This window comes from Nostoc spongiaeforme FACHB-130 (assembly GCF_014698475.1).
Classification (GTDB): domain Bacteria; phylum Cyanobacteriota; class Cyanobacteriia; order Cyanobacteriales; family Nostocaceae; genus Nostoc_B; species Nostoc_B spongiaeforme.
This window is the reverse complement of the sequence record NZ_JACJTB010000040.1, coordinates 1-57,671: the sequence shown is the minus strand read 5'-3', so window position 1 is coordinate 57,671 and position 57,671 is coordinate 1. Positions and strand designations below refer to the sequence as shown.

49 protein-coding genes and 3 pseudogenes (1 of these 52 running past the window's edge) are annotated in these 57,671 nt (G+C 39.6%); 37 read left to right on the top strand and 15 right to left on the bottom strand.

Features of this window, described 5'->3' with window-relative positions; genetic code table 11:
• From H6G74_RS23745 to dnaX, 17 genes are all read left to right on the top strand, one after another.
• Nucleotides 1-2,598: the 3' portion of a DEAD/DEAH box helicase gene (locus H6G74_RS23745; RefSeq protein WP_190969991.1), read on the top strand. 123 nt of this gene lie to the left of the window's left edge; 2,598 of the gene's 2,721 nt are visible here — the last part of the coding sequence; its start codon lies beyond the left edge, outside the window; its stop codon occupies nucleotides 2,596-2,598.
• Between the two features lie 100 nt (nucleotides 2,599-2,698).
• A complete protein-coding gene (locus tag H6G74_RS23740; protein WP_190969990.1) occupies nucleotides 2,699-3,445 on the top strand; it encodes a hypothetical protein in 747 nt (248 codons plus the stop codon).
• A gap of 28 nt (nucleotides 3,446-3,473) precedes the next feature.
• Nucleotides 3,474-3,698, top strand: a complete 225-nt coding sequence (locus tag H6G74_RS23735) for a hypothetical protein (protein WP_190969989.1) — start codon at nucleotides 3,474-3,476, stop codon at nucleotides 3,696-3,698.
• Between the two features lie 67 nt (nucleotides 3,699-3,765).
• Entirely contained in the window at nucleotides 3,766-4,758 is a 993-nt protein-coding gene (locus H6G74_RS23730; RefSeq protein WP_190969988.1) for a bifunctional DNA primase/polymerase, read from the top strand.
• A gap of 2 nt (nucleotides 4,759-4,760) precedes the next feature.
• The gene (locus H6G74_RS23725; protein ID WP_190881234.1) at nucleotides 4,761-5,243 is read left to right on the top strand and encodes a hypothetical protein; all 483 of its coding nucleotides are present in this window, start codon (nucleotides 4,761-4,763) and stop codon (nucleotides 5,241-5,243) included.
• Between the two features lie 5 nt (nucleotides 5,244-5,248).
• The gene (locus H6G74_RS23720; protein WP_190881233.1) at nucleotides 5,249-5,671 is read left to right on the top strand and encodes a hypothetical protein; all 423 of its coding nucleotides are present in this window, start codon (nucleotides 5,249-5,251) and stop codon (nucleotides 5,669-5,671) included.
• Between the two features lie 43 nt (nucleotides 5,672-5,714).
• Nucleotides 5,715-6,443, top strand: coding sequence for a hypothetical protein (locus H6G74_RS23715; RefSeq protein WP_190969987.1), 729 nt, complete (start codon nucleotides 5,715-5,717; stop codon nucleotides 6,441-6,443).
• Nucleotides 6,440-7,162: a prokaryotic E2 ligase family D protein gene (locus H6G74_RS23710; protein ID WP_190969986.1), complete on the top strand. Its 723-nt coding sequence runs from the start codon at nucleotides 6,440-6,442 to the stop codon at nucleotides 7,160-7,162. Before H6G74_RS23715 ends, H6G74_RS23710 begins: the two co-directional genes overlap by 4 nt.
• 2 nt (nucleotides 7,163-7,164) lie before the next feature.
• Complete coding sequence (locus H6G74_RS23705; protein ID WP_096585808.1) at nucleotides 7,165-7,761, top strand: Mov34/MPN/PAD-1 family protein; 597 nt, start codon at nucleotides 7,165-7,167, stop codon at nucleotides 7,759-7,761.
• The gene (locus H6G74_RS23700; RefSeq protein ID WP_190969985.1) at nucleotides 7,749-8,606 is read left to right on the top strand and encodes a ThiF family adenylyltransferase; all 858 of its coding nucleotides are present in this window, start codon (nucleotides 7,749-7,751) and stop codon (nucleotides 8,604-8,606) included. The genes H6G74_RS23705 and H6G74_RS23700 overlap by 13 nt, the downstream gene beginning before the upstream one ends.
• A 44-nt stretch (nucleotides 8,607-8,650) precedes the next feature.
• Nucleotides 8,651-9,334 (top strand): hypothetical protein, encoded by a 684-nt coding sequence (locus tag H6G74_RS23695; protein WP_190969984.1) that lies wholly within the window; start codon nucleotides 8,651-8,653, stop codon nucleotides 9,332-9,334.
• Nucleotides 9,331-9,678 carry a hypothetical protein gene (locus H6G74_RS23690; RefSeq protein WP_190969983.1) on the top strand — a complete coding sequence of 116 codons (348 nt, stop codon included), beginning with the start codon at nucleotides 9,331-9,333 and terminating at the stop codon, nucleotides 9,676-9,678. The genes H6G74_RS23695 and H6G74_RS23690 overlap by 4 nt, the downstream gene beginning before the upstream one ends.
• A complete protein-coding gene (locus tag H6G74_RS23685; protein ID WP_242051336.1) occupies nucleotides 9,641-10,696 on the top strand; it encodes a class I SAM-dependent methyltransferase in 1,056 nt (351 codons plus the stop codon). The genes H6G74_RS23690 and H6G74_RS23685 overlap by 38 nt, the downstream gene beginning before the upstream one ends.
• Before the next feature lie 220 nt (nucleotides 10,697-10,916).
• Nucleotides 10,917-11,204, top strand: coding sequence for a hypothetical protein (locus tag H6G74_RS23680; RefSeq protein WP_190951108.1), 288 nt, complete (start codon nucleotides 10,917-10,919; stop codon nucleotides 11,202-11,204).
• A gap of 111 nt (nucleotides 11,205-11,315) precedes the next feature.
• Nucleotides 11,316-12,308, top strand: a complete 993-nt coding sequence (locus H6G74_RS23675) for a DUF5895 domain-containing protein (protein ID WP_190969982.1) — start codon at nucleotides 11,316-11,318, stop codon at nucleotides 12,306-12,308.
• Nucleotides 12,309-12,387: 79 nt separating this feature from the next.
• Nucleotides 12,388-13,722: a DNA polymerase III subunit beta gene (gene dnaN / locus H6G74_RS23670; RefSeq protein WP_190969981.1), complete on the top strand. Its 1,335-nt coding sequence runs from the start codon at nucleotides 12,388-12,390 to the stop codon at nucleotides 13,720-13,722.
• Nucleotides 13,723-13,786: 64 nt separating this feature from the next.
• On the top strand, nucleotides 13,787-15,076 hold the full coding sequence (dnaX, locus tag H6G74_RS23665; RefSeq protein WP_190969980.1) for a DNA polymerase III subunit gamma/tau: 1,290 nt from the start codon (nucleotides 13,787-13,789) through the stop codon (nucleotides 15,074-15,076).
• A gap of 109 nt (nucleotides 15,077-15,185) precedes the next feature.
• On the opposite strand, the gene H6G74_RS23660 is transcribed toward dnaX, so the two are convergent.
• The gene (locus H6G74_RS23660) at nucleotides 15,186-15,812 is read right to left on the bottom strand and encodes a 2-phosphoglycerate kinase (RefSeq protein WP_190969979.1); all 627 of its coding nucleotides are present in this window, start codon (nucleotides 15,810-15,812) and stop codon (nucleotides 15,186-15,188) included.
• A 141-nt stretch (nucleotides 15,813-15,953) separates the two neighbouring features.
• Between H6G74_RS23660 and H6G74_RS23655 the strand changes: the two genes are divergently transcribed.
• The 5 genes from H6G74_RS23655 to H6G74_RS23635 all read left to right on the top strand — a co-directional run bounded on the left by H6G74_RS23655 (nucleotide 15,954) and on the right by H6G74_RS23635 (nucleotide 21,357).
• On the top strand, nucleotides 15,954-17,771 hold the full coding sequence (locus H6G74_RS23655; RefSeq protein ID WP_190969978.1) for a 3'-5' exonuclease: 1,818 nt from the start codon (nucleotides 15,954-15,956) through the stop codon (nucleotides 17,769-17,771).
• Between the two features lie 88 nt (nucleotides 17,772-17,859).
• Nucleotides 17,860-18,642, top strand: coding sequence for a hypothetical protein (locus tag H6G74_RS23650; protein ID WP_190969977.1), 783 nt, complete (start codon nucleotides 17,860-17,862; stop codon nucleotides 18,640-18,642).
• A 121-nt stretch (nucleotides 18,643-18,763) separates the two neighbouring features.
• Nucleotides 18,764-19,723, top strand: a complete 960-nt coding sequence (gene holA / locus H6G74_RS23645; RefSeq protein ID WP_190969976.1) for a DNA polymerase III subunit delta — start codon at nucleotides 18,764-18,766, stop codon at nucleotides 19,721-19,723.
• Entirely contained in the window at nucleotides 19,720-20,595 is an 876-nt protein-coding gene (locus tag H6G74_RS23640) for an AAA family ATPase (protein WP_190969975.1), read from the top strand. Before holA ends, H6G74_RS23640 begins: the two co-directional genes overlap by 4 nt.
• 78 nt (nucleotides 20,596-20,673) lie before the next feature.
• Nucleotides 20,674-21,357 (top strand): hypothetical protein, encoded by a 684-nt coding sequence (locus H6G74_RS23635; protein ID WP_190969974.1) that lies wholly within the window; start codon nucleotides 20,674-20,676, stop codon nucleotides 21,355-21,357.
• Nucleotides 21,358-21,507: 150 nt separating this feature from the next.
• On the opposite strand, the gene H6G74_RS23630 is transcribed toward H6G74_RS23635, so the two are convergent.
• Nucleotides 21,508-22,203, bottom strand: a complete 696-nt coding sequence (locus tag H6G74_RS23630) for a hypothetical protein (RefSeq protein ID WP_190969973.1) — start codon at nucleotides 22,201-22,203, stop codon at nucleotides 21,508-21,510.
• A gap of 42 nt (nucleotides 22,204-22,245) precedes the next feature.
• Nucleotides 22,246-23,421 (bottom strand): hypothetical protein, encoded by a 1,176-nt coding sequence (locus H6G74_RS23625; protein WP_190969972.1) that lies wholly within the window; start codon nucleotides 23,419-23,421, stop codon nucleotides 22,246-22,248.
• Between the two features lie 235 nt (nucleotides 23,422-23,656).
• Between H6G74_RS23625 and ssb the strand changes: the two genes are divergently transcribed.
• The 5 genes from ssb to H6G74_RS23600 all read left to right on the top strand — a co-directional run bounded on the left by ssb (nucleotide 23,657) and on the right by H6G74_RS23600 (nucleotide 28,046).
• Nucleotides 23,657-24,040 (top strand): single-stranded DNA-binding protein, encoded by a 384-nt coding sequence (gene ssb / locus H6G74_RS23620; RefSeq protein ID WP_190969971.1) that lies wholly within the window; start codon nucleotides 23,657-23,659, stop codon nucleotides 24,038-24,040.
• Between the two features lie 73 nt (nucleotides 24,041-24,113).
• Nucleotides 24,114-24,533, top strand: a complete 420-nt coding sequence (locus H6G74_RS23615; RefSeq protein WP_103125688.1) for a hypothetical protein — start codon at nucleotides 24,114-24,116, stop codon at nucleotides 24,531-24,533.
• Nucleotides 24,534-24,671: 138 nt separating this feature from the next.
• Nucleotides 24,672-25,466: a ParA family protein gene (locus H6G74_RS23610; protein ID WP_190570473.1), complete on the top strand. Its 795-nt coding sequence runs from the start codon at nucleotides 24,672-24,674 to the stop codon at nucleotides 25,464-25,466.
• A gap of 207 nt (nucleotides 25,467-25,673) precedes the next feature.
• A complete protein-coding gene (gene iscB, locus H6G74_RS23605; RefSeq protein WP_190969970.1) occupies nucleotides 25,674-26,957 on the top strand; it encodes an RNA-guided endonuclease IscB in 1,284 nt (427 codons plus the stop codon).
• 84 nt (nucleotides 26,958-27,041) lie between these two features.
• Complete coding sequence (locus H6G74_RS23600; RefSeq protein ID WP_190969969.1) at nucleotides 27,042-28,046, top strand: ParB/RepB/Spo0J family partition protein; 1,005 nt, start codon at nucleotides 27,042-27,044, stop codon at nucleotides 28,044-28,046.
• 38 nt (nucleotides 28,047-28,084) lie between these two features.
• On the opposite strand, the gene ppsA is transcribed toward H6G74_RS23600, so the two are convergent.
• The 6 genes and pseudogenes from ppsA to H6G74_RS23575 all read right to left on the bottom strand — a co-directional run bounded on the left by ppsA (nucleotide 28,085) and on the right by H6G74_RS23575 (nucleotide 37,012).
• Nucleotides 28,085-30,703, bottom strand: coding sequence for a phosphoenolpyruvate synthase (gene ppsA, locus H6G74_RS23595; RefSeq protein ID WP_190969968.1), 2,619 nt, complete (start codon nucleotides 30,701-30,703; stop codon nucleotides 28,085-28,087).
• A gap of 205 nt (nucleotides 30,704-30,908) precedes the next feature.
• Nucleotides 30,909-31,115 (bottom strand): annotated as a pseudogene (locus H6G74_RS23590) (hypothetical protein); the annotation flags it as partial.
• Between the two features lie 183 nt (nucleotides 31,116-31,298).
• Nucleotides 31,299-33,875 (bottom strand): magnesium-translocating P-type ATPase, encoded by a 2,577-nt coding sequence (mgtA, locus tag H6G74_RS23585; RefSeq protein WP_277927179.1) that lies wholly within the window; start codon nucleotides 33,873-33,875, stop codon nucleotides 31,299-31,301.
• Nucleotides 33,872-35,710: a cation-translocating P-type ATPase gene (locus tag H6G74_RS23580; protein WP_242051335.1), complete on the bottom strand. Its 1,839-nt coding sequence runs from the start codon at nucleotides 35,708-35,710 to the stop codon at nucleotides 33,872-33,874. The genes mgtA and H6G74_RS23580 overlap by 4 nt, the downstream gene beginning before the upstream one ends.
• A gap of 33 nt (nucleotides 35,711-35,743) precedes the next feature.
• Entirely contained in the window at nucleotides 35,744-36,517 is a 774-nt protein-coding gene (locus H6G74_RS31370) for a P-type ATPase (RefSeq protein WP_242051334.1), read from the bottom strand.
• Nucleotides 36,518-36,562: 45 nt separating this feature from the next.
• On the bottom strand, nucleotides 36,563-37,012 hold the full coding sequence (locus H6G74_RS23575; protein ID WP_190969966.1) for a pyridoxamine 5'-phosphate oxidase family protein: 450 nt from the start codon (nucleotides 37,010-37,012) through the stop codon (nucleotides 36,563-36,565).
• Between the two features lie 287 nt (nucleotides 37,013-37,299).
• On the opposite strand from H6G74_RS23575, the pseudogene H6G74_RS23570 reads away from it, so the two are divergent.
• The 3 genes and pseudogenes from H6G74_RS23570 to H6G74_RS23560 all read left to right on the top strand — a co-directional run.
• Nucleotides 37,300-37,443: pseudogene (locus tag H6G74_RS23570) on the top strand (IS630 family transposase); the annotation flags it as partial.
• A 153-nt stretch (nucleotides 37,444-37,596) separates the two neighbouring features.
• The gene (locus H6G74_RS23565; RefSeq protein WP_185564191.1) at nucleotides 37,597-37,938 is read left to right on the top strand and encodes a hypothetical protein; all 342 of its coding nucleotides are present in this window, start codon (nucleotides 37,597-37,599) and stop codon (nucleotides 37,936-37,938) included.
• 57 nt (nucleotides 37,939-37,995) lie between these two features.
• Nucleotides 37,996-38,490, top strand: a complete 495-nt coding sequence (locus tag H6G74_RS23560) for a hypothetical protein (RefSeq protein ID WP_242051333.1) — start codon at nucleotides 37,996-37,998, stop codon at nucleotides 38,488-38,490.
• 92 nt (nucleotides 38,491-38,582) lie between these two features.
• Here H6G74_RS23560 and H6G74_RS23555 read toward each other — a convergent pair whose 3' ends face one another.
• Both H6G74_RS23555 and H6G74_RS23550 read right to left on the bottom strand, forming a co-directional pair.
• Nucleotides 38,583-39,827: a ParM/StbA family protein gene (locus H6G74_RS23555; protein WP_190969964.1), complete on the bottom strand. Its 1,245-nt coding sequence runs from the start codon at nucleotides 39,825-39,827 to the stop codon at nucleotides 38,583-38,585.
• Nucleotides 39,828-40,698: 871 nt separating this feature from the next.
• Complete coding sequence (locus H6G74_RS23550) at nucleotides 40,699-41,277, bottom strand: hypothetical protein (RefSeq protein ID WP_190969963.1); 579 nt, start codon at nucleotides 41,275-41,277, stop codon at nucleotides 40,699-40,701.
• Between the two features lie 578 nt (nucleotides 41,278-41,855).
• Here H6G74_RS23550 and H6G74_RS23545 point away from each other — a divergent pair.
• The 3 genes and pseudogenes from H6G74_RS23545 to H6G74_RS23535 all read left to right on the top strand — a co-directional run bounded on the left by H6G74_RS23545 (nucleotide 41,856) and on the right by H6G74_RS23535 (nucleotide 44,647).
• Nucleotides 41,856-42,715, top strand: a pseudogene (locus tag H6G74_RS23545) (IS5 family transposase).
• Nucleotides 42,716-42,742: 27 nt separating this feature from the next.
• Complete coding sequence (locus tag H6G74_RS23540) at nucleotides 42,743-43,099, top strand: plasmid mobilization protein (RefSeq protein WP_190969962.1); 357 nt, start codon at nucleotides 42,743-42,745, stop codon at nucleotides 43,097-43,099.
• A gap of 42 nt (nucleotides 43,100-43,141) precedes the next feature.
• Complete coding sequence (locus tag H6G74_RS23535; RefSeq protein ID WP_242051332.1) at nucleotides 43,142-44,647, top strand: relaxase/mobilization nuclease domain-containing protein; 1,506 nt, start codon at nucleotides 43,142-43,144, stop codon at nucleotides 44,645-44,647.
• Between the two features lie 220 nt (nucleotides 44,648-44,867).
• Here H6G74_RS23535 and H6G74_RS23530 read toward each other — a convergent pair whose 3' ends face one another.
• A complete protein-coding gene (locus tag H6G74_RS23530; protein ID WP_190969961.1) occupies nucleotides 44,868-45,062 on the bottom strand; it encodes a hypothetical protein in 195 nt (64 codons plus the stop codon).
• Nucleotides 45,063-45,165: 103 nt separating this feature from the next.
• Here H6G74_RS23530 and H6G74_RS23525 point away from each other — a divergent pair, with 103 nt between their 5' ends.
• Entirely contained in the window at nucleotides 45,166-45,801 is a 636-nt protein-coding gene (locus H6G74_RS23525) for a hypothetical protein (RefSeq protein ID WP_242051331.1), read from the top strand.
• 317 nt (nucleotides 45,802-46,118) lie between these two features.
• Here H6G74_RS23525 and H6G74_RS23520 read toward each other — a convergent pair whose 3' ends face one another.
• Together H6G74_RS23520 and H6G74_RS23515 are read right to left on the bottom strand one after the other, a co-directional pair.
• The gene (locus tag H6G74_RS23520) at nucleotides 46,119-46,922 is read right to left on the bottom strand and encodes a sulfite exporter TauE/SafE family protein (protein ID WP_190969959.1); all 804 of its coding nucleotides are present in this window, start codon (nucleotides 46,920-46,922) and stop codon (nucleotides 46,119-46,121) included.
• A 391-nt stretch (nucleotides 46,923-47,313) separates the two neighbouring features.
• The gene (locus H6G74_RS23515; RefSeq protein WP_190969958.1) at nucleotides 47,314-47,889 is read right to left on the bottom strand and encodes a class I SAM-dependent methyltransferase; all 576 of its coding nucleotides are present in this window, start codon (nucleotides 47,887-47,889) and stop codon (nucleotides 47,314-47,316) included.
• Between the two features lie 394 nt (nucleotides 47,890-48,283).
• On the opposite strand from H6G74_RS23515, the gene H6G74_RS23510 reads away from it, so the two are divergent.
• Together H6G74_RS23510 and H6G74_RS23505 are read left to right on the top strand one after the other, a co-directional pair.
• A complete protein-coding gene (locus tag H6G74_RS23510; RefSeq protein WP_190969957.1) occupies nucleotides 48,284-56,038 on the top strand; it encodes a hypothetical protein in 7,755 nt (2,584 codons plus the stop codon).
• Nucleotides 56,039-56,045: 7 nt separating this feature from the next.
• Nucleotides 56,046-56,816, top strand: a complete 771-nt coding sequence (locus tag H6G74_RS23505) for a hypothetical protein (protein ID WP_190969956.1) — start codon at nucleotides 56,046-56,048, stop codon at nucleotides 56,814-56,816.
• Nucleotide 56,817: 1 nt separating this feature from the next.
• Here the strand turns inward: H6G74_RS23505 and H6G74_RS23500 are convergent, their stop codons facing one another.
• A complete protein-coding gene (locus H6G74_RS23500; RefSeq protein ID WP_190969955.1) occupies nucleotides 56,818-57,063 on the bottom strand; it encodes a hypothetical protein in 246 nt (81 codons plus the stop codon).
• Between the two features lie 256 nt (nucleotides 57,064-57,319).
• On the opposite strand from H6G74_RS23500, the gene H6G74_RS23495 reads away from it, so the two are divergent.
• A complete protein-coding gene (locus H6G74_RS23495) occupies nucleotides 57,320-57,565 on the top strand; it encodes a response regulator transcription factor (RefSeq protein ID WP_242051330.1) in 246 nt (81 codons plus the stop codon).
• Nucleotides 57,566-57,671: the final 106 nt, after the last annotated feature.

The following is a 57,671-nucleotide window of genomic DNA, read 5'->3' as shown; positions in this document are numbered from 1 at the left end:
ATTTTTGACTGGGAGCATGAAGTCAATAGCGGTAACTTATTACCTCTAAACCAAGCACCAACAGGTAAAAGCATTCTCTACCAAGAGATAGCTGCTATACTTGACGGCTCTGGAAAGCTACAAAGCTGCGAAGTAATTCCTGCTCAAGAAGCTAAACTTTATCCCATCCCGGATGATATTCACCCTCTAGTTAAACTGGCCTTAAGTAAGTCAGGAATCACCCAACTATACTCTCATCAGGTTGAAGCATGGCAAGCTTACAAAAAAGGAGAAGATATAATTCTCCAAACTCCTACCAGCAGTGGTAAAAGTATCTCTTTTCTCATTCCAATCATTCATGAGTGTCTAAAAGGTAAATCAGCTTTAATATTCTTTAACTTGAAAGCACTTGCATTTGACCAGGTAGAGAAAATACGTTCCTTTGTTAGCCACTTAGATGAAAATATTCGCCCCCAAATTCTCAATATTAATGGAGATATTCCTCCCCAAGAGCGCAAACTACTTTACAGCAATCAACCTTCAATTTTATGCGTGACTCCTGATGTATGGAACCACGAACTTAACAACTTTCAATTCAATTCAAACTGGGGATTTAGAGAAACAATCAGAAAACTTTCAATCATTGTCTGTGACGAAATGCACTTTTATCAAGGCATATTTGGTTCGCATTTTGCACTACTTAATCGGCGAACTCAACTTATGATAGAGTCTGTCGGCAATGATATTTCAAAATTACAGTACATCTTCGCTTCTGCAACAATTAGTAACAGCAGCGAAATTGCCCAGAAGATATCTAATCGAGAAGAACAAAGTAATCTTGCTATTATTGAGCAAAGTGGGGCAAAACGCTCGGAGATTACTTTTATTAGCCTTAAAGCACGGAACAATACATTTTACCAAACTGCCCAAGTCGCAGCTATGCTCGTAAGTAAAGGCATAGTCGGGATTTGTTTCTGCGATAGTAGAGAACTGGTTAAGGTTTTAACTAATGCCATACGTAAAGCTTTAATCGAGATGCAACTGCCCCACCTGGGAGAAACTATCTCAGCATTTTATGGGAGCATGAAGGCAAATCAGCGTAACAAAATTATTGCAGATATACAAAGTGGGAAGGTCAAGTTCATTATATCTACAAGTGCTTTGGAGGCGGGTCTAGATATTGGGTGTATTGATGCAACTATCGTACATAGTTACCCCGGCTCAATTCTTGCCTTTCGCCAGAGGGCAGGACGTGCGGGGAGGCAGGAAGCAGGACTATTGGTGTTTATTCCGTCGAAAAGGTCGATTATAGATTCTTACTACGCCAATTATCCAGAACGTCTCTTATCCGATCCTCCAGAAATTATCAACTTTAACCACAATTATGAAACAACTTTGGAGCAGCATATTCTCGCTTGTTGCAAAGAAAGTAAACCGACACAAGCTCAAATTGCCCGACATTTTGGTAGTTCTGGTAATGCGATCGCCCGACAGCTAATCGGTAATAATCAACTGATCTTCAGCTACAATCAAAGACTGACAACTAATCGAAACCTCGGTTATGTCCACTCAAAAATCAAAATTAGAGGCAACACTGACCAAAACATCAGTTATATCAATCAAGATAGCGCAGAAGAGTTTGAGGAAAGTTCGGCATCTTCTGCACTAAGAGAAGTTTACCCTGGTGCAATATATCTTGCTCAAGACTTTGATGGCAACCCCGTACAGTATAAATCAAAAGAGCTAAATTTAACCGAAGGGAAAGCAATTCTCAAGCCAATTGAAGCAACCAACCTATTTAGTCGTCCTGAAGGAAGTCTAAATTTCGAGGAAATTAAAATTGTCGGGGAAGCCAAAATTATCAATCTTCCCCAAGGGGCTGCTAGATTTACACCTGTTTCAGCCAAAATCAAAGAAGAAATTTCTGGCTACAACTTGTACAGGCTGGAACAAAAATGGACTTGCACTAATAACAGATGTCGCAACTTCAATTTAAACTTACCTGGACACTTACAAACTTGCCCTGCTTGTAAAACCCAACTGATTGAACGAGAATTTGTCGAACTCTTGGAGGAAAATAAATACGAAGAATCACTTGCTCTTAACTACAATACATTCTGCGTCAGGGTTGAAATTAACGCTGATGCACGAAAATCTTTTTCAATTTTGGTCAAAAATCACAGAAAAGAGATACTTAACAAACAGAAATATATTACCAATGAGGAGAAACAACTATTTGAAAGCAATGAAGCCAAAATTTGCGTTCATACTCTCGCTCATCACCTTATACTCAGTTTACCACTTGTCGAACATGGAGCAAACAGTCGAGATATAGATTTCATGTTAGTAGAAGTGCCGTCTAATACTAAGATAGTTGGTTATTTCTTTGATACTTGTGAACATGGTACAGGTATGTGCGATACCCTCATCAAGTATTTAGAGACTGCCTTTATTAAGGCAAAGTTTCTAGTCGATAATTGTCCTTGTAAATACGGCTGCTCTTCTTGTACAACAATTCAACGTTGCCCTGATGATAACGAAGCACTGTTTAAATCAGTTGGGCTATCTCTACTAAAGGAAATAATCAATCCAACAGAGACAAGAACTATTAATCAATAGTTAAGATAATCCTATCCAGCTTGGGTAGGATTATTTTTTTAGTAATTCAACCACATACATCGCTTACGCACAAAATTGATGAAAGTTTTGAGAATAAGCGATGTACGTCGAACTATTAGCTGATTCACATCCAAACCCCAAAAGGTTTCAAATTATTCACGCACCATCATATTTACTTATAGAAACAAATTTTCAAATAGGAGATTTTGTCGAGTCTAACAATATTGATTTTATTATCAATCATGCTGTAAATCTAGGGTATCAGGTGAAAATATCCCATCCTGAAACCCAACAATATAATAAATATCTTCTTCCCAAAATCAGTGATGAACTAGCCGATTTGATAATTAATTATCCATCAGATTTAAAACTGCGAACTAATGGGATGGTTTTTGAACAAAGGGCATATTTAATGTCTAAAGTTTACGATGAAGTGTGTCAAAACCTTGAATCAAAAGCTCTTTTAAGAGAAGCAGAGTATTGGCTGATAAATTACGCACGAGAAGTAATTGCCAAAGAATGTCATTACTTACCAGATATCCTAATGAAATTAGATAACCCAACTGTGAGAGCAATGGCAATAGATACACTCATGCTCTGGCAACCAGATTGGAACAAGGCTATCTCTCAATATAGAGGAAGTAGATTTGAGGCTGGCAATAATGAGTTTGAGGTTATCAGCTACTATCACAATCAAAAAAATAAGGGTAGGGAGGGGATAATGGTACTGTGCAAGGTAACAAAAACTATGAATAACTATCTTGAATTTCCTACCTTTCCTTGCAATGCAAACTGTACTCTTGGGACTTATCAAGTAGAAAATGCACTTAACAAAAGGTTAGCTTAAAACATAATCGCCATCTGAAATATTAATCATGGACGAGCAACAAATCAACTATTTCATAACAGGTATTTGTACGTTTCACTGGAATGCTGATTTTCATAAATTCTGTCAAGTTTGCAACTTTGACCCTAACCACACCTATTCAACAGAGAAATGGCAGCAGTGGCAACAATTTGTATCCGGTATTAAAGCGTTTGACCAAAATACACTTGTTAAGCTAGTTGAAGCTGGCCATCAATTAGCACCACAGTCATAATCTCAAACCACTACGGTCACTAACGCACTCGTGCATGAATTATCGAAATAATTAGCCACATGAATTCATGCACGCCCAAATCCGTCATTTGGTATCTTCGCTTGACAACCTACCCGAAGAATGGCGAATCGTTCCTACCTTTGGTAAACGTCCTTTAGGGAAAGAATGGGAAAAAAATACTTACTCTCCCAAAGAACTACAAACTGAACTCGTCCGCCGCCGATTAAAATTTTGGACAAATAACAGATTTATCACACCCACTGGTGTAGCCTTGGTTTGCGGTTTCAATCATCCTCAAGGGTACTTAGTAGCTATTGACTGCGATGGGGAAACATCCTGGCGACAAATCATTCAAATTAACGAACACCTAGAACCAAAAGAACTTAACCAGCTAACACCCATCAGCGAAACTCCTATGGAGTTGTTACACGATCGCGCTCAAAAATATCTCCCTCCCACAATTGCATTTACCTCTGGGAGGAAATATCGCAGCCAACGCTTATACCTCATTCCCAAATCAAAAGCTTGCGATGTCAAATCTCGCAAAATCAAAACTGGGAAGGACGAACACCTGGAATTTCGAGGCAAAAACCTAGCTTCAATCCTCCCCCCGTCCTTTCATCCAGAAGGTAGAAATTACAGATGGCTTCCCGGCTGTAGTCCATCTGAACGCCAAATAGAAATAGCTCCCGATTGGGTAATTGCCCAAATGCTTGCCAAACAGGAGAAAACAAGAAAGATTAACCTACCCAACGAAAAATATAACCGCAGATATGGGGTAGACAGGTACGCTCATTTAATTCCCTCAATAGAAACCAATATTCAAACCGCACTTGTACTACTCGAAGTCATCCACCCTCGGTTTGCAGATGATTACCATTCGTGGATTCAAGTCGGGATGGCACTCAAGAGTGTTAGTCCCATTTTATTTAAGGCATGGGACACCTGGAGCCAACTTTCTCCTAAATACAAACCAGGCGAATGCGCCTACAAATGGCAGTCTTTTAACAAGACAGGTATCACTATCCGCACTTTATTTAGATTAGCCAATCTCTCTTAATCATGAATAATCAAACATCACCTGACGAGAATACAACTGACTTTGAAAATAGCTATAGCAGTAAAGATTTTAATCCTGATATTCAGGAGAATCTAAATTTAGAAGAAACATTAGATGAATCAGTAAATACTGAAGTTATAAGTCAAGATTCATCTAGCGGGATAACTTTTACCAAAACCGCCATCATAACAATTCAGTTAACACCAAATTCTGAAAAAGCAATTGTCTCAATTGGAATCCAAGATGCACCTCCAATCATAAAAATAATCCACCTAACAGACATAACATCTCAGCCTGTCATAAATAACTGGCTACAGGATTTAGAAAAATCTCTCCCAGAAATGCTAAATATTTGCAAACAAAGGATGGAAAAGCAGACTAAAGTTCAGAATCGACAGGAACAATCAAAACAAGTACAAAAGCGTAACCTACCTGAAGATAAAGATAAAAAAACTGCACCTAACAACCAACTGTCACTATTTTAATTACCATGAAGTACATTGCTATTATCGAAGGACAAGAAATTCCTCTGGATGAGGCGATCGCCCAGGATGACAATACACTCAAAACAGCTATTAGCGTCTACTTTCCAGAGTATGCTAATGCCGAAATTGAACGCCAAACAACTGATGATACAGTTTCAATTCGTTTAGTAAAAAAAGCAGGTACTAAAGGAAGTCAATTTAGAGAATTGAAAAACAGTTTTGAAGAAATAAATCCTGCACTAAAGTTAGGATGGCAGATAAAGCTTCTAGAGATAAACAGTCAAATTAGTCTCGAAAATTTAATTACCTTACAACCTGAGATAGATAAAGCTATCAAGCTCGGTCAATCTTGGGAAACCTATAGCGAAAAAGTTGCTCAAAGCCTTAAACAGCAACCTGCTATTACGAGTAAATATCCTGTACTGTAATCACAAATTTATAGCCGCTACGAGTTATAGCGGCTGATTCATTATGCTTGCTAACATCCACTCCTTCAAAATACCTATTACTTGTCTAACAGCAGTTAATTACCTAGAAAATCTTTCCGAACGAGTAAATATCTTAAGTCTGTATCAAACATTATTTCCAGAAAAATGGTTAGAATCAACCATACCTATTAATAAACAATCACATCCAACTAGTGCTTACCTAGATAGAGAAATTGAATTTATGAATCTAGTGAATGAAAATCTATTTCCAGTAGAATATATCGATGAAATCGAGTTTAATCCCGAACGTGATAGTATTCTAGTTTCACCACAAAAACTTGAGTGGTGGAATGAAGATTTTGAGGAACTGGTATACTCAGAAAAGTTCCTACTTTCATTGATGGGGCAAGGGTACAATATCAGCCAATGGAAACTAAATTTTGGTTTTACTCCTGATTACATTGCTCCAGCAGAAGAAATTTACTTCGAGAAATTTGTAAATCTGTGTCGTCGTTATAAAAGTCCCCTGCAATATTTAGATATAGCCATACGAATTATAGATTACTCGACTGAAAATATTTGGCTAGATATTACGTGTGAAACAAGCGATTGGCTGGAATGGACTTATGACAATATCGTATTTCTTGCTCAAAAGTGGCAAGAAGCAGTCTCGATGATGGAGAAATCAAATGAGGTTAGCCATTTGTTAGAAACATCTCTTTCTGCTAGAAAAGCAGCATTGAAAATTTGGAACCAAGCATCAAAAGCATGAATCTAGACACAAATATATTACCAATAATTAACTTAGAAAATGTCTCCCAAATCCTGCTGACCAATATTCCCCAAGATGATTTACTAGGGCAGTTAATTATCCTCAAAGGACAGTTTATTTTAGTCGAACGCGAAGGCAAAGAGTCTAAATATAAATTCTTGTCTCCTGAAGCAGTAGAGAAAGCTTTTACAAGTAAAACTGCTGCATCTGGATGGCTTTCTAGCAACACAATTTGGTGGGGTAAAAATCCAGAGGGAGAGACCATTATTCAATTTTACTCTCCCCAAAAATATCAAATTCAAATTATGGGACAGGAAACTGAAGTAATGACTGTACCAATGCCTGCATTCTTATTTGCTGGATGCGGTAGTAGATATTACCTGTGGGCAGTTAAAGGGAGGGTATTTAAACCAGACGCACAACTGTACAAGCCTCCTTTACCTAACGTTTGGGAAGATTCTAGTATTTGCTTTGGGGGAAATTCTCTCAGTATGTGCAATGCTGCAACCATAAGCCAAGTTTGGGATCTATTCTGGAAATCACCTTTTAACAAGGACTTATCCCAAGGCAAGTCAAAAACTCATCCCGATAATATCTGCAATCAACTAATCAAATTACACGCATCTAAAGCTAAATCCTACCCTTCAAGTGACCTTGTTCCCGTTCATAGCTGGAAAGTCACAACCCCAGAAGACATTATCAATCATTTGTTCAGTTAACCATGAATCCTTTTATCGGTTATCACCTCGCTACAAGTAATAACTTTCCTCCTTACAGTCAAAAACTCCAGGAATACTGGTTGGCAGCAAATGGGCTTTTCTTGCGATCGCATCGTTGCGAGTTAGAGGTTTGCTTGCAACTGACTCAAACTCAAGTTGCTGGACTCCAACCCCTTGAACCCTACTTTCGTCTAAAAGTCCCAAAAGTTCCTTGCCAAGCGATCGCCGAGATTATCAATGCTGCCAGTATCAACCCCCAACAGGAAATCCTATTCTACTTGGGAGTGACAAACAACCAATGGTGGTGTCACACACCACTGCAAACTGCGTCCTCTACTCACGTCTTATCTTTAGAAAGCGCACTCAATAAAAACTATACAGATGGCTTTGTGGAAATGCACAGTCATGGAACTCTAGCTGCTTATCCTTCAAGTACAGACAATCAGGAAGAAAAAGGCAAATTTCGAGTGTTTGCGATTATTGGCACGCTGAATACCATTCCCACAATTTATACCCGTATCGGGATATACAATCACTTTTTCGACATTAGCCCCAATCAAATATTTGAACTGCCGCCACAGATAAAATGCTCGAATTAACTACTTACCAACAAGCTTTACCCGTCTTACCTCGCAATCATACTCGTATCAACTTCGTCTTAGTAGGAGTAGGAGGAACAGGCGGGTTTCTTGCAGAAGATTTATGTCGAATTATTCTGCAACTCCAGCGCACTAGGAAAGAAATTAACTTTGCGATCGTTGATGGGGATACTGTCGAACTCAAGAATATCAGCCGCCAAAATTATCAACAAGCTGAAATTGGGCTATCAAAGGCAGAAACACTGGCTGCAAGATGCAGTGCCAAATACGGAATAGAGATTACAGCCATTTGCGACTGGTTTGAAGAAGACATGATTCGCACGGCCAGTTGGTGGAATACCCTAACGGTAATTATTGGCTGTGTAGATAACAGCGCCGCCAGGAGCAAAATTCACTCTGTTCTCAAAATCAACAGTGCAAATGAGCCAGCATCTCTATTTTGGCTGGATTGTGGAAACAGCAACTACTCTGGACAAGTAGTAATTGGAACGCACTCTAATTTTGATATAGTCCAAGCTTCCAATAACCCAGACAAACCTCAATTCTGGTTGCATCTTCCCTCCCCGGTGCTGGTTCACCCAGAACTGCTAATTCCTCAGCCAGAAGAACTTACTGACAATAACCTTTCATGTGCAGAAATTCAAGCACGGAATTATCAATCGCTATTCGTTAATAAAATGACGAGTGCGATCGCAGCCCAGTATTTACTAGAATTAACCCTCACTGGGGGGTTGAAAAAGTTCGCCAGTTATTTTGACCTCAAAGCAATGTCAACCCGAAGTTTATATACAAGCATCGACCAACTCAAAAAATACTATATTCCACAGCCAAATTACCACAAATAGCTTACGCAAATATATCCCAAAAACTAAATTTGGGATATATTTTTATGAATCGATTTAATCATAAAACACTTGAAATAGTTGAACAGAATCCAGAATATTTATCAACGATAAATTATCGTAATCTAACTATCAAAAGTGAATCTGAAGTTGCTGGAGGTCAGTTTCACCTCATTATGCAACAAATTGGGTTAGGGCTACCAGTCGAAGCTTTATTGAAGGCATACCCCCAAATTAATAACTGGGTCGATAAGGTAAAACCTTTTCTAAATATTCCTGGCAACAAACAATGGAACGCCCAACTTCAATATTTCTACCACGATATTCTCCTCTACAGCGAGTGCGACCTCATTATCTATGGTGAAAATCAAGTAGTTGGGTTTGACTGGACAATTCAAAAACCTCCTAAATTTGGAATTCTTGAGAGCAAATGGCAAACTCAACTGAGGTTATTTCTCCTATACGAACGAACTGGAATACCATTGGAGCAAATTAGCCTGGTTTACTTGTTCGTTAACACTGATAGTATTTACCAGTTTACTTATTCTGAAGATAAACATTTAAATTTCCAAGCCAGGCTAGAAGAAACACTAGCTCCTTTTGTAGAAGATGATAAGGAGAAAAAACTTTTAACCCACAAAATGACCCCTCAAGAAGCCCATGATAAATGGCTAGCAAAAAAAATATCAACTATGGAATATTTAGCAGCAATTCCTGAAGTTGAAATATGAATCCAACAGAATTAAATATCACGAAAATCGAACTCACTCCTAACAGTGGTTGGACGCTCAATATTCTCTCGCGTCGGGTAGCGACTATTACTGACCCCTTGGGAAGCAGAAAAACCACCTACTTCGGGTTCGATACCAAAGAACAAGCCGAAAAGTTTAGAGATTGGCTTGTCAGAAAAAACAAATGTAGTAGTGCAGTTATCCGTCACTCAGAACGATTAGTGACTGAATGGGAGGTAAAAGCTTGGAATGTACCAACCTCCCTAATTCTTGAATGCGCCGTCAAAGATTTAAAGGAATCAAGTAATGCAACTATCTCTACTAAATCTACCCTACAACGATGAGAATTCACCCTTAGCAGATATTTTCAATATTCCTAATTTAGAAAAAGCAGAAGCACTTCGTAATTTAGCTGCTTCCATGCAGTCAACAATCGACCAAAAGAAAAATCCTGCTATTGGAAATCAAAGAGTAACAAAGCATCGTAAAACTATAGCTCAAGGGATAATCCAAGAAGGAATTGAACTTGAGATTATCCAGTCTTGGTTATTTGCGATCGCACAAATGTGGGAAACAGGAAATATCCCACTAATACTACGCGGTATATCTCACAAATCGCAAGTAGAAGCCTTATTTAGGATTTTCCAAATGGGAGAAACAATTCAGAAAGTCCAAGAAAAATTAGCAAGCGAATATTACCAAGACTGCGTAAAGTCTTTGAGCCGCGCCGGATTACATACACCAAGCGAAATCATATCCGCAATAACAGAAATTCAACAGGTAGTAAAACCTGAAGCAATTGATACTACCAAGCAACTACTCAATAAGCTTGAGTTAGAAATCATTGGCATGAAAGATGGAGATTTCTTCCCTACTCCTAAACTAGTCTGTCAACGGCTTGTTCAACTGGCAGATATTAAACCAAATTGGCAAATTTTGGAGCCTAGTGCTGGTAGTGGAAATATTGCTGAGTATATCATTAATATCTACCCTAATGTTCAACTAGAGGTGGTTGAGATTAATTACGATTTACGACAAATTCTAGAACTCAAAGGATTTAATCTCGTAGGGAAAAACTTTCTGGAGTTTAACCCCAGTCATTTATACAATGCCTGTATCATGAATCCTCCATTTTGTGAACTTGTCCAACATATCTACCAGGCTTGGAAGTTACTCGTACCGGGTGGCGTATTAGTTTCAGTCATACCTGAATCAGTTTTCTTCAATCGTAAGTACAAAACTTTCAAAAACTGGCTACAAGCCAATAATAGCTATGTAGAAATGGTAGATCAAGATGCCTTTTTGAGTTCAAATAATCCTACAAACGTAGCTACCAGAATCATTAAACTCATTAAACCATAGTGTACTACAAGCGCATGGCGTACTGCCAAATTGATCAAACTAAATATGTCACGTATATTTTCCCTATATGGGGACAATATATGAGATACAAAATTCTTACACAGCAAGAGTTAGAAGTAGCACTTAATAAGTGCAAGCTTACTGGTTGGAAGGTCAGTAATATCACCAAACTTAGTAATAAAATGCTTGAAATCAAACCCCAACGAACAAGGAGATAAACATGGCAATTGAAACTATTGCTTCTTATAGATTTATTCCTGGTAAAGACAGTCAAATAACCAGTTATGGATCTCCTGAAGAACAAACAGTCGCAATTCATAATTCAAGCATGGCATCTGTGTCATTGACTTTCACAACTGAAAACACATCTATTCTTAGACAAATTATCATCAGTCTTCAGCAAATCTACCAGACACTTCTAAATACTAAAACTGAAATTATTCAGGAAGATACTTGCATTGACAGCTTTACAGGCTTAAGGGGAGAGTGTGATGAAAAATTTATCTAAATAACTAAGTATCAATCAATCTTTTAAGTCGTCTTAATAACAGACGACTTTGATTTTTTACAACGACTTTTTGCTTTACGCATTAAATATTGATTTCCATTAATTAAAATTATGCCAAAAAGTCAAACAAAGCCTACTAATTCTGCTACTGAAGAAAGCACAATATTCCAGTCTGAACCCCCTGAACAAACAGTTCAGAATAGTACAAACATACAAAAGCGTAAATTAGCTATTTCTAAATTTGCAAATCCTGAGTACAATGCGCCGATTAGTAACATCTGCATCTGCCAAGTCATTAACCACATGGAAGCAGAAAAAGTTGGGTTATTTATCAAAGATAAATACTTAGCAGCAATTAACTGGCAAGGACAAGAACCTACACACAAGCACACTTTCTCTAGTGGCACGCCAGAAATGGGAGTGTTGTTGCAATCGCCCAGGATGCACATTCTTGATGTTTCTCCCAGATATATTGAACAGCGCGATGACGGCAAAATTGTAGGAGTGTACGAATCACCTGATGGGTACGAAATGTACCAAGCACTTGGCAAAGATGCCGCAGTATTGAGACGGTTTTATTTGTTGCAACTTGTTGATGAAAATAATCATAACCTGCACTCAGTACCAATTGTCTTATCAATAAAAGGCGTTGCATCGTCAAAATTTGGCGAGGCTTATAAACAGTTCCAACGCGAACTAGAGGTTGCATTCGCCCGATTTACTGATACAACTGTTGCTGAAAAACGTGCAGAGTTTCATCGCCTCGGTGTATTTCAACCCACCTTTACGCCATCTCTTGAACCTAAAGAAGCAGTCAATCAAAGAGATAAATCTTGGGTAGCAGTTGTCACTTCCTACAAATCACCAAACCCCGATGGAAGCGATTTTCTCGAATTCTTCTCAGAAGGCAAAGAAATCGATATTCAAACAACAATGCAGGCAAACCCCGAATTCTCTCACCGCATCGGTAAAACATCAACTGTTGTAGCAGAACATAATCGCCTGGTAGGTGCAGCTGATATTCCAGTAGCAGCACTTCCTCCTAGTACAGTAGGTCAAGCTTATACAGCATACAGTACTGAGATGGAAGAACTGCCCTACTAAAAAAACTATCTCATGTAACCGAAAAGGGTGCTATTTATAGCACCCGTTAAAACATCATTTACTAAAAGCAAAGTAACAAATGAAACTAAACATTGAACAATCTAAACTCGCAGAAATTCTAGAAACCGCTTATCTCGCAATTAGTTCTAAGCCCACTGACCCAATTTTAGGAAATATCTTACTGATAGCAAATGAAGATGGGATAGTATCAGCAACAGGAACAAACCTTAACCTTACAATTCATACTACAACGACCGCTAATGTAGAAACGTCAGGTCAGGTAGCACTACCAGCCAAACTATTAACTGACACTATTAACAATGTCAGAGGAGAAATTACCTTAGAGGTAGAAAACCAAGCCTGCATAATTACTCACAATAGCGGTAAATGCCGTCTGATTGGTGGAAAACCTGACGAGTTTCCAACTCTTCCCAAGGGAGAAAATCCAATAGAAGTAAATTTAAGTGCCAAGAAACTCCAAGCTGCACTTGAAGGGACACTCTATTGCACCAATGGTGACGAAACAAAGTTAGTTTTAACTGGTGTCAACTTCAAAATTGATACCAATAAGTGGCAAGCTGCTAGTACAAATGGTCACAAATTAGCACTAGTCACAGGAATACTTGATAGCGAATATTCTGACCCAATTGACTTTACTGTTCCAGGTAAGTCACTTGGCGAGTTAAACAAAATTCTCTCTCAAAGTGCCGATACAAGCGTGTGCAATATTCTTCTATCAAATAAAACTATTGAGTTTAGTCTTCCTAATACGAAGGTCATTTCCCGACTTTTAGAGGGAGAATACCCCAAAATCAATAGTTTGATTCCCAGAACATTTGAGTATGAATTTACATTAGAACGCAAGGGATTTGAGAGCGCACTGAAGCGGGTAAGTTATCTAGCTGAACGCAAGCAAAAGGTTGTCAAAATTCTCTGGGAATTGGAAGCTACACAGGCAACACTATACACCGAAGCTACTGATATCGGGGATGCAGTTGACTCGGTACTGATGAAACCAGCAACTAGTCATTCAGAAAACATCAGTATTGGATTAAATATCGACTACCTTCTCGAAGGATTAAAGCACATCAGTACTGATGAAATCGTGGTGCGGTGTAACAAACCCACGCAACCAGTTATTATCTGCCCGATGGGAGGACTGCTCAATCAGCTGTATCTGGTAATGCCTGTAGAAATTAAGCAGGGGTTTGAAAAGGTAAATAACCAAAGTACAAAGACAGAAGCCAGCACTCAACCTGAGCCTAGCACTGAAGAAGTAACAGATATAGCGCAGGCAACAAATGATAGTGAAAATTCTGAAACAGAAATACCATCCTTAGTAGCAAAAGATACTAATAAAGGTAAATCAACCTCACGCTCGTCACGAACGAAAAAAGAAGCCGCGACTGCTTAAAAATTAAACTCCTTATCAGTGCAGTTGGTAAGGAGTAAATAAAACACTTTTAATCATCAAAACTATGTACCAACCACTACATCTCAAATACCGTCCCCTGACTCTTAGTGAAGTTATTGGGCAAGAACATATCGTTCGCACTCTCATAAATGCGATTGCTCTCCAAAAGATTGCACCTGCTTACCTATTTAGCGGCCCCAAAGGTACAGGTAAAACCAGTACCGCCCGTATCATCGCTAAATCCCTCAACTGTCAATCAAGCAATGAACCGACAACTAAGCCCTGTGGAGAATGCAATTCATGCAAGGGAATTACGGCATCTTCTTCTGTTGATGTAACCGAACTGGATGCAGCAAGCAATAGTGGAGTAGAACTGATCCGAGAGCTTATATCCACTATCCAGTTTGCACCAGTGGAAGGTAGATTCAAAATATTCATTATTGATGAATGTCATGCCCTAAGCAGCCAATCGTGGCAAGCACTCCTCAAAACCATTGAAAGCCCTCCCCGTCATGTAGTATTTATCTTCTGCACAACCGAGTTACACAAAGTTCCAGAAACCATTGTCTCCCGTTGCCAAAAGTTTGACTTTAAGAGAGTTCCTGTCTCGCTAGTTGCAAGCTACCTAGAACAAATATCTCACCAAGAAAGTATCAACATTGCGCCATCAGCAGTTACCGCCGTAGCTAAAGCAAACAAAGGACATCTGCGCGACTCACTCAAACTTTTAGATCAGTTAACTTTACTAGGTGAAGAAGAAATTACCTCTAACTGGGTTTGGGAACTATCAGGCACTATTCCCGAATACGATCTACTCACCGTCTGTGAAAATATCATCAAAGGAGAAATTAGGGGCAATTTAGGCATCCTTCAAGATTGGATTGAATCTGGTAAACTGCCAACTGCCATCCATACAAGTCTTGTCAACTTCCTCAAAGACTTACTTGTGTGCAAAACTAATCTCAATAGCAGACATCTTACACAGTTAGAAGAGGACACCTGGGAGGAATTAATAAGTATCTCGCAGTTGTGGAATATTGACCAGATCCGAAATGCGATCGTCATCTTAATGGCACGCCAAAATCTCATGCGGGATGAAGACGCGCACCTTTGGTTAGAAGCTACACTTATCGAGATAGTTCCAACCAACAAGGGTAGTCACCAATCACAACCCTGGAAAGATTGGAAAACTGCTCAAGATGCGATTAACTGGGGCAAGGAACAGTTACCCCACTTAACACAAGCGCAGTTACAAGAACACTGGCAAAAGCTGACACCTATTAATGGTAAAAAGGCACCTGCTTGGGTAGAAGCTGTCCAAAAGCTGCAACAAAAACAACTACAGCAAGCTTAACTTTAAGGAGGGTTATAACTATAGTAATAACCCTCCATTTATAGTTTTCTAGTAACAGTTAAAATGCTCAAACTACTAAAGGGCTTAATATTTATTAAAATACTCTCATTTAAGCAACATGCATTAATTCCATACATTTCTTTGAAAGTTCGTCTGCCACTGACACAGATTCTACATCAATACACATAAATCCGAGATGTTCAACCTTTTCCCTCATGCGTTTATTATATAATAAGGTACGGTCTAAAAACTTTTGAATTAGGTGCTTTTTATCCTCACTTACATTATAAAAATTACTTTCACTAAAGATTCGGTAAGAGAAGAGTTGGTCACTAGCCGTAAGCCAAATCGCTTTAACACCATTTTCGCTAACTAAATTCGCTACAAATTCAGGCCATAATGCAGAGCCTTCAAGGATAAGGCATTCCGTTGATAAATCAGACGCATGAGAATGAACGATAATCTCGACTTGCGGTAACACATTTTTCTCATAATGCGACAATACATCTACAAAAAGAGCGTCAACAGACAAAGTTCCATAATGTTCTGCTACGTGTTCTGGAATAGCATTTCTATTTGCACCCACCCAAGGATGTCCAGGATGCCGAGCGAGTTTGTCTGTAGAACGATAACTCCAACCAAGCCTCGCCGCCAAAGATTGGCCAAGGGTGGATTTGCCTACATGAGAGGAGCCACCAATTAAAATCACTCGTGTTTCATTGCTTAATTCATTCATAAGTACTGATTAACCATACTTATTTCTATATTTATTTAATCAAATAACCAAATAAATTAACATTTACTACCACAGCAGCATACGCAGTTAACTTGATAGTTAAAAATTAATATCAACATGAATTAGGAAAATCTCTAATTAATGAATTATAACCACAGAGATTTTGTAAAAAAATCTAGAGGAATAATCGTTGTTGATGAAGACAAACTAAACATTTATTGGAAAGACCCCTCTCCAATAAAACCTTGGCAACCCAAAATACAACTCAAGCCGTATCAGGAACTTTCACAAATATTTGTCGATATCGAAACAGCAGGAATCAACCCCTTTGAAAGCCGTATCTATGCTATTGGTTGTATGGATTCAAGGGGATATCCTACTATTTTCATGGATATCTCAGAAGCTAAAATACTGACCAATTTTATCAACCATCTCAGTAAAAGAAATCCAGATGTTATTTTCACATATAACGGGATGGCATTTGATATTCCATTTATTATTACGCGATGCAACTTGCACGGTATAAAACACCCATTTAAAGTTGCATCTAAATCTCGGACTATTCGTACTGCCCAAGTACGGGGCGAGCCACTAAAAATTCAGGAGGTGTTCATCCAAAATAGCCAACACGTAGACATTTATATCTGCGTTCTGAGGTGGGATTTCATAGCCAAAAAGCTAACTAACGGCAGATCGCTCAAAAAGGCTGTATTGGACATGGGACTGCGCCAGAAGACTAGGCTAGTTCTTCCCTATGAAGAAATCCTCAGTTGTTGGAAAGATGGCCCCAACAGTAAGGGATGGAAACGCCTGAAAGAGTATCTTGTCTACGACCTTGAAGACACCCGGCTAATTGCGAATAGACTTGTACCCTCATACTATTACGAAGCACTAATTGTACCGGAAATGAACCTCCAGCAGCTAACACTTGCTGGTAATGGTACTAAATGGGAGCGAATATTTGAGCATCATTATCCAGGTTATAAACCAAAACCCGATCGCAAATACAAATTTCAGGGAGGGATGGCTTACTCTATTCCTGGACTGTATGGAAGGGTTGGATATGCAGATATTAGCTCAATGCACCCTTGGGCAATGCTAAACAAGGGTATTTGCTCAATTAAAGATACAGAACGTATTGGGCTAAGTATTCTGCAATATTTGGTGAATGAAAAATTTAGGTTGGAACAACTTGCATCTGCTGGAGATATTGCTGCTAAGGAAAAAAGAGAATCCGTCAAGGTTTTAGCTAACTCCGAGTTTGGATTCTTCGGCACCTCTGAACTCGCCTTCAATGATATGGAGGCTGCTGCATTAGTTACAGCCTACAGTCGAAAAGTACTCAAGCTAATGATTGAAATTATCACTCGGCACGGCGGTACTCCTGTGGAAGTTGACACTGATGGAGTGTTTTTCACACATCCCAACCCAGAAGAGGTACGTAATTTACTGCAATCTCAATTGCCTAAAGGGATAACTGTCAAGCTAGAGTTTATCGCTGACGCTATGTTTATCCCCGAACGGGGAACCAAAAATTACCTTTTATGGCTTCCAGACGGGAAAATTATCACTAAAGGCAACTGGCGCAACCGCGATCGCTCTCAACTAGAGAAAGAGTTTTCTATTGAGTATTTAACCCTGCTAATTCAAAATGTATCAGCAGCAGAAGATTATTATGCACACATCAAATCCCAGATTTTATCAAGGGAATATCCAAAAGAAAAACTTGCAATCACACGCAAAATTAAAGAGGGCGAAAAAGAAATCCTCAAACTAGGAAAACCTGGAGATGTAGTCACTTACTATTACGGAATTAACGGCATAAATAATATCAGCAATAAGGAGAATTACTCACGTCAATACTATCTTCACCTTATTGAAAAAAGGCGAGAAGAAATCCTCAAAATAGCTGCTCCTACAACACTAGAAAGTAACAAACGTCAGTTATCTCTTTTCTAAATGAACAAAGTTGAGATTTTACGTAAATCTCAAAGCTAATAAATATGAAGGTTTTTCAAATTCATACATTCTCACTTGTCTGTAACTAATGAAAAATAAATCCTCTTATCGCAAGCCCAGGCTTAATAAAAAGCAAAGGGCTTGGGTAAACTCATTCCTGTCGTCTCATCCTAATGCTAGAGTTAGAACTATCTACGAATTAGATGGCGATCGCGTAGTTCAAATTGAGTGGTGGGAAAACACAAACCCAGTAATATTAGACCCAAAAACTTACATCCAAGGAATTATCAGCTACAACATGTGGGTCAAATTAAGAAAGTCTGGCGACCCCAGGAAAACAGCTGAGTTCTCTTATCGCATTACCCCACCAGAAAAACGAAGCGCATCATGGCACTTAACAGGTCAACTCTCTCTAGAACTCCCTCAATGTTACGAAGTTGCAGAACCAAACAACCCAGTTATCATTAAACCAAAGAGGAGAAATACTAAAACCAGAAAAGTTAAAAAATTTATTCAATATACTCTTCCTTTATCAGAGATTAGTGTTCAACTTCATACTAGAAATATAGAAGATGATGGTGTTACTCTATCTGAACAAGAAATATTACTAGAAAATACACCACACCTACATTTAGATACTGATAAAGACACTAAACTTCCCGAAGCTATAGTCAAAATTCTCTCAGAGAAACAAGCCAGCTTAAAGGAATGGGAAACAGCTATTACACTATACGAGGTAGCTGGTTCTAGTGGAGTAATAGAGTATCTTCAACAGTTAGATTCTTGGCGCAAATACTTAGGTAATAAACCAGTAGAGAACCATATTGAGAAAGACTCAATTCAAAATTTTGTACAACTAGTACAAACTTAAGTAAGGTATTTACTGGTCACTACATAATAAATACCAAGCAGAAAGAGTTAATACTAACTCTTCTTTTTTTAACCACTGCTTATAACTAACGCATGATAATTAGATGTTTATCTAATTTGTGATGCCAGTATACCTATACTACGGCGAAGATACCTATTCGCTCAATCAAAAAATAAACCATTTGGTGAATCAAAATGTTCATACTGAATGGAAAGCTTTTAACTACATCAAGCTATCTGGAAATGAGAAAAATATTGCTAGCAAGGTTTTTACTGAGGTTATGACTTTACCCTTTGGAGATGGTAATAAAATTGTTCATACAGACAGCGATCATTTAATTGGAGGTTTATCAAATGAGGATAATAACCAAGGACTTGAAAATCAACTTTCTCGAATCCCTGCAAGTAACATTCTTTTAATTACTAGTAACAAAAAGCCAGATTCCCGAAGAACAGTAGTGAAAACTATCTTAAAATATGCTCAACAAGAAGAGTTTCCTCTCGTTCCTTGTTGGGATAAAAAGGGGATAGTTAATTTGATAGGGAAGTATGCAGCTATCCATCAAGTTAAACTTACACCGGATGTGACCGATTATCTAGTCGAAGCAATTGGTAATAACACTGCACGAGCCGATAGCGAATTTGCTAAACTTGCTGTCTATGCAAGTGAAAAAATTATTTCTCTTGGGGAAATACAACAATTAGTTAGTAATCACAATACTGACTACCAAAAGCTTACTATGGCTATGTTAAGAAATCATTCAAACTTGGCAATAGCGCAGGTGGATAAACTAGTAGATAGTAATGAACATCCACTCAAAATAGTAGCAACTCTTACGTCAGTTTTTCGCACTTGGCTAATAACTAAAGTTGGCGTAGAAGCTAAATTATCTGACATGAAGATTGCAGAAATAGCCGAATTGAAGAACCCTAAAAGATTGTATTACCTCAAAGATGAAATCAAGTTTGTAGGCATTCAAAAACTGAAAAACAGCCTTACCTTACTTTTACAACTCGAAACGGAACTCAAAAGCGGCACTAACAATTTAACTAGCCGAATTATCGAAATTTGCACGATATGAAAAACAACTTATTTACAGAAATCATCGGACAACATACCGCCAAACTTCTACTAACTGAAGCAATCGAACGTAATCAAATTGCTCCCGCATACCTATTTAGCAGCGAAGTTGAGGGAGTAGGCAAAGGAAAAATTGCTTTGACATTCGCAAATGCAATACTCTCAAGAAAAAGTCGCTCCGCGATCGCAGGAGAATCTAAACATCTAGACATCTTACAAATCAAACCAACCTATACCGAAAACACCTCCCAGCAGAAAAGTGTCCCTGCTATCCGAGTAGAACATATGCGCGAGGTAATTGAATTTCTCTCAACTAGTGCAGTCGAGGGCAAGCAAAAGGTGGTGATTATCCACGAAGCAGATATGCTCAACCCTACTGCCGCTAACAAACTTCTCAAGACGCTGGAAGAACCCAAAACTGGAACGTTTATTCTGATATCATCCTATCCTCAAAAGCTATTACCCACTATCAAGAGTAGGTGTCAAATCATACCTTTCCAAAGGTTGACTGATGAGGAGGTTATTTCTGTTCTTAAAGACCAACAGATTGAGGCAACAGAAAAAATACTAGCTATCAGTTCGGGCAGTCCTGGTCAAGCGATCGCCAATATTAAAATGTTAGCTTCCATTTCACAAGAAATCACAAGTCAACTGGAAGTGCCTCCTGATGATATCCTCAACGCACTCAGTTTAAGTAACTCCATCTCAAGCTGGAATCACCAGACGCAGTTATGGTTGCTTACTTACCTGCAATACAACTGGTGGCAGAAATTAAAAAGCACTAAGCTACTAGCTAAATTCACCCAGGCAAGACGGCAATTGCTGCATCACGTTACTCCCAGAAGCGTTTGGGATAGCCTACTTCTGCCATAACAAAACCCACTCATTATCAAAAAGCACTGCCAGTTAGAAGTATTTCTAGCTGGCAGTATTTGTTTACACATAAAAGATATGAACCAGCAACACAGTTTATTCGATGTCGAAGAAACCATCCGCAACAGTAAAAACCAAAAAACCAGCGAAATATTAAACCCTAGCACTAGAAAGATACTTCAGTTACTAACCAGCCAAGGGATTAATAAAGCTGTTACAGCCAGCCTACTCGATCTAGCAGGAGCAGGTCGTGAAATTGTTCAATACATCGCCGGGCCAACTGTCACTCACCAGAACGGCTGGCAACAGACAGTTCCGTCCTGGGTTTGGCGCGCGATCGCAGTTGATAGATTAGATGCAGCTTTACAAGAGATAGACAAGAGAGAAGTAGGTAAACTTGCCTCTAGCAGCGAAGTTGTTGCTTTAATGATGCCAATTGCTTTTGAAGTGCCGCTATCATCCGAATGGACAGATGTTTACCTCTGGGCAAGTTATAATGCCCTTGTCAGGCACAAACCTTTCAAGAATTTCAACTACGAAAACCTCTGGGAGAAGATTGGTACCACTCCGATTTCGTATGACAAAATCCGCTCTGATTATGAAACCCTGGCTGCTGATATCCGTTCTCGTGTAGTCAAACACGCGGCGAAAGAGGGATGGGGTAAAAAGTCGTCAAATAACAACAAACACCCTGTTACAGCAAATTCAACTGAAAGTAATACTAAGATGGAGCAATTGTCACCTCACATCTTGCACCAATAAAAGTTGATGTAATTTTATTACTCAGTATTAATCCATAACCCTTGATTTAGCGATAAAAGCCGATAAAAAGAAGGTAGCTTTATCGTCAATGTTTTGAATTTGGCTGTAATTGTACGGAGAGGTGCAAGATCTGAGTCACTGTTTTAATAACTAATTGTTAGTACTTTTTTCAACACTCCTCCCAAATTCCTTCCTCTCTTTGTCCGTGAGAGGAGGAAGTTCTTCCTTGTAATAAAAATTGCCTAATTTTTGACACTGATTGACATAAATTCGTCTTGCTGAATCACTTGCCCCCAAGTCCTGACGCAAAAGTAATTTAAATGATTTTTCACGCTCCTTCAATTCTTTTGCTGCTACAAGAATTTCTGGTGATATGGCAGGATTTTCATAAGTAGAAGAAAGTTCCTCACTTGATGAATAAACGTTTAGTCTATTGCCAGCAGGTTGAGTTAGAAGACGTTGAGTATTATACGAACGCCATAGACCTAACTTTTCGCGCTGTAGTGACTCAATTTCAACCTCACCAACTCGGTCTGGAGTACTACGCCGCACGTAGATAAAACAAGCTTTATCAGCCGCTACAGTCAAACCCACTTTTACACCATTACCATCAAAATAAAACGAGTCAATTAAGTCGTTCTCTGCACTAACTTCTCCAAGCTTTTCTTTATTCGATAAATCAGGTAACACTTCTGAATTTAGTGACGGCGTAGCATTATTAACATTAGTTGAGGATAATGAAGGCGTAGGAGAAGGATTTGATTCTATAGCTGAAACTTTATTTTCTTTTTCTGGAGATGAACATCCAACCAGTAAGAATAATCCTATAAATAAATATTTTTTCATAAAAATAAATTTGTCTTTATTAACCCAACAGCAGAATATTAATTATTGTTTTCCATTCAAACGACCTGTTTGATAAAACTCAAGCAGGTTAGGGAAAGCTTTTTCTAGCAACCAGTTCCGCCCAATTTCTGATTCGGGAATATTTGAAGCAGCCATGTAATAACCACTTCTGTAAGCAGCTACACCTAAACAAGCTTGTAGGCTGGATATAGCCCGTGAAGAAGCTGGAATAGCCATCAAATCTTGTATATGACTGGGACGATAATTTTGTCCTGCCACCAAAAAATAAACTAAAGTATGAACCAACCGGGATAAAATTACTGTTCGGTCTTGCCAACGTTCTAAATGAGACTTGATACAAAAGTAATCAGGTAAATCAGCTGCTTGAGATTCATCAAGGAACAAATCGCTTTGGCTTTCGATAAAACTAGAATCCAGACCTATAAACTGTTTTAGAAAAACAAGCGTTTTACCCCAACGCTCGCGTTCGTTAGTTTCAGGAGAGAATGCACCTTCTGAATATTGTGAACCATACTTTTCTTGAAGCTGTACAACCGCCTCTTGATTGATACCACCCTGCCAGTCAGATTCAACAAAAAACTCTTTTAAAATATCTTGCAAGTAGATGGATGAAAACTCACACATATCCGGTGCTTCATCATCAAAATCGTCTTCATAAGTATCAATAAGAAATTTCTCTAACTCGATTTCTAGCTCCTGCTTTCTATGAACTGGCAGTAATGATTTAGCGTCTTCTAATGATAAAGGAAAATCTAAATAAGGATGTCCTTTAGCTAAGTAAGAATCACCCAAATCAGCTAAACTTTCAAGCGCAATAGTCCGGGCAAAATACTCATCTTGTGGGTGTACGCATATCCCCTCTAATTCCTTATCCACCAACATCATAGTAATTGCCAGTAGAGCAAACCATGAAGCATCGTGCAAACAAGTTGGCAAATCAGCAGTTAAATCTACTAACTTCAGTTCTAGAATTTCTCTCCAAACGCCTATCCTAGCGGTATTGGAAACATCACAAAAATACTCAACCTCTTCTCCAACATATGTTTCTCCTAACCACGTAAGATTTTCTACTTGCAAAGGTGAAGAGTAGTCAGGAGTTAGCTGATTTTGGCTGTCTTCATCGAACTGTATCCACATCAAAGCCAAGAGCATCAGCTTACAAATACTTACTCGCTTTAGGAGAAGATATTCAAGCATAAGTCATTACTTATAATTTTTAGATACATACCACGACATTTGCGATACCACCATAGCACAGGATAATTAGCCGTTCCTTAGTAAAAACCGCAATGCAATGAGAAACAGGGATAAAAAATAACTCACAAGTATGAATCAAAAAGTGTGCTTTAAATAAAACAATTCGTCAAAATGATAGATATTAAAAGAACTAATGCTGACGCAGCAATAAAAGAAATATATCAATTCTCGCGTTATGAACTATATCAACAAAGTCATGCTAGTTGGCAGATGCGGACAAGAACCTGATCTTAAATTTTTCGAGTCCGGTGCAGTTAAGGCTTCAATCTCTATTGCAGTAAGACCACCCTACAGAAGTGAACAAGCTCTTTGGTTTGATTTAGTCGCTTGGGGAAATCAAGCAGAAGTGATTGGAAATTACGTTCGTAAAGGAACTCAGATTGCAATTACTGGTGAGTTTGGATTTGATCGTTGGGCTGATAAAAATTCTGGCACTATGCGGCAAAAACCCGTAATTACAATCAATGCAATCGAATTATTAGGTTCACCCCGTAAGGAAGAATCTACATCTACTTCTGTATCAAACGAAACACAGGCTGTAGCTAACGCAAATTTCTAGAAAGTTACAAATCGCTTATGCAGTGTAAATCATAGGCGATTAACCATCTAATCAATCTACAAACCAAACGACCATGATTCATAATACTGCAACTATTAATCTTAAATCAGTGAACACAACCCACGACAAAGAAGGTTCCTTGATTGCTTTTGGGATTGCTGAATTCTACTACCGTTCCAAGGAAGGAGTCGTTACTGACGAGATACCATTCCGTTCCAAGGGCGCACCTGCTGTCCTCATCAACGAACAGGGGGAAGGCGTACATGGTACAGCAGAAGGATATCTTGATTTAGTAGTGGATAACAGGGGTGAGTACAAAGAAAAGATTGCCACATTCGTAATTAGAAACTTTATCTCAGCACAACCGATTAACGAACTCACCCAAGTTAGCAAAAATTCTCACTCGCCCGAAACTCCCGATTTTGCCAAGGAACTACTCGAAGATAACGTTACTTCGACAAATGAAGACCTAGACGAAGAACCCCCATTTTAGAACCAACTAACTGAATAATGCTAGTCCAGACAGGTTTACTGGTTTGAACTAGCGTTATTTTTTTTCAAAAATCCAAAATAAAAATCCACTGTTTGGTAGAATCGCTGACATGGGTTCACAAAATCGCTTCATTAATATATGTCATCAACCAAAATAATTGCCACTTTCAATCAGTCAGGCGGTGCAGCTAAGACAACTATTACACACAATCTTGGATACCACCTTGCTAAAAAACACCGTGTACTGCTTGTGGATATGGACCCACAAGCATCGCTAACAGCTTTTATGGGATTAGGGGAAGTCAAACTGCAAACTGAACAAACTATTTATGGTGCGATCGCTGAAGAAACTCCCCTGTATATATGGGAAAAACCTATTCACGGGATGCACATTGTACCAACAAATATCCAATTGGCAGGTACGGAGCAAAAAATTTTTCATGACTTGACCATCGACAACCGCCAACGGCTCAAGTTTGTGCTATCAAATGTACTTGACCAGTATGATTATATTTTGATTGATTGCCCGCCTTCTTTAGGAATCCTAAGCATTATGAGCTTAGTCGCTGCTTCACACGTTATTATTCCTGTTGAAACGCAATATAAGTGCTATCTTGGCACCAACCAACTGCTAGAAACAATTGCCCGACTCAAAAAAGGAGGACACCAGAAATTACAAATTGCCTGTATAATTCCAACCAAATACGATAATCGTAATCTTCAAGACACAGGAATACTGGAAGAAATTAAACAACAGGTTGAAGGACGGATACACGTTACTGCCCCCATTCCTAAATCAACAGCTTTTCCTGACGCAACCCAAGCACATCTACCACTTGCACTCCACAAGAAAAACCACCCCGCAGTTAGCATACTCGAAGAAATTACAAAATATATTACTCAACTGTCAGTAACTCAGGGACAAAGCCACTGAGCTTGTAAGAGAAATCAAGCAAGCTGTACTGACCAGTCTAAGTCTTAACTGACTACGTTTTTTGAGTCACGACACCGGAGAATGCGAAGCTAGTTTTCCGCTCTGTCATTTGCAATTAAACAGTTTTAAAGTCACTGAAACAGTGTTGCAAGTGTAAAAAGCTCTTAAAACATTGACGAAGCTAACATTACCCGAAAGGAGGGACTAATGTCCAAAGTATTTGTTTTAGATACCGAAAAAAGACCCTTAGACCCAATTCATTCGGCGCAAGCTAGACAGTTATTACGAAACAAAAAAGCAGCCGTTTATCGTCGGTTCCCGTTCACAATTATTCTGAAAGAATCTAGAGCAGATGCATCTGTATCTGACTTGAGAATTAAGCTAGACCCTGGAGCTAAAATAACGGGAATAGCATTAGTCAATGATTCCACAGGTGAAGTAGTTTTTGCTGCTGATTTAAAGCACAGAGGCTTCGCTATCATAGATGCTTTGATTTCCAGAAGGCAACTAAGACGTAGTAGGAGGAATCGCAAAACACGATACAGAAAACCCAGATTTCTCAACAGAACTAGACCAGAAGGATGGTTAGCTCCTAGCCTTATGAGCCAGGTTCACAATGTTGAAACATGGGTAAACAGATTACGCAAATTCGCACCAATCACAGCGATTAGTACCGAATTAGTCAAGTTTGATATGCAATTAATGCGTAATCCTGAAATCGAAGGTAAGGAATATCAACAAGGTACGTTAGCTGGATATGAAACCAGAGAATTTCTTCTAGAAAAATGGAACAGACAATGCGCCTATTGTGGTATCAAAGATATACCTTTACAGATTGAACACATTCACCCACGCTCAAAGGGAGGTTCTAATTCAATCACTAACCTTACTTTGAGTTGCGAAAAATGTAACGTCAAAAAAGGGACTAAAGATATTAAAGACTTTCTCAAAAAAGATCCCACTAGATTACAGAAAATTTTGGCACAAGCCAAGAAACCATTAGCTGACGCAGCAGCAGTCAATGCCACTAGATACAAACTTCTAGAGGTTTTAAAATCAACTGACTTACCCGTTGAGTGTGGTTCTGGTGGATTAACGAAGTTCAACAGAACTAATCAACAATTACAAAAAACTCATTGGTTAGACGCTGCTTGTGTTGGTCAATCAACTCCAATATTAATTATCAAAGGTATCAAACCGTTGTTAATTACCGCTAATGGGCACGGAACAAGGCAGATGTGTAGAACTGACAAATTTGGATTTCCTAATAGATATGTTCCCAAACTGAAATTTATCAAAGGTTTTCAGACAGGTGATATTGTTAAAGCTGTTGTCACCAATGGAAAAAAAATTGGTGAATACATTGGACGTGTAGCTGTACGTTCTACAGGTAGCTTTAATATCTCTGCTCAGAGAGGATTGATTCAAGGAATAAACTATAAGTTCTGTAAATCAATTCACAAAAAAGATGGTTACAGTTATTCAAGTTAAAAAGACCTCAGCGAATAAATTCGCTCCCGTCGCTTTCCTCTCAGGGCTAAAGCCTCTGAGTTTCCCGCTTACTGAGGATTTTGTATGAGCCAAAAACGCGAACTAGAAAAACTTACTGGACTGGATAATTTATTTGGAGATGAAGAAGAACAATCTTTATCTGATTCCACTTTACCTTTATCTCAAATCATCCTTCCGCCGAGTCAGCCTCGTCGCTATTTTGACCCTGTAAAACTCAAATCGCTCGCTGACAGCATTAGGGAAGTAGGGTTACTAGAACCCATAGTCGTTAGAAAGATTGAGGAAGATAAGTATGAGCTGATCGCTGGTGAACGCCGTCTCAAAGCTTGTGAAATTGCAGGACTTGAGGAAATCCTTGTAGTCATTATTGAATGCGACGAAAAAAAAGCTCGTAAACTCCGCTTAGTTGAAAACCTCCAAAGGGAAGACCTCAACGCTTACGAAGAAACTATCGGAATTCTCGAATTACTAGCCGAAGAACTCGATGTTGACCAAGAGACAGTGGTCAAACTGCTCTATGACATGAATAACGAAAGCAAAGGTAATTCTAACCATAACGTTATGGTTAGTGATGAAGGACGAATCATACAAGATGTATTCTTGAGGTTAGGAAAAATTACTTGGCAGTCATTTGTAGCCAATCGTCTTCCTTTACTCAAACTCCATTTAGATATCCAAACTGCATTGCAGAAAGGCGAAATTGAATATACAAAAGCTAAGGAAATCAACCGGATAAAAAATGATGATGAAAGGCAGGAAGTTTTAAATAAAGCGATCGCAGAAGGTTTATCACTATCTGAAATTAGGATTCTAGTAGGAAATATTCTTCAGCAACAGTCAGAAAATAAGCCATCATCTCATAACCAAGAGCAAAAAGAAAAAGCTGACAAAATATACAAAGCACTTAGAAAAAGTAAAATTTGGAATGATGAGAAAAAGCTAAAAAAAATTAATAAGCTTTTTGCTCAAATTGAAGCACTTCTAGAAGAAGAAAACAAAGATGATCCTTCTTTACAGCAAGGTAGTCTAGTCTCGGAGAACTCTTTGTCAAAGGTAGTGGATGGCTAGAAGTCAACTCATACATTAAGTCATCATTACAGAGTATATTAACTTAGGATTTCTACATAGCCATCCGTTCCATCAACCCGAATTCTCTGTCCGTCATCAATCAGTTTGGTAGCATTATCCACTCCAACAACTGCTGGTAATCCATATTCACGTGCGATAACTGCTCCATGTGTCATTAGTCCACCAACTTCGGTGACTAAACCTTTTATGGATACAAACAATGGTGTCCAGCTAGGGTCAGTAAAGGAGGTGACTAATATATCTCCATCTTCTAGATCAGCATCTTCCATGTTTAAGATGACACGCGCTCGTCCCTCTATAATTCCAGAAGAAACAGGTAGACCTACAATAGCTTCGGCTGGGAGATTTTCTCGTTTGTACTTACCCGCAATGATTTCACCGTCAGAGGTAATAACACGTGGGGGAGTTAGTTTTTCATATAATTTGTAATCGTCTTTTCGTTTGCTGATGATCTGGTAATCCAGTTTATTTGTGCATACGACTTCGTGAAGTTCTTCAAAAGTGAGATAGTATATATCTTCTTTTTCATTAATAACGTTGGCTTTTACGAGTTGTTCGGCTTCTTTGAGTAAAGCTTTCTTATAAACAAAGTAGCGATTAACTATGCCGTATTTTGGATATTCTCGATAACCAGCGAAATTCCGGATTAAGCCGATCATTCGTTTTGTCTGTTCGACCTTTTGTTCACCATCCGGTAATTGCTCCAATCGCTCTAATAACTCTTGTTCTTTTTTCAAAGCTGACTGTCGCCCTTGCTCAAATTTGCGATCGCTGGCATTAGGCTCAAAGTTTTTGATGTGACTGAGAATCATGGGGACAAGTGTAGCTGGGTTTTCACTCCAACGAGTTTTAGTAATATCGATTTCTCCGGCACATCGCATTCCGTATTTCTTGAGATAAGCAGAGATAGCGTCTTGGGTTTCCTTTCCTCCATTAAACTTAACCAATTCATCCAAAAAGCTATCATCTTTTACCTGTTGTAAATAATCAATTACTTCAGGATAAGGACGAATCACATCTGCGACATCCAATAATTCCAGTCCCATTTCGGAAGTAATATTGTTGGGTACAGATTGAGAAAGCGTGTCTGCTACGTTTTTTTCATCTAACCACTCCTGCATTTTTTCATTGATCCACGATGAAGCATTCATAGCAGTCATAATCACACCAAAACTTTGTGGATCGGATAAACTCTTCTTTAATTGCTGGATACCTTCCAGAATAAAATCAATCAGAGCCGCTCCTGATTTCGTCTGGATGTTCTGTTTTAACTCGTCTATCGATGTTTGACTACGCCCAATCAAATCGGGAACGATCGCCGGATCGTATTCAGTCAGCGTTTGAAAATCCAAAGACGATACACCCTTATTGGTGTTACCGGAACTTTGTTCTTGCTTGTCATCTGGTAACAATTTTATGAAATCTCCCCGATCTAGTATGGTCATAAGTGCGTCCCTTATAAGCGGATCGGATTTTCCCAAAACATCTACCACAATTGTTCTTCTCACAGGTGAAGCCAGATCCTGTGTAATATCAACAAACAACCGTCCACCAGCTTTATGCATGGGTCGAGCAGCTGTTAACTGGAATAAAGACAATCCTAATGGTTTGATGGGGTCAGTCATCATTTGTTGATGACCAACAGATACATAAACGTGATTTTCCCGATCATTTGCTTCAGGAATAGGATATAAAGTCGTGATGGGGCGACTCTGGACAATATGAAATGTGTCATCAACCAAACACCATTCGATGTCCTGGGGGTGTCCGAAATGTGCTTCAATCTTCCTACCGATGCCCTCAAGCTGCAAAATCTGCTCGTCTGTCAGTGCTTGCCTGTTCTGGCGTTCAGGCTCAATCTCCTGTTCTTTCATACCGCCATCTTTTAAGGCGTAAATAGCTAGTTTTTTGGTGGGTATCTTCTTATCGATCACCTTGCCGTTACACACTTTATAGATATCAGCATTCACAAGGCCTCTGACCATAGCCTCACCAAGTCCGAAGCCCGCATCAATGGATAACACCTTCCGATTAGAAGTGACGGGATCGGCAGTAAACAAAATTCCTGCCACCTGCGGAAAGACCATCTTTTGAACAACCACAGACAGGTGGACTTTGCGGTGGTCGAAGCCATTTTGAAGGCGGTAAATTACTGCCCTCTCGGTAAATAGCGATGCCCAGCACTTGCTGATATGCTTTAAAATTGCCTCCGTTCCGATAATATTCAAATACGTATCCTGCTGACCTGCAAAAGAGGCTGTCGGTAAATCCTCAGCAGTTGCGCTGGATCGTACTGCATAGGCATTTTTTTCTCCAAGCCTGGAGAGAAGGCGCGCGATCTCTTCATTAATGTCTTGAGGGATGGTTATCCCTTCGATGAAAGAGCGAATCTCACCGCTAAGTTCACTGATTTTATCCCGGTCTTCCACCAATAGATGCGATAACTGGTCGAGTAATTCGTTAATCGACGACGTTTTCCCAATTATTCTTTTAAAAGCTTCAGTAGAAATACAAAAGCCATCTGGTACAAGTATTCCTTCAATCTTGGTAAGTTCCCCCAGGTTCGTGCCTTTACCCCCAACAAGCTTGAGTTTTGTTTTGTCAATATCTTGAAAACAAAGGACAAATGAACTCATCAGTTTTCCTCCTTTGGCAATTCATACTTTGGTAATTTTGACTGCATCACAACCTCTAGAATCTCGACGGTCGGTGTGCATGGGCGTTTTTGTGCGGCGATCAGCTATGCTGGACGCTCTGCGCCATCGCTCACTAGCTGCCGCTACCGCGATGCGATCGTGTTTTGTTGGATGCCAATCTGCTCGGTTCAGGCAATAAACAAAACAGACGTACTTTTCGGTGGTCGCCCTGTGAGATGATATATGATAACCAAATGCAAGCCACCCATCCCCAATCCAGTCCTTCCTGTTTCCAGTGACGTGGCAAATGTTGGTTGAGGATTTGTGGTAGTCCCATTTTTTTCATCACCTCTAGCAACAGAACCACATCGTCGATTCGTTCTGAGATGATTTGTTGGGGTAAATGTGCCATTTCTCACACTTACCATTAAACTGTTACACCCTGCACAACTTTCTTCCTAGCACAAAGGCGGCGGGAAACGATCACCTACGGTGGGCGGAACGCCATCGCCTGTTTTGATACTCTACTCTTATTTCATCTATTTCACCAAACTCATCACCCATTACGCGAACGGTGAGTATGTACACTTGACTACTAAAATTTTACGTGGCTGTAAAAAACTCGTTTGACATTCTCCGCCGCAGTCACGTAGAACACCACGATCGCCCCCAGAACTAGCATAAAACTCAACGACAAAGGTTGAAATCCGAATAGGCTTGCCAACGGTGTCCAAGGAATAATTATTGTTGCTCCGATAGTCGCTAGCGTTGCCATCAACAAGTATTTTCCTGGCTTACTGTTGAAAATGGATTGGCGAGTACGAACGACTAGCACAACCAGCGATGCAGAAATAACAGACTCCAAAAACCAGCCTGTTCTAAACTGTTCTTCTTGAGCGTGCAGCAGCAACAGCAGCGCCCCAAAGGTGAGGTAATCAAATACTGAACTCAACAAACCAAAGATGATCATAAAGTTGCGGATAAACTTGATATCCATCCGACGAGGTTTGTTGACTAACTCCCTGTCTACCCGATCTGTGGCGATCGTCAATTCTGGGAAATCGGTGAGGAGGTTCGTCAGCAAAATCTGACTGGGTAGTAGCGGCAAAAAGGGCAGAAACAGAGAAATTCCCGCCATACTAAACATATTGCCAAAATTGGCGCTAGTTGCCATAAATACATACTTTAAAGTGTTGGCAAATGTAATCCGTCCTTCCTTTACACCTTCGACGAGAACATTTAAATCCTTTGCCATCAACACAATATCAGCAGCTTCTTTAGCGACATCAACTGCACTCTCAACGGAAATGCCAACATCAGCCGCATGAAGCGCAGAAGCATCGTTAATGCCATCTCCCAGATATCCAACTACATTCCCTGCTTTTTTGAGGGCGATAATAATCCGCTCTTTTTGGTTTGGCTCTACCTCAGCAAAGACATTTGTTTGCTGTACTCGATGTATCAAAGCTTCATCACTGAGCTTGTCTAGTTCGGAACCTGTCAACGCCTTGGGTTCAGGCAATCCTACCTGCTCAATGATACTCATCGCCACTGCCTTGCTATCTCCGGTAATCATCTTCGGGGTGATTCCTAGCAGTTCCAACTCTTTGAGGGTGTCAGCAATGCCAGCTTTTGGCGGATCGAACAGAGCAAGGTAGCCGAGAAATGTCATGTTCGTTTCATCGTCTTTACTGAAAGAATCTCGATTAAAATCACGATAGGCCACACCCAAGGCTCTAAATCCCTTTTTTCCCAAGTCTTCAGCCTGTTGGTGTAGTTTTTGTTGCTGATCTGCAATGTCAATAGTTTTCCCCTCAACAGTCTCAACATTTGAGCAAACATCCAAAATATTTTTCAGTGCGCCTTTCGTGATAATTAAATGCGTATTTTCTGTCTTGGAAAATTGCTCTACTTGGGCAGACCCCAAGACCGCATTTTCCGCTTTTTTGAATAGAATACTTAAACGTTTGCGGTTAAAGTCATAAGGCACTTCATCTAGCTTTTGATAGCCAGAAATATCGAAGGTTTTGTGTTGGCGAATCGCTGCATCGATGGGATTGACATAACCTGACTCAAATGCGGCATTCAAATAAGCGTAAAGCAGAACGCGATCGCTTTCTTGACCCTCTACATCAACAGCAGCGTGAATTTTCACCTCTCCTTCCGTTAGCGTCCCCGTTTTATCGGTGCAAAACACATTCATGCTGCCAAAATTTTCAATTGCAGGTAAGCGCTTTACAATCACCTGCTTTTTCGCCATTTTCTTGGCACCACGAGCCAGGTTAACGCTAACGATCGCCGGTAGCAGTTGGGGAGTCAAACCAACTGCCAGCGCCAGCGAAAACAGAAAGGATTCCAGTACTGGGCGGTGGAGGTAGACGTTGGCGACAAAAATTAGCACTACCAAAATCAGCGTTACTTCCATGAGAAAGTAGCCAAACTTGCCCAGTCCCCTTTCAAATTCCGTTTCGCTCGGTCTGAGTTTCAGGCGTTCCGATACTTTGCCAAATTCAGTTTCTTTTCCGGTATGAATTACTACTGCTTTCGCAGTTCCACTTATAACATTAGTTCCCATATAGAGGGAATTGGTGCGTTGGGCCAGTCCAGTTTCAGCAGGCAATACGCCACTGAGCTTGTCAACCGGATAGGTTTCGCCTGTGAGTGCTGCCTCATCCACCGATAAATCTTTCGACTCTAAAACTAGACAGTCGCCCGGAATATTTTTACCTGCACTCAGCAACACAATGTCGCCCCTGACTATTTCCTCAGTGGGGATTTCTTGAGATTGACCATCCCTTAAAACAGTTGCTTTAACTTGCACTAATGCCAATAGTTTTTCGACGGCGTTCGAGGCTCCTCGCTCTTGCCAAAATCCTAATAACCCACTAATGAAGACAATCGCCAAAATGATTATGGCATCTGCCGGATCTTTCAGAAAAATCGATAGCACCGCCGCAAAAATCAGAATCAAGATAATCGGACTCTTGAACTGATTGAGCAACAGCATCCATGCGCTCGATTTGTGTTTTTGTTTGAGGCTGTTTGCGCCGAACTCGCTTAGGCGTTGTTTGGCATCTTGACGGCTTAACCCTGCGGTTGTAGAGTGCATCTGCTGAAGCACCTGATCGCTGGATAAGCTCCAAAACGTGGAGAGTTGGGGAAGGTAAATCAAAGATTTTCTGGGGTAGGTTTTCTTGATTTGGATTGAATAGCTCGTTGGGGTCGATTGAGAAACTTTAACTGTTCAAACCAAAGTAGAGCGATCACCCCACCGACCAAACAAATTGCCAGGTCGATTGGGTGTAAGAAGGAGAAACTAAACAATTGACGCAAGAAGGGAACATACAACACGAACGCGAGAAAAACCAGTCCCCCACCAATCACCCACCAAAGGGCATTATTGGGAGATTTCAGTATTTTGAGGCTGAGGCGAGATGAAGAACTTTCGCTCAAAATTAGTCCTAAATTTGCCAAAATTAACGTCGTAAAAGTTAAAGCACGGGCATCAAGTTCGCCTTGTCTGCGATATAGTGCAACCACAAAGATGACGAGAGCGATCGCTAAAATCCCTACCCCTTGTAGCACTGCCAAAGCCAAAGTCTTCTTACCAAATAATGGTTCTTTGGGGTTGCGGGGAGGACGCTGCATCACCGTTGCTTCTGCGGGTTCGGCTTCTAAAACAATTGAGCAAGCTGGATCAATAATTAAATGTAGAAAGGCAACGTGAACGGGAAGTAATACTAACGGCAACTTAAACAACACTGGAATTAAAGACATCCCAGCAATGGGAATGTGAATCGCTAGCAAATATGCCATTGCTTTGCGGAGATTATCAAAAATGCGCCGTCCCATTTTTACCGCTTGCACAATGGACGAAAAATCATCATCTAATAACACTAAAGCCGCCGACTCACGAGCCACATCTGTACCTCGCTGTCCCATCGCAATCCCAATTTGGGCAGATTTGAGCGCAGGGGCATCATTCACACCATCCCCAGTCATGGCGACGACTTCACCCTGGGATTTCAAAGCATTAACTAACCGCAGTTTTTGTTCGGGAACAGCGCGTGCAAAGATGTTTGTACTTTGAATGCGCTCCTGGAGTTCAAGGTCACTCATGAGATCCAATTCTGCTCCCGTCAAAATAGCTCCCATTTGCATCAATCCAATCTGACGGGCAATAGTTTGAGCCGTTCCTGGATAATCACCCGTAATCATCACCACTCGAATACCGGCGGTGTAACATTCTTGAATCGCTGCCGCCACATTTGGGCGCACTGGATCAGACAGTCCCACTAATCCGAGAAATTGAAAAGGAAAGTCATGTTGCTCGTCGGGTAAATGATGCGGATTGAGCGAGGGATGAGGTGGTAAAAATGGGGGCGGTGCATCAACAAGAGAGGCTTTGGCAACGCCTAATACACGCAATCCTTGATCTGCCATTTCACTGATTTGGGCTGCAAGAATTTTCTGCTGTTGGGGGGTGAAATGACAGAGATCCGCGATCACTTCCGGCGCTCCTTTGGCAGCAATTTCATACTGTTGTCCATCGGCTGACTGCCAAACGTGAGACATTGCCAATAGCTGCGGTGAGAGCGGATATTCTCGTAACAGTATCCAATCGTTATGCAGATGTTCAGTATGTGCGAGATAGCGATCTCCCAATTCCTTAAATGCTTTCTCCATTGGATCAAAGGGATCTCGCTGACTGGCCAGAATGCAAAACTCGACTAATTGATGAAATGCTTCGGGGAGCAACTCGCGTAAATGCAATTCCAAATTATATGGATGAGGATTTTCTGCCTGGTTGTATGCGAATAGCTGTTGTACAGCCATCTGATTTAAAGTCAGCGTCCCAGTTTTATCCACACACAGAACTGTTGCAGAACCCAAGGTTTCCACGGCGGAAGCACGACGAGCTAATACGTGTTTCTGAGAAATGCGCCATGCTCCCAAGGCTAAGAAAATCGTCACGACAACCGGAAATTCATTCGGCAAAATTGCCATCGCTAGGGTGATACCTGCGAGAAATCCTTTGAGCTAATCTCCTCGCGTGATTCCATAAATCACGACGATCGCCACACACAACAATAAAGCGATACCAAATAAGCGACTCACCAACCGAGTCATTTCCTGTTGTAGGGGAGTCGGTTCTGGCTTGACTTTTTGTAAAGCCTTACCAATCTTGCCCATCTCCGTTTGAGCGCCCACAACTTGGACTTGAGCAATTCCCTGTCCTTGAACTACTAAGGTGCCAGAATACACAAACGGCAACTCATCGCCCCCTGGACGCGCCATTTCCACGGTACCGGCGGCAGCAATTTTACGGACTGGTAGGGATTCCCCGGTTAATAATGACTCATCGGTTGAAAAATTTGTGCAAGATAACACCATTGCATCGGCAGAAACGCGATCGCCTTCTGCTAAAACTAAGATATCTCCCCTAACAACTTCTCGCCCCGCAATCCGTTTTCGCTCACCATCCCGAATCACCAAGGCGCGAGGACTGGAAAGATCGCGCAAGGCTTCTAGGGCGTGTTCGGTTTTACCTTCCTGGTAAAGGCTAATTCCTGTGATGAAGAAGACAAAACCCAGTAAAATTAGGGATTCCTGTAGGTCGCCTAAAATCCAATAGATGATACCACCACCGACCAGCAACAGGAAGATCGGATCTTGAACGGTTTCCCAAGCGAACGATAAAATAGTGCGAGAGCGAGCCGAGGGGAGTTCATTGTAGCCTTCATCTTTGAGCCGAGCGATCGCCTCTTGCTCAGATAAGCCAGCTACAGTATTGATATCGACCGTCGAAACCATAATTCTGCTTTTTCCTATGAAACATCAAAAACAGTATTGCGGTTCTTAGCGACTGCTAATTCCATTAGTGGTTCTTCCACTTATTTCACTCTTATGGATGCGGTAGATGGCGATCGCTTCTGAACGTCCCTCAGCATCAATCCAAGTTCGATTGATGGCAGGTGACAGCGTTGTATTGCGCTCTTTGATCAAGTTCATTGCGCGATCAATGTCTGGTTGTTCGGTGAGGCGTGAGGCTCGACCATTCACAATTATGCTACGCCAATGCAGAGGCCCGTTAATTTCTTCCACCTGTAGGCAGATTTCTGGATTCGCATCTATGTCATGAGTTTTCATCCCAACTGTTGTAAACAGGTAGATGTCCTCTTCTTCGAGATAATAATACATTGGTATCACGTAGGGTTTACCTTCATGTATACAGCCCAGATGACCATATCCTACTTTGTGTAGCAGTTCATGTATTTCTTTTAAACTCATTTCATCAATATCTAACATGACTGTTTTTCTCAATATTTAATTAATTGGTTTATCGTTCGGATAATTTGATTTTATTGTCCCAACTTACTTTCTGTTGATTAACTCTCAATGTCTGCACAAATTACTGATTAATAACCTGATTTCCCAATAAAATATAAAACAGCAAATATTTCTTCTATCTTGCTAGGTAAATAAGTTAATTTTTATCTAATCCTTTTGAATATTTTATTAAGAATTGTATATTTTATCCAGAACTAAAACACTCAATCAAACATGATATTTGACAGCAAAAGTTTATACTTATTAAGGAATATATTGCTCATCGCTTATTTAAATCAGTAGATGAGTTAAGGTCACTGCTAGATAAGCTATTGCATCAAGGTGAGTTAGTTATTAAGTGGCATCGGAAAATCAAACATAAAGGTAATTTTAGCTATATTGCAGCTTAAATGCTGATTAGCTTAGTAGCAGAGGCGTTAGCATTCATTTCCAATTTAAGATTGTTATTTTTTACGCGGACTTACGTCCAAATAAAGAAGAGAAAGCACTATAGCTAACGCTCAAATCCTTAAAAAGTAACTCTCACATAGGAGATAAAAATTATGGCGACTAGAACCAAAAAAGTTAGTTTAATTGATGACAACGCAATGGGTATTTACAAAATTGCTGACTACAACGAGCGTAAGTTTAAAGCAGTCTACTACGGGCTACAAGAAACCTGGGGTAAAACTATTCAAGCGCAGTCACAGACTAACTGGAATAAAACACAATGGGATACTTTTAAAGCCAGATTTATTGCTACATTCGGCTCAGTCGAAAACCCCAAATATAGTGTACAACAAATGGTTGACTATTCCATTAAGCACTTCAACAAAGGCTTAGAAGAATTACTCGAAGTCAACAAACGTACTTGGCTACAACGCGAACGTTTATTAGCAAAATAATCAAAAATCATCTAATTTTATAGAAAATCTCGCTCATACAGAGTGGGATTTATTTTTTTGACTAATGCTGACGCAGCTAAAAGCGAAACACTCATCAAGGAAACAACTATGGCTGCTAATAAATCTACTAAAGCTCAAGCTGCTACAGTCGATGATTCAACAATGGAGCAATTCAAGATTGAATCATTCGACGTGCGTAAATACAACACAATTTTCTATTCAATTCGTGACCTTTACGGACGCGAATCACAACGGCAACTGGGGTCTGACAATTTCGATTGGAAAGCTTTTAAGCTTCAGTTTGAAATCTGTTTTGGTCGTCCTGAAGATTGTCGTTACACCACAGAACAATTATTGAATTTCGCCAAATACAAATTCAACATGAGTTTGGAAGACTTGTTAGCTTATAACCGTAAATCATGGGAACTCCGCAAAAGACGAGAACAACAATATGCAGACATGGAGCAAATTAACTCTGTAATTCAACACATTCCAGAAATTACCAATTCTCATGTTGATTGCTACCAAATGCTAGATCAACAGCCATACTAAAATCTCAAAGAATCAGTTAGAAAGTATTGTTTTATGCAGCACTTCATTCTAGCTGATTCTTTTTTTACTACATTGATTTTTGTCTGAACCCATCAAACATTCTCGTTTACAGCAATAAAGGTACTAGGCCGCTCACAAGGCGTAAAGTTATACTTACGCTTGACTTCTTCACCTATATTATTTGTATTACCTTCAACAGATTTATTTAACGGTACAACCTCAGAGCGTATATGACCAGTTAGCTTATCAAACTGAATAATCATGTGCTGGTGGAAAGCCCAAACATCCGCCATACGATTACCCATACCAGAAGATATTTCATCAGGTATAAAAATATTAGCGTGCCAGGATACTTTCATCCCCTCTTTCTGGAAGTAAGCATCTATTTCAGGACGAATGTAATCCGCAGTCCCCCCGCAAAATACCAGTTCTTCAATATCCTCATCCATCTTTGAGCGTAACCACCTGGCGATCGCACGCCAATATTCATCTCTAGCAAGTAATAAAGCTTTGGACACCGACTCTCCATCAAGTTGAATCTCATCAACTTTGCGCTTGCGTGAGAGTTTTTGCATCACCTGGGGGTCACAACTGGCTCCAGCTTCTATCAGTACCTCAATAATATTGGAATTATCAGGGCTTAGTCCCGATGTTTTGGAAATCAAATTATTTACTAACCAAGACATACCAAAATTACTGGTTATTCCTGCGCCAATCGAACCACTCCGAAAGGTGAAAATACTCGCGTTGCGATAACCAAGCATTACGTACATCGAAACAGGTACACGATCGCCAAGCGATCGCCTACGGTGGAAAAATATTCCGCTACCCTCAGAAGCTGCATCATAACGAAGCATTTTCACCCGCATCTTACCTGCTGGTGTATCAAACCCCCGAAACGTATCCTTCAACCGAATTTGTAACTGTTCCTTGTCTTGCACTTCACCCGGCGGCAGCAGGACACTCAAGTAAGCTGCAACATCATTACCCAGGTTCAACTTCTCCTTAGCCAGCCAAAATGCACCGCAAATTTTGGGAATGGCTAGTTCGTATTTTAACTCCCTCAGTTGCGATATACCCCCAAACCGACGACGAGCAAGTTCTCCCAAGGCGAAATACTCATCGCCTATCCCTACCCAAGCACGAGATTCAGGACTACCTTCAGGTTGGACGCTTTCAACTGAGGCTTTAGCAACATCCGCTATTTCTGAGTCTAAAAGTAAAACAACAGGCTTTCCTTCTGGATACTCCTGAACGATAGCCTTAGTTTTACTTGCACCCATGTCAATCGTAATTACTATCTTTTTTACGTCTGTTTTCTCCTTAATTTTAGGCATATATATTGATGTTTTATTAACTTCTCCTATTGTTACTAATTTACTTGAAATAGGAATGATGCTGTAGTGCAAAACATTTTCTTTACAGGGGTTAACAGGTTTTTTACATACAAAGTAAGTAGAGAAAAAACCATTACGATCATTTTCTTCTATAACACTAATACCAAACCGAAACTGTAGATTCTAAGTAAATTAATGTATTAAAAATTTCTTCAACACACGCTGGTTAAATTACGTCCTGTATCATGAACAAATTACCCCAATCACACCCTAATTCTGTATCAACTAAAAGTTGAATTACAAAATAATATTTGTCTTTGGCTTGTGAAATAAACAATGTAATTGTGATTATTGCACCCAGTCTTACCTCAATTATCCCCACATTTACCTCACTAAAAGCACCACAATTGGGCAGTCTTGTACAATAACAATAACAAGGTATGTCCAATGGGGTTTATTACAAATTTGCTTTGGTGCAAAATTGTTGATTGCAACTTTTACAAATGAAATATCATGAAGGCAATTGCACCTCCGGAGTTAGAATGCGATCGCCTCTCCAGTTCGGTCAAATACTGTTAATGCACTCGATCACAAGCTTTGACCAAGTGTATGGCGAAATGGTTTAATCGAAACTTTGAATCATGCAGGTGCTTGGGCAAAAACTTCTTCTCAATGTGCTTTGTTAAGAGGTACAAAGCACTTCTTAGCAACAGTGCCTAACGCGATGCCTACGGCAGGCGTAGCCATCGCACTCTGAAAAATACTGCCCACAATGACAAACAGGACAAAGGAGGAAATTACGTAAGTATCACAAGCGAAGGCAAAGAATACGCTTTTCTCTAACACCTAACAGCCATTCCTGATAATCCCTTTACTCAAGACGAAATCCTGCATCAACTTCTATTTCTGCCTTAGCAATCGGGTCATCCTCATCATCATTAAAGAACCCATCATCTTCAGAATCTTCTTCCAAAACATTTGACCCTACTGATTCTGCCGTAACAGGTAGCGAGTCAGGACCTGGCTCAGTGGAATCAAAAAAAGAAACCGAAGGCGGAACCAAATTAGCTGAAACAGGAGTTACTCCCACACCATTAGTTCCAATTGTTGGTTGTAAGCCAATCACACCCTGCGAGAAAATTCCACTATGAGGATTAACAAGAACTACCTGGGGCAACCCCTCCATCCCGAATGTCCGTTTCATCTTAATTATCTGGGCTTCAAGTTGCGCGATCGCATCATGGAGGGCCGACTGCAATTCTATACCAGATACTCCCGCAGCCGATAGCGCAAACGGCAGGTAATAAGCCCGCAGCGCCTCACATACTAACTCAGTTTGCCCTCGCTTCTTCGACTGGAGATAGCTAATGACTATCCCATCCTCAGTATCCTTATTCCGCATGATTCGCGCCAACTCAACAGAATCAGCAGGCTTACTCGCTCTTGCCATACCTTTACTTCTATATAATCTGCAACCCAAGCTTTTCAGTAAGCTATTTGTCAATACTCTTACTTTAACCACACTGTAGAAGAACTTACCCCCGTATTTACTCCTAACTACCCCAATTCACACACTAATTACCCCAATCAATTGAAAATTAGGTCTAATTTTTTAAATAAAAATATGTTGTTAACTGATAAATAAACTCTTACAATTCCCATGATTGAGGTATTCTGAGGGCAAATTGACCCAACTATTTCAGCATTACTTCAAACATCAATCGTCTTGGAACAAAACTCTACAACCCTCACTGCATATAAATTGACATCAGTAGCGTTCCACAATAAACCATTGCTGTTGTCGCACAATCCAGAACTAAAACAAGGTATGTTTAATGGGGTCATTTTATCCTTATATTATTTGCAATAAATTAGATTAATTGACAATATATTTAATACAATTGTTTATCATGCAGTTCTAATAAATACTACTTCTGTTTTATATTTACTTTTTGATGACTAGGGCGTGTTTTAAAACTCGATAAAATAAGTGAAAATACTAAAAATTAACGAATTCAGCATTTACCGATGATTCTTCCACCGCAGCGTCGAGGCGACTTGACAGAGCGACAATGGAAGCGACTGAAAACTCTGCTTCCATCTCAAAAACCAAAAACTGGTCGTCCCAGCAATGACCACCGCACCATGATCAATGGAATGTTATGGATTTTACGGACGGGAGCGCCGTGGCGTGATCTACCAGAACATTACGGCGCATGGGCAACAGTAGCAGGTCGATTTTACCGTTGGCGTAGAAGTGGCATCTGGCAGAAGATTCTAGAGTCTTTGCAACAACAAGCTGATGCGTCGGGACAACTGGATTGGGAAGTACATTATGTAGATGGTAGCGTTATCCGTGCCCACCAACATTCGGCCGGAGCAAAAAGGGGGAGATAAACCCTGAAAGGGAGTTATCTGCAATTGAACAAGTACAACAAAGAGAGGCTTTGGGACGTTCTAAAGGTGGTTTTAGCACCAAGATCCATCTGCGTTGCGATGGTAATGGCAAACCTATTACATTCTTGCTGACTGTTGGTGAACGTCATGAAGCAGTCGTGTTTGAGCAATTAATGTCACAAGGAGCGGTAAAACGCCCAAGATTTGGTCGTCCGCGCATTCGTCCTGGACGAGTTGTTGGGGATAAGGGCTATAGTAGTATGAATATTCGTCGCTATTTACAGCGACGTGGCATTCGGTTAACAATCCCGCGTAGGTCGAATGAACGCAGACGTGGTAAGTTTGACAAATCGATTTATCGCCAAAGAAATAAGATTGAGCGATGTTTTAACCGTTTAAAGCAATTTCGTCGGATTGCTACACGCTATGAAAAGAAAGCTCATAACTACCTTGCAATGTTGACGCTCGCTTCTATCATTCTTTGGCTATAGTTTTAGTTTTAAAACACGCCCTAATGTATGGTAAATGATCCCGTAAAGCGAACTAAATCTATCAAGGTATACCTCTTTAAGGAAGAGAAAACTACCATTGAGGAAAAAGCGATCGCCACAGGGGTAACTGCATCTGAGTATTTACGTTCCTCTGGATTAAGGCGGGTACTAACGGCAAAACCGTCTGCCGACTTGATAACTATCCGCGCTACTGCTGGAAACCTTAAAAGCGAACTGATGATGTTATCTCACTTAGCGAAAGAAACAAATAACCAGCAAATTTTGGATACTGTTAATAAGGCGATCGCACTTGTAGATCAAACCATCGCAGCTGCATTTAACCTAGACGTTACCGATAAATCACCTTCAAGCCAAGATAAATAAGGCATTACAAGTTCTATAGCCCACGCTTTTAACTGTCTCAATTTGATTCCCGTCATCTACAAAAAACCCAATTTTCTCGACACGCTCAAGTATGTCTTGGGGAAAGATGATGCTGCGATTGTCGATACTAATATGATGGGAACAAAGCCAAATGAATTTAACCAGCAGTTTCTCACCATCAAGTACACCAACAAAGCAGTTAAACGGCAGTGCGCTCACCTCATCATCTCAATCGCACACCGCCCGAACTACCACGAGCATTTATCCAACAGTCAGTACAGTTATGTAGCAAGAGAATATCTCAAGGATATGGGATACTTGCCCAAAGAAGAATCATCTGTAGCAGCTACCAGTCAGTTTGTTGCGGTACGCCACCACGATCGCAACCACGAACACCTGCACATAATCGCCTCCCGGATTCGGTTAGATGGCACCTTAGTTAATGATTCCTATGATTATTTCAACTCCCAAGTTTCAACTAGACGCATCGCGGCGGAACTAGGATTAGAAGTAACTCCAACAACAAATGAAGCCGTCGCCTCTAGGTTAGAGAAAGAGTACGGCATTATTACACTTACCAGCCCCAACCGATCAAAAAGCATTAGAGCAGTTAACAGTAAGCACAAAACTCCAACAAGTAAAGAAATTATTCGCCAAGCAATAGGGGAAGCCATTAAGGATAGTCCCACGGTCTCTACGTTCATTCAACGCCTGGAAGAAAACAGCATTGGAGTATTGCCTAAAATGCAGGGGGAAGAACTACTAGGCTTTACCTACATTCATAATGATGTCAAAATTGCTGGTTATCAAGTATACAAACCTTATAGCTGGAACAAACTCCGGTCTGAATATGGAATCATGTACGACTCAGATAAAGATAAAGAAGTAATTCAAAAAGCTAAAGCCAAAGCAATTAACCGCATAAATAGCAACATATTAAGTAACAATAATTACTTATATAGTGATAAACCTACTAGCAGCAGTGCAAGTGATAGCAATGGTGATACCGATAGTAACTCCAAAACACTTGTTAGTACATATACACTAAACAGTAATTATCCAAGTGAGATTCTAGTAATACAATCCAAATTGGAAGACAACCCCACATTGAAAGCAAATAACACTAAGAAAAAAGTTCAGCCGCATCCCCAAAAACAGTACCCACAACAGGATATTTCAGAAGAAAATGGTCTTACTACTAAACAATTCCTGGAAGAACAATCTTCCCCTGTTCCTCCTTCTCTTAACCTTCTGCCTTCTACTCTCAAACATTTGCCTTCTATAATCACTGACTATATGCTTGTTACCAATAACTTCCGTATCGAAGGACGGGAGTTGAGTGCCAGCTTAGATAGCAATACTCTGAGTGTTTACCGTCATGGGGATAATACTCCTGTGATGCAAACCTGCTACAGTCAGAGAACCTGGTATGAAGAGATCCCAACTCGACTAACCACAAACGAAATTGAGCAGATTGAAAGTTTACGTTTCTTTACCCAACAAGTATTAATCAATCAACAGCGATCGCAAACAGGTATTGAGCAGTAGTAAACCTGCTACTAGAGAGAATTTAATCTACTGAGAATTCCTATTGTTGATATATGAAATACGAAGTGTTCAAATTTGAATACTTCGTAGAAAGCATTAAAACATCTAGGTTGATGTTTTAAGCAATTCCACTACGTATTAGTGCCAAAATTTGTACATCCGAGTCATAATAGATTTCGAGGTTGTTTTCTGGTTCTAAGTCATGAGTTATGTTATGTTTTTATAAACCAGAGCGCAACAACTTAATCTTGAAATACCCTCGTTTAAGTTTCTCGCTTCCCCTGACTTCATAAAATTTATCTGGTTTTTGGACAATTTCAACCAGTCCCTGCGCTTCCATCTTCTCAAACAATGACTGCCACGACGCAATATCTTGCTCAGGCGCAAAAATTCTAACATTGTTTATCTCGCCCATAAGCCTCTTTGTTCTAGCTATATAAAATTATAAAAGTAACTAGAACAAAAAACGATAACCCATGCCCAAGAAAAAATGTGGAATTGGATTTGACTGTGCCAGTATGATGCAGCACCCAGGCATAGATCCTGGCGACTGCTTAAATTACAAAACTTGTGGGAGTGCGCTTGAACTAACTCCTGATGAAGAACTCGAACTTGTTCGTATCCGGGAAGAACAAATGCGCCAGTATCAAGAACAAATTCGCCTGACTCGTCGTTCTGCCGCCATTATGATGCTGATGAGGCGCGGTTGCCCACAGTCACCAGAATCATTAGGTATTATCTCCGCCGTCGAGGCGATCGCCACCACATTAGATAATATTCGTACTGGACTTACTAACTTCGACGGACAGTACATCGCACCACCTAGTTGCGAACTCCACATCTACAATGTTAAACGCCCCAGTGGTACTTACTCATACTATAAACTAACTGCCGAAAACGCAATATTTGCACCTTCAGAGAAAGAACAACAAGTACGGGTAATTCACCTCAGCCATCATAATGATGCGCGGTATATAGAAGCACAACTTGGTATCGAACGACGAAACAAGTTAACCCAGGTGCGAACACTGCTTCAGAACGCAAGCGCATTGCTTGAGGAAGCAACACGTCTACTCGAACAAACCACAGATATGAACAGTCCAAATGCTACAGTTGAAGTTTTCAACATTGATGAAATTATATTCATCGACTAATAAAACCAGCTAAAATGGAGAACTTATTTCAATTACTGCTGTCAAATTTTTAACCATAGTCTTACATAGACGTGCAACTTCAGCTTAGTTCTAGTTTCTATAAATAAAAAGAATAGCTAGAACAAAGGGCAACCCTAAAATTTTGGCTTAATCTTGTAGGTGTACATTTAGAATAAAGTTCCAAAATTTAAAATTTTTAAGGGCATGGACTCAATGTAGCGATCGCTAACAATCTCTGCGGGCAATCGCAAGAGTTATTTGTTTTCTCTGGATATCCAGAAATTTATGGGGTGAAAGGTTTTTTGGGTATCCTTTCTTTAAACTAAAGGTGTAAATTGACTAATCGTACTAGTTGACTGATTAGGTTGTAGGGATTTACGTAGTGTGACGATTGTAAGAATAGTCAAAACTGTAAGGTAGATACGTTGTAGCCAGATACTACTCAAGCTCAGGGTAATACGTCCACCAATAATTCCACCTATGAACATTGTAAAACCAAGAATTATACCTAACTTGTAATCTACAAGTCCTTGCATCATAAATATTAAAGTAGCAATGAGTGAGGAAAATATATTAATAAGCTTAGTTGTTGCTATTGCTTGAACAAACGTCATGCGAAATAGCATTACATAGGCTGCTGTTAGTAAAGTCACATAACCACCACTAAAAAAGCCACCATAAATACCAATTATAAAAGTGGCTATATAGCCTACAATTTCTGCTGTCTGTGAGGGTATTGCTTCTGCTGGGATTACTCCAGCATTCTTGTGAGAAATTGATAATACCGTAACTAAAATCATGGAGATAGAGATAACAAGTGGTATTGAATTTGAAGGTACAACCAGAACAAGCAATGCTCCCAAAATTGATGATGTCAGCGTTAAACAGATTAATAATAGTAAGCGAGGACGGTCAATTACTCCTTTACCGATAAAAGGTAATGTGCCACCAATGCTCATTAATGTTAATGCAAACATATTGGTAGCAAGAGCGGTGCGTGGTTCAATTCCAAACTGAAGCATTACAGGTACAGTAATTAAAGAAGTGCTACCAGTGATGACGCTGATGACGCTTGCTATCAAAAAAACTGTCATTAGAATAAGCAATTGAATAGTTACCAAAATAGATACACTCCCTCTAAAGCACACTTTATCACACGGGATACCGGAGTTAATAATAGAAGTAAATTAGCACATAATTAATAAAACTTAAATCGCCTATTACATAAAAAATCTTACCAACCATTGATAGTTATTAATGAATTTGTTGGTATTTAGCTAGGTATTTATTCAAATAAACTATAATTTTCCTAGTTAGTTAACTACTGTCCTCAAGAACGAGCGCTAACTTCAAGAGACAGATACTAAAGTTAACAGCGTAAGCACTACAGCACTGTACTAATGTGGGGTAAGAAAAAACTAAGAAAAAAGCGTACTATTAAAATCTGCGAACCGAGAGTAGGTAAGGGTTAAAGAGGCAATGCTATTGCTCAGTTGAGCCTTTATTTAGAGTTCAATAGGTAGTCGCCAATGCAAAAAAATCGCGATCCGTCTCCACTATCCTTGCTTGTGTGAAACCAGCAGTCGTAAGTATCTGAGTCAATCCAGTACTTGATTGCCCTGAATAAGAAGTAAAACCAAGTGCTATTCGACCACCAACCTTCATAACTCGCCGCACTTCCCGCAGCCCAACTACGGCATCTGGCCAGACTTGCATAGAGTTAACCGCCAGCACTTTATCGAATTTGTTGTCTTCAAAGGGCAAACTTTCCACCGAACCTTGCCGTAAATCAACCAAACCCATCTCAATATCCGCCATGTTTCTAGCTGTAGCTTGCTCAACCATTTCTTGAGAGTAATCGATGCCTGCGATATATCCTGCTGATGCTAAAGAGGATAAACGCTGAATACCCACTCCTGAGCCGAATCCAACTTCCAACACTTGGTCATTTGGCTGAATATCGAGTAGGTCGATCACCGAATAGGTAAACGCTTGGTTCATGGATGCCATAATCATGCCACCCAACCTACCTAGCATACCCTTCGGGCGACCAAACATCTGCATGAATATACTGTCTACAATGCTCATCAGTGTTAATCGCCTCCCTAGTGTGATGCCTCTATGCTATCTAGTATTGAGTTTTTAACACATTGTCATTCTGCTTAAAATTACAAACACAACCATAATCACAAACATTACAAAAGTTACTACGGATTTATAACTAAGTAAAAAGTAACCAATAAGTTTGTATATTTTTTATCATGCTTAAACTTTGAGATCACGCTGAATAAGTATTTATCAATAAAAAGCTAAGTAAAATTTTTATAATATCGTATTTTTAAATACCCATAAATTGCTAGTCTAAATTAGAAATTTGTTGAATAGATTACCGATAAAGAGAAAGTAAAATTAAACTCTACGGATACTTTAGTGCCAAAAAGTGAAAATTTATCTTTAATTTTATAAGTTTAATTGTTCATATATGACAATTCAAGCTAAACATTTTGACACTAGATTAAATCAATGGATTCATACAGATGGTAATACAAATAATCCAGATTCGCTGTTAAAGGAAGAACTTAATAATACCCTATTAGAATATTTTTTTCCTGGGGTAAAATTTTCGTTCGGGCATATGGACGAAAAGTCTACTGTGGAACAATTAACTAATCATCCTGAAGGTCATAAATTATTATTATCGTCAAAAACTCGGTTGTTATATGGCCCCGAAGAATGTCTAGATACAATTAGACAATTATGCCCTGATAACAAAGATAGAGGTGCTTACGGGTCTATCTTTCTTGGTTCATGTAGAAATGCTGTCAATAAAGAGTTAAACATACTAATAGTTGATGATAATAATGGTGAAAATGGCGGCATTATCAGTAATGACCAAGCATATAGGTTAACAGGAGACTGTTACGGACAAATATCAAAAGACCTGTATCACGAATTAACCAAGCATCAAAAAGGTGATAAATATCGAGTAATTCAGCACCGCTTCGGTTGGATTAATCGAGACGGAGATGACAACAAATACCGTTTTGGTAAAGGTACACTACGCCCTGCTAACCTTGAGCAAATCCTCAATTATCAAAACTCCAATAACTCAACTAAAATTGACCTAATTCTTCCCTTATCTGCATTCAAGGGAACTGATAAAGATAATCCTAATGGCCCGACTAAGCCTCAAATTCAACCTGGATTATACCGACAAAATATCTGGCTAGGTGAAAAATCACAATCTGAACTCGGCAAGACAGCTATCTCACAGTTACTCGCTTCATTCCCTAACGGACTGAAAGACTTTACTGAACAATTAGAACTTGAAGCCAAAAAGCTTAAAGAAGCACAGGATGACCCTCGGCAACTTGCACAACTTTACTGCGAAAAGTACGAGAAACGGAAAGCCTTTTTAGAAGAACAAGCAACCACACTAGAAGAACAAGCAGCAGAAGATCCAACAGTAGCAGAAGAATTAGAAACTTTGCGCGATCGCATTGCTAATGACTCGTTTATTTACAAACTCATCAAAGCTGACCTGCAAGGACAGGGGCAACTTCTCGAAACTGAGAAAGTACAGCGCGAACTCGCCCGGTTCGTCCAAAATGAGTGGAAAGAAATCGCCATCGGCAAGACGTTAACATTTGAGCGAGCAATGGTTATTCCCTCCAAAGACCTGCAAAATGGGGAAATTTCCATACCGCATTATCAAGATGGCGAAGAAGTTCTCAACTTCCGCTCCCCTTTCCTCAACTCAAATGGTCTGTGCGTCTCAACTAACAAAATTGTAGAAGATATCCTTGGGCCTGATGGTCAACCTCTCGCTGGTGCGATCGCTGTCTCGGACGAAACAAGCGATCGCATTTACAACCGCCTCAATGAGCAAATTAAATCTATCCTGCCAGAAGCTCAAGGAAAAAATCTTCGATTAGAAGGTATTGAAAATTACTTAGACCAAAGTATTAGTAAGCTCGAAACTAGAGACAAAATTGAATTTACTAACAAATTTAATCAGTATATTTTAGAACTAAAATCAGTTGGTTATGAATTAGAGATTCTCCCTCAAGAGTCCGAACAAGAGCGTCAAGCACGCGACTACGATGGTGATTGTATCGGCTTCGAGCGGGCAACTAAGTATCCTAACCTCAGCGTTGAAGCAAAGGAGCGCAACCTGCCTGAAAACGCCTATGCTCCAACTGTCAAACTTAAAAAACAATCTTTTTACCAAGAAGATGGCAGTCAGCCAGAATTTGAGGAAATCGCCATCCACATGAGCGATGGCATTAGTGTGGGTGTTATCAACAATCACCTTACCTCAATTGAGGCGTTAGAGTCAGAAATTACGATTCTAAAAAATTTTGGTAGTGAAAAAGACTCAATTGAGTACGTACAGCAGGTAGCCAAACACTACGAAGATTTATTCAAAACAGAAGCCTGGGCAAAATCCAAGGGTATTGAAGGGAAGGAGATTCCGACCAAGTATCGCAGTTACATGGAAGAGTTCATCAAAACTGTTCGACAAGAACCCTTAAACCAGGCCAATGCACTAATGGCGATGAACTCTAACACCCAGATGTACCGTGAAATGATTGCTGAGGCAGCATTTCAAAATCAAATTGCAGTTGACCTTTTCAAGAGTGCCAAAAAACCTGAAATTGAAATTATTCGCAATAATAGTCGGATTCTTCACCGTGAAGTCAACTATATTAAGGATAAGAAGAAAGATGTCTATATTGACAATATAATTCAACCGACGGGATATTCACCTGTTGAGTTACTAATTGCTCAAACCAATCAGTATTTTGACAAAGCTCGCCTCGAATCGCGTGAAATCGTTCAATTTCAAGCTTTATTTAAAGGGGTTGAATTTTCTCACGAACAGCGATTAAGAGCTATCCTCATCAAAAAAGAATTCGATAAATCATTCAACCGAGCAAGTGAGTTATCTAAACAAAAAGAAACTGAAAAAGGGCCGTCTGCAAATATTACCCTTGCTAATGGTAATCAAGTAAGTATAACTAATCTTCTACAGTATGATAATGAATTTATCTGGAAAGCTAATACAATTACGATAAAATTATCAGAAATATCCGAAGATAAACGCAACAATAACCGTCCGCATAAATATTTAGTTTATGCTCAAATTAACGATGAAACTGAGAATGGTAAACCCAAGTTTAGAAAATTAGGTACACTGGCGAGGGAGCAAGAAAATAAACTCGAAGAAATAGGAATTACACTTGGACAAGAAGTAAAATCTAACAAAATATCATTCCAGCCTGAACTAAGCGAAGGTCAAATTAAACTTCTTTACCAAAAAGCTTACCAGATAGCAGAGGACTTTTATAATTCGATTCCAGAAGACCAAAAGCTAACAATGGCAGCTGCCACCTGGACGGTATCAACGACTCGTGAGACTGGTAATGATAAAAGTGGCGATCGCCAAAATAAAGTTTCTAATTTCGCTTTTGCTGCCTTTCCTCAAGAGATTATCAGTCAGTTAGATACACTCAAGTTTACCGAGTTTAGTATCACTGGATTTGACCGGAATAGTGAGTTTTTTAATGAAAATCAACCTCAGAGTATTCGATTTAATCTAGCTGAAGATGGAAAAAGTGTAATTGAAATCCAGAATCAAGAGAGTAATTACGAATCATTCGGAAATATTGAACAAAGTAATGCCCGGCTACCAATTGGTACTATTGCTATTGGCAGTGTTGAAAAAGGTGAAGTATACACCACCTCTGTTACAACCAAAGTACCCGGATTACCAGAACTCACTTTGAAAGTAGGCGAAGTTAATAAGTTTGGAAATTCCCAAAGGTTTAATAATGAACCTGCAATGTTAACAATCGAAAAGGTTGATCTGATTCGGGAAGACTATACTATTTATCTCCAAAATGGCAATAAACCTGAAAAACTAGGCAATATTGATAAAGAATCAGTCAAAGAAGGTATTGCCCAAGGCTGGCTAGCAGAAAAGCCTGGGAATGGGCAACAGTTACAGCTTAAAATTCAAACTATTATCACTGGACAAAATGCCTATGCTATAGCAGAAACATCTCAGAACAATCTGTTACGAATTAATATTACGAATCCAAAATACAAGAAACAGGAAATTAACAACCAAGCATTTCAAGAAACTTTAGTCAGGGCATTTGATAAAAAGCACGTTTATATTGCTAAAATTGGCGACCAATCACTCGGTATTATTGGTCAGCATAATGAACGTCTCGAAGCTGATTTAAATAAAGGAAATATACAAAAACAGTGGCAACGGAAAGAAAGTAGCACTGTACAAAAATTAATTGATACGGGTATTATTCGCCCAAACCAACAACGAACCACTATCCCTGTACAGATTACCAGTAATGAAAGTACCTGTAAAATAATTATTAATCCAGAAACAGTACAATATCCCGACAAATGGGTTAAACGCAGTCAGCTTATAAGTAATGAAAGGACTGTCAAAGACGAGCAGCAGGACAAACGCAACCAAATACTCAGTAAAATTAACGAACGCCCTACAATTATGTTCCAAGATAAAGAGCAAAAATTAGTAGGGCTTTTAGGATTAGCAGTTGATGAAAATTTAACTGAAAAAACCAAAAAGTATCTCGAAAAAGTAGGAGTATCATACGAACAGTTTCCTATATCACAAGCTCGGTTAGAAGCCAAAAAAGGAATGACTGTATTCGTACTTGATGAAAGTACCATCAGTGACGAATTAAGACAAACCTTTATTAACCGTGCTGGTGGTCATATCAAAAGTGCAGATACACCGTCACAACCCACTCCAATCATTCCTCAACAAACTGTATATTTTTATAATCCAAATCAACAATATACTTCTCCCGATGGAACGCTCTTAGAAACTAAAGAAGCTTTTGGATTAGTAGTTCCCGCACAAGACGCGATCGCTGTAGCCACTTGGTTAGAATCAAAATCTGCTGAAAACGATTATTTTATTGATAGTAACACAGCTACATTTATTTTTAATAAAAATGAAATTAGTGAGGAAATAAATGAAGAATTTAATAGTTTATTGGGAGAAGCTATTAATATTGGTGAAGTTGATGGTTTTGACCGCTACGAACAGCTTAGTGCAGAGTTAAATCAAAAAGTTGCAACTGAAGGTAGTCTTTTAAAATTCAACCAAATTCCAGAAAATAGTGAGTACCAAAAATCTCTAAAAGCACTTCCTAACCGTCCAAGAGAACTCAATCAAGAAGATTCTCCAGTACCAATTGTTCCTGCTAAAGTTTTACCAGAAAAGAATATAACTAATATTCAATTAAATACTAACACCACAGTTGCAGGAATTTCACAAGTCTATCAAAACACGGTTGAGATACAAGTAGTAAAGAATACACAATCAGAAGCTAAGAATCAACCAATATTACTACCCAACTCCCGTCAAGCAGATCCAACTAAAGCTATCGAAATATTGGGTAAGGTAAGCGAGGAAAAAGTAGACCAGCTGCGATCGCATCTTGAAACCCACCTCAAACCCATACTTGAAAATGACAAATCTAACTATGCACCACTGAGACAAGTTGCCTGGATCGGTGCAAAATGGGATTTGAAGGATAAAGACTTCAAGCCAGGGGTACAGGACGACTCTTTGATGGAACTTGTTAAGCAAGTATATCCTGACGCTGAGATTGTGCTGGTAAGTTATTCCGAGAACCCCGGTGCTGGGATTAACTATCACCGCGATGACTCCTACGCCGCGACGGAAGCCCGCAGCATTAATATCGGAAATTCTGACTGGGGCTATCGTGCTGCTAAGGAACGAATGGCATGGACTAGGGAAGAGAATCAGGACGCACCATACCAAGAGTTTAAACTTGGGTCGGGTACAGTAACCCGCTTTAACTGCAAAAACGAACATGCTGCACTGAATACTGAGGCTGGCAGATGGTCTATCAACATCTGGTCAATTAAAAATGACCTGGGCAGAGAAAACAGCGTTCGCCAAAAATTTGAGAACTTCCTCACCTCAAACCAACCTCCGCGTGCGGTAGTCCAAAGCAACAACGACCTCACCATTAAAGCTAACGAGTGGACACCAGGGAGAGAAATTAAAGTAGAGCGCAGTTATACCAGCCTCAGAGAATTCACCCAAAACATACCCTCATACCCTTCAAACCAACCAACTGTCGAAGAAATTATCGCCATTGGCAATTTCACTGCGGCACGCGCTGCTAATCCTCAGATTCCAGACAACCCAACTATATCTGGCAAACCAGTACCAATGGTTTATTCGCTGCATCTGCACGGCGAAGCTGCCACAGTACCAGTTAACACAACCATTGATGCTATGCGCGGACACGGTAGAATACACACTACCAGAAGTGTAGACTACCAAAAAACTTATGGTATCAATGAGGGAGATATTGCGATCGCCCAAGGTAAAAACGGCGAGCAAGTTGCTTTTCGGGTAGGTAAGCAATATAAAATTACCACCCAAATGATTCAAGACCCAAGTTACCAGCAAGCCTGGGCGAGATGGGAGAAGCATTCACCAAAAGAACTAACCCAAACTCAAGCGAGTAAGAGTCAGGTATATGGCTTATTCATAGAGCCACTAGGAGATTATGTCAATGGCAAAATTATTCCGTTCCCAACCATCCAAAAACAAGCTGCAACTCCAGTAAATATCAGCCCAGACTCTAAAGATGGGCTGGGACTAGCACTCAGCCTTGCCACTGCACTTGCCAAAGAACAAGGCAAGCTGCAAAACGATTACCAAGTTTCAGTCAATAATAATCCAGAAGCCCCCGCCGGGCAGTATGGATTAGAAACCCATGTCCAAAAACCTCAAGGGGTAGCATACGCATCCGCTGAACACGCATTTAATCACCAAAAGCAGTTGCATCCATCAGTTGATGAATACCAGCTAATGGTAGAAGTGCTTCAGGCTAAACTCGAACAACACCCCCGGCTGACTGAGGCGATCGCCAAACGTGGGGGAATCAATTGGTTAGAGAACTGTACAAGCATTACTAATGCCCAGGATCAACAGTGGCAGGGTAAGGGCAAAGAATCCGCATTTATTCAAGCCCTTAGCGAAGCGTATATATATGTAGTTGCAAAATCACAACAAACTACAGTACAAACCCAGCAGGACAAGTCCCAACAGACTGCTCTGCGGCCCACAAATCCACTCTCCCAACTCGAACCTATAAACGCCGCCGTCGCTGAACACATGAAAAAAGACATTGCGATGGCCCAATTAGCTACCCAGTTTATCGGTAAATCAGCTGCACCTCCCGGTACACCTTCAAGCACACGAAATTACGAGCAAGCATGGGGGGAACGCGCCAACACAGGAAATTACTCAAAAGAAGACATCATTATGGTGTCCGGATCTGGCCCGTGGCGTGGAGTAACAAGCGAGCAAATTGCCCAAACATTTGAAAATCACTATAAACCCTTACTTGATAAGGCAATAGCAGTGAAAAGCTCTTTTCTAGTCGGAAATACACAAGGAACTGACCAATTAGTTCAAAATTATCTCCAAGAAAAAGGGTACAAAGTAGAACAAACTTCCCAAGGATATGCTGTATTTAATCCTGTAGAAAACACCAAAGTTAGTAGCGATATTATTTCTACCAATACACAAGTATCAGATAACTCATTAATTTCTAAAAACAAGAACATTTTTTCATCACAACAAAGCCAACAACCAAATATTAACCAAGCACTCGCATCACCTGCTCAACCCGAAATACAGCAAGTTGGAGCGATGGATAGCATTATCGAGCGGATGAAAGCTAATACAGTGCAAAATCTCCAAGACTGGTATATAGCAGCTGAAAAACTCGGTAAATCAGACACATATCTCAATAGAATTCAGGAGATAACTAATTTATACATTCAAGAAAATATTAGTCTTGAGAATGCTTTTAAGGCAATGGAACAAGACATTAAAGAATTAGAAAAAGTTAATGAGATGACCAGTCTTGCTCAACGTGTAGTTAAGACAATTGGACAAGAGGATATTAATGGCATTATGACAGTCCAAACAGAAAAATATCAGATTGCTACTCAAACTCAAAACCAAACTTATCTAGTTAAAGATAAAAAGGATAATATCTTGCTATATGTCAAACAAGGAAAAACTCAAGTAAGTAACATTAGTGATGAAACATTACAAGATTTTCAATTTATGAGCGATCGCATCAATAATGCACTCAAAGATGTCAAAAAAGATTTAGTAGAAAGGTAATTTTACTATGAAAGAACTAATCGAGTTTCCAGTAGAAGGTTTAACTCCAGCAATGCAAGCTTGTCTCCTCAGAGAATTGATCGCACAGCTTAATATACCTGATGAGAAATTTGAAGAATATGCAAAAAATCCTCCAACTGCTGAGGAACGACAAGAGGCTGTGTTAAATTTAAATTCAGAAATAAATAGAATCAGTGAAATAGCACAAGAGGAAGTCAAGTTAAGCTCCACAGAAATTGAACCTGTCAATTTTGTTAATCCAGTTAGTCCAGAGTCATCTTTACAACCCGAAGTAAGCGAGTCTAAATACAATACAATTAAACCAGAAGTTCTAAAAAACTTTACAGATAAAAGTGACGACAATAATGGCAACCTAGTAGAAGAAGGTCAACACGATAAAGTACAATCTATTATCGCTAATTTCCAAATTCAACAATTTGTTATACCTATAATTTTAAACCGCTTAAATATATTTGGAAAACCAGACAAAGAGACACAAAGTATCCTTTATAAAGGCGAGACATATACTGCAAGCCTAAAATTAGGAGAAGATTCACAAACTCTTAGCCTTGATAGAAATTCGCCTGATTCAGAAGCAAGCCAAGAAGCACTGCTAGCATCTCGTAATCATAGCTCAGAGAGTTACTCTATCATCATCAATAACCTTACGCATAATGAATTTGAACGTTTTAAGGCTCTGTTTGATGAGGAACAAGCACGCTGCGAACATAACCAACAAGAATTCAAAAATCAGGATGCTGTTAAAGAGATAGATTAAATTAAATCAACCCAAAGCACACACCATACGAGAAAGCTATAAACCCCAAAACTAGCTTGTTATTAAAACTCAAGGGAGTTTTGGGGCAAATAACAACCGCAACAGAAAAATAGTAAAAAGACGCACTAAAGTCAAACAAACTTGTAGGGTTAATAGGTAATCTACCTAACCCGACCAAACATAGCATTCCTATTAAAGACCAAACAACAATATTTTCTATCCATCCTAAAAATTTATTGACATTCATAAAAAATCGTTTATTACTCTCTAAATTCGATAAATACTATTAAAACTAAAACCGATCAATAAAATTGCCTAGTCAATAGATTGCTTAATGAAAACTACATAAACCACACCATCACTTTGTAAATTTTTTAAATTTACAAATAAAGTTTTTAAATAAGCTGATTAATTTATAGTAACTGTAAAGATTAAGAAACAGTAAAAAGTAAGTGCTATAAGTATTATTATCAGGGACAATACTAAACCAAACAGTATGTAATATGAAACCTATTAATGTTGTCATCATTGAAAATGAGAACATATCTAGGGTTGGTGCGGCGACGATATTATCTGAAACTGGTAAAATCCAGGTATGTGGCCTTGCAAAAACCGGAAAAGAAGGAATAGAAATTGTTGACCAACAAAAGCCAGATATCGTGGTGATAAATATTGATTTACCTGATATCAATGGCACTGATGTCATAAGTTTAATTAAATGCAAACACACGTCAATTAAAATGGGGTAAATATAGCGAAGCTGTCACCAGGGGCAAGATAGCCTGAAAGTCTTGTGGAGTATGGGTTTGAGAAAAAAGAGTAGCTCATTGGATTTTAGCGTTTTTGACGGGCGTT

What these genes read in the sequence shown, in the direction of transcription:
- holA (WP_190969976.1), top strand. Translation starts at nt 18,764, where the DNA reads ATGCCAGTATACCTATACTACGGCGAAGATACCTATTCGCTCAATCAA.
- H6G74_RS23660 (WP_190969979.1), bottom strand. Translation starts at nt 15,812, where the DNA reads ATGAATGAATTAAGCAATGAAACACGAGTGATTTTAATTGGTGGCTCC.
- H6G74_RS23725 (WP_190881234.1), top strand. Translation starts at nt 4,761, where the DNA reads ATGAATAATCAAACATCACCTGACGAGAATACAACTGACTTTGAAAAT.
- H6G74_RS23695 (WP_190969984.1), top strand. Translation starts at nt 8,651, where the DNA reads ATGAATCGATTTAATCATAAAACACTTGAAATAGTTGAACAGAATCCA.
- H6G74_RS23635 (WP_190969974.1), top strand. Translation starts at nt 20,674, where the DNA reads ATGAACCAGCAACACAGTTTATTCGATGTCGAAGAAACCATCCGCAAC.
- H6G74_RS23735 (WP_190969989.1), top strand. Translation starts at nt 3,474, where the DNA reads ATGGACGAGCAACAAATCAACTATTTCATAACAGGTATTTGTACGTTT.
- H6G74_RS23655 (WP_190969978.1), top strand. Translation starts at nt 15,954, where the DNA reads ATGAATTATAACCACAGAGATTTTGTAAAAAAATCTAGAGGAATAATC.
- H6G74_RS23700 (WP_190969985.1), top strand. Translation starts at nt 7,749, where the DNA reads ATGCTCGAATTAACTACTTACCAACAAGCTTTACCCGTCTTACCTCGC.
- H6G74_RS23650 (WP_190969977.1), top strand. Translation starts at nt 17,860, where the DNA reads ATGAAAAATAAATCCTCTTATCGCAAGCCCAGGCTTAATAAAAAGCAA.
- H6G74_RS23530 (WP_190969961.1), bottom strand. Translation starts at nt 45,062, where the DNA reads ATGGGCGAGATAAACAATGTTAGAATTTTTGCGCCTGAGCAAGATATT.
- H6G74_RS23525 (WP_242051331.1), top strand. Translation starts at nt 45,166, where the DNA reads ATGATGCAGCACCCAGGCATAGATCCTGGCGACTGCTTAAATTACAAA.
- H6G74_RS23685 (WP_242051336.1), top strand. Translation starts at nt 9,641, where the DNA reads ATGCAACTATCTCTACTAAATCTACCCTACAACGATGAGAATTCACCC.
- H6G74_RS23690 (WP_190969983.1), top strand. Translation starts at nt 9,331, where the DNA reads ATGAATCCAACAGAATTAAATATCACGAAAATCGAACTCACTCCTAAC.
- H6G74_RS23550 (WP_190969963.1), bottom strand. Translation starts at nt 41,277, where the DNA reads ATGGCAAGAGCGAGTAAGCCTGCTGATTCTGTTGAGTTGGCGCGAATC.
- H6G74_RS23500 (WP_190969955.1), bottom strand. Translation starts at nt 57,063, where the DNA reads ATGAATGTCAATAAATTTTTAGGATGGATAGAAAATATTGTTGTTTGG.
- H6G74_RS23580 (WP_242051335.1), bottom strand. Translation starts at nt 35,710, where the DNA reads ATGGCAATTTTGCCGAATGAATTTCCGGTTGTCGTGACGATTTTCTTA.
- H6G74_RS23600 (WP_190969969.1), top strand. Translation starts at nt 27,042, where the DNA reads ATGAGCCAAAAACGCGAACTAGAAAAACTTACTGGACTGGATAATTTA.
- ssb (WP_190969971.1), top strand. Translation starts at nt 23,657, where the DNA reads ATGAACTATATCAACAAAGTCATGCTAGTTGGCAGATGCGGACAAGAA.
- H6G74_RS23575 (WP_190969966.1), bottom strand. Translation starts at nt 37,012, where the DNA reads ATGTTAGATATTGATGAAATGAGTTTAAAAGAAATACATGAACTGCTA.
- H6G74_RS23710 (WP_190969986.1), top strand. Translation starts at nt 6,440, where the DNA reads ATGAATCTAGACACAAATATATTACCAATAATTAACTTAGAAAATGTC.
- H6G74_RS23505 (WP_190969956.1), top strand. Translation starts at nt 56,046, where the DNA reads ATGAAAGAACTAATCGAGTTTCCAGTAGAAGGTTTAACTCCAGCAATG.
- iscB (WP_190969970.1), top strand. Translation starts at nt 25,674, where the DNA reads ATGTCCAAAGTATTTGTTTTAGATACCGAAAAAAGACCCTTAGACCCA.
- dnaN (WP_190969981.1), top strand. Translation starts at nt 12,388, where the DNA reads ATGAAACTAAACATTGAACAATCTAAACTCGCAGAAATTCTAGAAACC.
- H6G74_RS23625 (WP_190969972.1), bottom strand. Translation starts at nt 23,421, where the DNA reads ATGCTTGAATATCTTCTCCTAAAGCGAGTAAGTATTTGTAAGCTGATG.
- H6G74_RS23555 (WP_190969964.1), bottom strand. Translation starts at nt 39,827, where the DNA reads ATGCCTAAAATTAAGGAGAAAACAGACGTAAAAAAGATAGTAATTACG.
- H6G74_RS31370 (WP_242051334.1), bottom strand. Translation starts at nt 36,517, where the DNA reads ATGGTTTCGACGGTCGATATCAATACTGTAGCTGGCTTATCTGAGCAA.
- H6G74_RS23720 (WP_190881233.1), top strand. Translation starts at nt 5,249, where the DNA reads ATGAAGTACATTGCTATTATCGAAGGACAAGAAATTCCTCTGGATGAG.
- H6G74_RS23740 (WP_190969990.1), top strand. Translation starts at nt 2,699, where the DNA reads ATGTACGTCGAACTATTAGCTGATTCACATCCAAACCCCAAAAGGTTT.
- H6G74_RS23715 (WP_190969987.1), top strand. Translation starts at nt 5,715, where the DNA reads ATGCTTGCTAACATCCACTCCTTCAAAATACCTATTACTTGTCTAACA.
- dnaX (WP_190969980.1), top strand. Translation starts at nt 13,787, where the DNA reads ATGTACCAACCACTACATCTCAAATACCGTCCCCTGACTCTTAGTGAA.
- H6G74_RS23515 (WP_190969958.1), bottom strand. Translation starts at nt 47,889, where the DNA reads ATGAGCATTGTAGACAGTATATTCATGCAGATGTTTGGTCGCCCGAAG.
- H6G74_RS23730 (WP_190969988.1), top strand. Translation starts at nt 3,766, where the DNA reads ATGCACGCCCAAATCCGTCATTTGGTATCTTCGCTTGACAACCTACCC.
- H6G74_RS23495 (WP_242051330.1), top strand. Translation starts at nt 57,320, where the DNA reads ATGAAACCTATTAATGTTGTCATCATTGAAAATGAGAACATATCTAGG.
- H6G74_RS23640 (WP_190969975.1), top strand. Translation starts at nt 19,720, where the DNA reads ATGAAAAACAACTTATTTACAGAAATCATCGGACAACATACCGCCAAA.
- H6G74_RS23675 (WP_190969982.1), top strand. Translation starts at nt 11,316, where the DNA reads ATGCCAAAAAGTCAAACAAAGCCTACTAATTCTGCTACTGAAGAAAGC.
- H6G74_RS23565 (WP_185564191.1), top strand. Translation starts at nt 37,597, where the DNA reads ATGGCGACTAGAACCAAAAAAGTTAGTTTAATTGATGACAACGCAATG.
- ppsA (WP_190969968.1), bottom strand. Translation starts at nt 30,703, where the DNA reads ATGAGTTCATTTGTCCTTTGTTTTCAAGATATTGACAAAACAAAACTC.
- H6G74_RS23680 (WP_190951108.1), top strand. Translation starts at nt 10,917, where the DNA reads ATGGCAATTGAAACTATTGCTTCTTATAGATTTATTCCTGGTAAAGAC.
- H6G74_RS23705 (WP_096585808.1), top strand. Translation starts at nt 7,165, where the DNA reads ATGAATCCTTTTATCGGTTATCACCTCGCTACAAGTAATAACTTTCCT.
- H6G74_RS23630 (WP_190969973.1), bottom strand. Translation starts at nt 22,203, where the DNA reads ATGAAAAAATATTTATTTATAGGATTATTCTTACTGGTTGGATGTTCA.
- H6G74_RS23540 (WP_190969962.1), top strand. Translation starts at nt 42,743, where the DNA reads ATGGTAAATGATCCCGTAAAGCGAACTAAATCTATCAAGGTATACCTC.
- H6G74_RS23610 (WP_190570473.1), top strand. Translation starts at nt 24,672, where the DNA reads ATGTCATCAACCAAAATAATTGCCACTTTCAATCAGTCAGGCGGTGCA.
- H6G74_RS23510 (WP_190969957.1), top strand. Translation starts at nt 48,284, where the DNA reads ATGACAATTCAAGCTAAACATTTTGACACTAGATTAAATCAATGGATT.
- H6G74_RS23615 (WP_103125688.1), top strand. Translation starts at nt 24,114, where the DNA reads ATGATTCATAATACTGCAACTATTAATCTTAAATCAGTGAACACAACC.